Below are 56,345 nucleotides of genomic sequence, written 5' to 3'. Positions count from 1 at the left end.
AGTTGTTTGGTAATCACCCAGGATCAGATGAACCGCACCGACGCATCCCGAAAACAGATTTCCTAAGGTAAATGCATTGGCAAGATTGTTTTTAATAAAATTCATAATCACAAAATTACATTTTTTAAAAATTCTATATGAAAATATTACCGACTAAAAAATACAGTAATACGAATTTGATGTAAATTTGCCGAATGAAATTTTTTAAAGAATTTAGAAAACAGGAAGTTCTGGTATTGTTATACAGGATTTTTTTGGCATATGTTTTTTATCAGATCGCCAGATTTTTATTCTGGTATTTTAACAAAGATCTCATAAAGGTGGATTCCATTTCAGACTATTTCAGTCTGTCATATCATGGGATAGCCTTTGATACAACGGCAATTTTGTACGTTAATTCTTTATTTATTTTATTAAGTCTTATTCCTATTATTATTAATACGAAAAAAGTCTATCAAAAGGTGTTGTTTTGGCTTTACTTTATTACAAACGGAATCGCTTATGCAATGAACTTTGGTGATTTTGTATATTTCAAGTTTGCACAAACAAGATTAACTTCCGCAGCATTGCAGGTTGCAAAACATGAGACCAATATTGCTAAAGTATTTGCCGCATCCATTGTACAGAATCCTTTTATTCTTATTGGGTTTGTGGTTCTAATGGCATTATGGGTTTTTCTATATAAAAAGGTGAAAATTACGGAACGTAAGCCTGTGAAACTGATTCCTTATTTTATTCTATCTATTCTTTGTCTTTGTGGTATTACAGTATTGGTTATAGGTGGTATCCGTGGTGATTTCAGACACAGTACCAGACCGATTAATCTTGTAGATGCCAATCGTTTTGTAAAAGTTCCGTCTCAGGGAAATCTGGTTTTGAACAGTACATTTTCTTTTTTCAGAACACTGGGTACTAATAGCTTTAAAGAAGTTCATTTTGTAGATCAGAAATTTATAAATGATAATATTCAGCCTTATAAAATTTATGACAGGAAAATAACAAATCGCCCTAATGTTGTGATTTTTATTGTTGAATCTTTCAGCAGGGAATACTCAGGTGCTTTTAATAAAGATACACATATAAAGGATTATGTTTCTTATACTCCGTTTATTGACAGTCTGGCGAATGAAAGTTTAATTTTTCCAAATACTTTTGCCAATGGAAGACAGTCCATTCATGGGATGAGCAGTGTACTTGCTGGAATTCCAAGTCTTACAGATGCATTTACAAGTTCTCCTTATTCCAATCAAAAGATACAGTCTATTGTTTCTGTTTGTAATGAATTAGGTTATGATACTTCATTCTATCACGGCGCACCTAATGGATCAATGGGATTTTTAGGTTTCGGTAATATTCTGGGCTTCAAACATTATTTTGGAAAGACAGAATATAATAACGATGCTGATTTTGATGGCATGTGGGCTATCTGGGATGAACCTTTTTTACAGTATTTTGCTAAAAATGTAGGGAAAACACAACCTTTTATGGCTACTGTTTTTACAGCCTCCTCACACCATCCATTTAAAATTCCTGAAAAATATCAGGGGAAATTTAAAAAAGGAAAAAATCAGATGCATGAGCCTATACAGTACACGGACTATTCTATAAAGAAGTATTTTGAAACAGCAAAAAAACAACCCTGGTACAACAATACCATTTTTGTTTTCACAGGTGATCATACCAATGAGATCTATTATCCTGAATATCAAAAAAGTATGAACCGGTTTTCTGTTCCTATTATTTTATATTCGCCAAATCCTGAATACCAACTAAAAGGAGTGAATAATGAAGAAGCTCAGCAAATTGATATCTATCCTACATTAGCAGATTTAATAGGTTATAATAAAAAGATCAGGAGCTGGGGAAGAAGCTTAGTGAGTGATAAAAAGTATCCTGCTATTATTGCAAATTCAGATGGTGGAGCTGAGCAGTTTATCATTGGTAATTATATTTATCGTTTTGACGGAAAAAATATAGTTGGGATTTATGATAAAACAGATCTTGGTTTAGAAAAGAATCTTGTTGATCATTTAAAAACTCCGGAAACTGAAAAAGGAAAAGAAATCGCAAAAGCTTGGTATCAGGATTATATGGATCGTGTTATCAACCGAAAACTGAACTAATGTTTAAGAAGTGTTTAACTATTACATTTGGTATGCGTATTGTTATATATGCCTAGGATAATAAATGTTTTTGTTTGTTTAAAATTAATTTATATTTTTAGCAATGAAATAGACAACAGAAATATTTTATTAGAATTAAAACAACAAGAATATGAGAAAATTATTATTTACCCTGGTTCTTTCTTTAGTAGGTGTAATGTCGTTTGCACAAATAGAAGGCAAATGGAAGACAATAGATGACGAAACAAAACAGGCAAAATCTATCGTAGAGATCTACAAGAAAACAGATGGGTCGTATTACGGAAAAGTATCACAGTTACTTATAAAACCTGCTGATCCTAATTGTACGAACTGTAAAGACGAAAGAAAAGGAAAGCCTATTTTAGGAATGGAGATCATCAAAGGATTGAAGAAAGATGGTGATGAATTTACAGGAGGAACAATTACAGATCCTAAGACAGGGAAAACTTATAAATGTACCATTACAAGAACCGGAGATCAGTTAAATGTAAGAGGATATGTAGGTTTATCTTTATTAGGAAGAACGCAAACCTGGCAGAAAGTAAACTAATAAGGTTTAAATAAAAAATTAATTAACGGCATTTCATTTAAATGAGATGTCGTTTTTATTATGTGTATAATAAAAAAACACTATTTTTGTACTCTAAATTTTTCAAAGAAATTATGGCAGAATATACTTTTCGTGAGGTAATTGCACAGGCAATGAGTGAGGAAATGCGTAAAGACGAATCCATTTATTTAATGGGGGAGGAAGTTGCAGAATACAACGGTGCTTATAAGGCTTCAAAAGGAATGCTGGATGAATTTGGTCCTAAAAGAATAATCGATACACCAATCGCTGAACTTGGTTTTACAGGGATCTCAGTAGGTGCAGCAATGAATGGGAACAGACCTATTGTAGAGTTTATGACATTCAATTTCTCTTTAGTAGGAATTGATCAGATTATAAATAATGCGGCAAAAATCCGTCAGATGAGTGGGGGACAATGGAACTGTCCAATTGTTTTCCGTGGTCCTACAGCTTCTGCTGGTCAATTAGGAGCTACACACTCTCAGGCTTTTGAAAACTGGTTTGCTAACTGTCCGGGACTTAAAGTGGTTGTACCTTCAAATCCTTATGATGCAAAAGGGTTATTGAAAACAGCTATCCAGGATAATGATCCTGTAATCTTTATGGAATCTGAGCAGATGTATGGTGATAAAATGGAAATTCCTGAAGAAGAGTACTATTTGCCTATCGGAAAAGCAGATATCAAAAAAGAAGGTAAGGATGTAACTTTAGTTTCTTTTGGTAAAATTATGAAAGTAGCAATTCAGGCTGCAGAAGATTTAGCTAAAGAAGGTATTTCTGTAGAAGTAATAGACCTTAGAACAGTTCGTCCATTAGATTACGATACTGTTTTAAACTCTGTTAGAAAAACAAACAGACTGGTTATTTTAGAAGAAGCGTGGCCATTTGCGTCTATTTCTTCTGAAATTGCATATATGGTACAACAAAAAGCGTTTGATTATTTAGATGCACCTATCAAGAGAATTACTACTCCTGATGCTCCTGCACCATATTCAGCGGCTTTGTTTGCAGAATGGTTCCCTAAACTTGAAAAAGTGAAAGAGGAAATTAAAAATGCAATGTATATTAAATCATAGAGAAAAACTTCCGAAAGGAAGTTTTTTCATTTATTCTATGCATGAAGAAAAGTTCTTGAGGTCATAAATTTAGTGTAGATTTGCGCTTTTAAAATTAGCTGATATGGCAGAAGTTACAGAGGGGGGTCATCATTTTGACCTAAAGAAGCTTTCATTTGTAGGGGTTATCGTCTCTCTCGGAATTGTTTTCGGAGATATTGGAACGTCCCCATTGTACGTAATGAAAGCAATCGTGAATGCCCGAAAGGATGGTGCTACGATGCCATTTGATGAATATATTGAAGGTGCGCTTTCATGTATCATCTGGACATTGACACTCCAAACCACGATAAAGTATGTAATTATCGCCCTAAGAGCAGATAATAAAGGTGAAGGTGGGATTTTAGCTCTTTATTCGCTCGTAAAAAAACTTAAGAAAAAGTGGCTCTATGTCGTCGCGATTATTGGAGCATCAACACTTGTTGCGGATAGTGTCATTACTCCTTCATTAACTGTTATGTCAGCTATTGAAGGATTGAAAATATATAATCCGGAAACCCCCGTAGTTATTATTACCCTGGTAATTCTGTTTGTTGTATTTGTTGTACAACAATTTGGAACCGCTTCCATAGGTAAATTTTTCGGACCTGTTATGGTGACATGGTTTCTTGCTTTAGGGGCTTTCGGATCGGTTCATATTTTTGATCATATCGAGATTGTAAGAGCATTCAATCCAATATATGCATATAATCTTATTACCCATTCATCAAGCGCTATTGTGATCATGGGAGCTGTTTTCCTTTGTACAACGGGTGCTGAAGCTTTATATTCAGATCTTGGACACTGTGGTGCTAAAAACATCAGAATAAGCTGGGTTTTTGTTAAATTAATGCTTATTCTTAATTATCTGGGACAAGGTGCCTGGTTATTAGATAACTACCATCAGGTATTTAACGGAGTTAATCCTTTCTTTGGAATTATGCCTCAATGGGCGGTTCTTCCTGGAGTGATTTTAGCAACAGCTGCTGCTATTATTGCAAGTCAGGCTGTAATTACAGGATCATTTACCATGTTCTCAGAAGCAATGTCTATTTCATTCTGGCCAAATCAACATATCGAATATCCTTCAGGGATAAAAGGACAGATGTATATTCCGGGAGTAAACTGGGGATTAATGGCATTCTGTTTTGTAGTGGTTATATTCTTCCAAAAATCCGAACGAATGGAGGCGGCCTATGGTTTAACGATTACCATAACCATGTTAATGACTACTATTCTATTGCTGTATTGGCTAAGTAGAACCAGAGTCAGTAAGGTTTTTATAATAGGTTTTGCTGTCGTTTATATTTTCCTTGAATCAGGTTTTTTCTATGCGAATGTGATTAAATTTGTTGATGGCGGATGGTTAACAATGGTATTGGGTGGATTTATAGCGGTTTGTATGTATGCCTGGTATAACGGACGATTAATAAAAGCCAATTTTATTCAGTACGTTAAAATTGATAAATATGTATCCATCATCAAAGACATGAAACTGGATGAAACTATTCCTAAATATGCCACAAATCTTGCTTACCTGAGCAGAGCAAAAAGGAATGATGAGGTAGAATCAAAAATTATTTATTCTATCATTAAAAAACAACCGAAAAGAGCTGATCACTATTTTATTTTGAGCATTGTTAATCAGGAAGATCCATATACTTTTAAATATACTGTAGATGAGATTTTACCAGGTACGGTTTTTAAGGTTAATTTCCTTTTAGGTTTTAAAGTCGACCGTAGAATCAATGATTATTTTAATATGGTTTTGAAAGATCTTATGGCAGATGGTACTATACCTTCCAGAAGCAGTCATCCGTCTCTAAGAGCTCATAATATACCTCCGGACCTCAAATATGTAATTATAGATAATACATATATCAACGATATACTTTTGACGGTAAAACAGAAAATCACACTTAATATTTATAACTTCGTGAAATACATCGGAAGTGATGACTTTAAGGCTTGGGGGGTTACTTCACACAATGTTGTTGTGGAATCTGCACCGATCACTGAAGAGACCTTATATGATAAAAAAATAGAACAGGCTGGATTTTTGCGTCATAACTTCTAAGCTTCAAGTAATAAGCATACTATCTATTTAAATAAAAATTAATAAATTTGTAGATAATTATTTTAATGGATACTATACAAAAAGAAAAAAATATAGCTCTTATTAAAGATGTTTTGAGAAACTACTTATTGGAAAAGGGTTTCCGAAATACTCCTGAGAGATACACCATATTGGAAGAGATCTATAATATGGATCACCACTTCAATGTGGATGATCTGTATCTTCTGATGATGCAGAAGAAATATCATGTTTCCAAAGCAACAATTTATAACACAATTGAGATTTTTCTTGATGCAGGATTAATCCGTAAACATCAATTTGGAGAAAAAACACTAACGTCTTCATCTTATGAAAAGTCTTATTTTGATAAGCAACATGATCATTTAGTAATCTACAAAAAAGATTCAGACAAAGAGATAGAGGAAATTATTGAATTTTGTGATCCTAGAATTCAAGGGATCAAAGAAGCAATTGAAGACGCTTTTGGCGTAAAAATTGATTCTCATTCGCTATATTTTTATGGCATTAAGAATGACTAATCAATGAGACTGATCCTTTTTCTGTTATTTTTTGTTTCTACTTTTACTTTTGCGCAAGATCAACAAAAACCTGCGCAAAGGGATCCTTATTTAAAAGCTCCGGTAACAAGTGCACCTCAGCAAACAAAACCTGAAGATAAAATAAAAATAATCCACGCAGATTTTGTAAAAAAAGATCCTGCAAAATATGATGGTAACCAATATCTTCAGGGAAATGTAAAAATTGAAAATCAAGGTTCTATTCTTACTGCTGATGAAGTGATATTGTATAGTGAAGAAAACTTCGTAAAGGCCATAGGAAATACTAAACTTCAAAATACTGATGGCTCCGTTATTACAGCTGGGGAAATGGAATATGATGGCAATACACAAAAAGGAGTTGCCAGGAAAAATGTAGTTCTTACAGATCCCAAACAAACGATAAGAACAGAGATCTTATACTATGATAAGCTTTCGAATCTGGCTTATTTTAATACCGGTGGTACTATATCTGACGGACAGAACGTAATGTATACAAAGTCAGCTACCTATTTTCTGGATACCAAATTGATTGATTTTGTAGGTAATGTAAAAATTGATACACCTGATTATATCATTGAAGGACCTAATATCAAACAAAATCAGAATACCAAAGTTGCTGAATTCTTTGGTCCGACTACCATAACAAATCGTGTTAATCCCAAGAATTATATATATACCGAAAGAGGTACTTATAAAATGAATTCTAAAGAGGCTTACCTTAATAAGAATTCAAGGATACATTACAATGATAAGATATTGACCGGAGACGATCTGTATTTCAATCAGCTTACAGGTTTTGGAACAGGAACAGGAAATGTAACTCTGGATGACCCTAAAGAAAAAAGATATGTAAAAGGGGGGTATGGAGAAATTTTTCAAAAGAAAGATTCTTCAATGATTACTAAAAGCCCATATGCAGTAAAAATTCTGGAGAAAGATTCTATCTATTTTGCAGCGGAAAAGATTATTTCTTATCAAAAGCCCGATGAAACAGATGTAACAAAGAAAAAAAGTTTTTTAAGAGCTTTCAGGAAAGGAAGATTTTATAAATCCAATGCTCAGGGACGTGCAGATTCAATTGCGTTCAATGAAACGGATGGAATCATGCATATGTATACCGCGCCAATTTTATGGAGTGGAGAAAAGCAGGTGACCGGAGATAAAATAGAAGCCTACTTTAATAGTACAACAGAGGATCTGGATTCATTGAAGGTCATAGGAAACGCTTTTGCAATAAGTAAAGTGGATTCTCTTAATCTTAAAGATGAATTTAACCAGGTGAAAGGCAAGCTGATGACGGTTTATTACGAAAAGAGCGAAGTAAAAGAAACAAAAGTTATAGGAAATGCTCAATCAATCAGTTATGCGGATGATTTTAATGAAAAGACAAAAGAGAATGAAAGAATTGGGATAACCCTTACTTCATGTGGGATTATCGATGCTATGTTCGAAAACAGAGTCCTTCAAATCGTTTCCTGTAATATTGGTGCCAATTCAGACACCTATCCAATGAGTAAAATTGAGCCTTCAAAACGTAAGTTTGCAGACTTTAATTGGAATACAAAAGACAGGATCAGGAAATGGCAGGATATACTCGTTGATACTCCTGGTTATGAAGAGATAAAATATGAGGCTGATAATAAGCTCTATGATAGTGCCAAAGAAGCAATTGACAAAGAAAAAGCAAAAGAAGAAGCTAAAAAGCCTAAAAGGGTTAGGAAGTAACTTCTAAAATATAAGATAAAGACCAACTTTTCAAGTTGGTCTTTTTTATGCTTTGATAATTTCGGCGTTTAGCGAATGTTTTTTAGCTTTGCTAAAATTTTTATTGAAATGGAATTGCAGAAAGGTTTCTTTACTTATCAGGCACAGACTACTCAATTTGCGGCAGGTTTTGAAGTTGAAAAAGCAGAAGGTAGTTATATTTTTGGTACAGATGGTAAAAAGTATCTCGATTTTGTAGCAGGAGTTTCTGCCAATACATTGGGGCATTCTCATCCCAAAATAGTTAATGCGATCAAAGAGCAGGCAGATAAGTATCTTCATGTCATGGTATATGGAGAATATGCACAGGATAAACCTGTAGCCTTATGTAAACTACTTGCAGAAGCTACTCCAGATCCCCTTGAAATTACTTATTTAGTAAACAGTGGGGCTGAGGCTATAGATGGAAGCTTAAAGCTGGCAAAAAGATATACAGGAAGGGAAGAAATAGTTTCTTTTAAAAATTCTTATCATGGGAATACCCATGGGGCATTAAGTGTTTCTGGAAATGAATACCATAAAAGAGAGTTTCGCCCCCTTTTACCCATGGTGTCCTTTATAGAATTCAATAATGAAAATGACTTAAATAAGATCACCGGGAAAACAGCTTGTGTCATATTAGAAACCATACAGGGAGCAGCGGGATTCTTGGTTCCGGAAAATGATTATTTAAAGAAGTTAAAGAAACGATGTGAAGAAGTTGGGGCTCTTCTTATCTTAGATGAAATTCAACCGGGATTCGGAAGAACAGGTAAATTGTTTTCTTTTGAACATTATGGAATTGTTCCTGATATTCTGGTGATGGGAAAAGGAATGGGAGGAGGTGTTCCGGTAGGTGCTTTTATGAGCTCTAAAGAAATCATGGACAGCCTGTCTCATTCTCCAAAATTAGGGCACATTACCACTTTTGGAGGTAATCCACTTATTGCTGCTGCCAGTCATGCAACATTAAAAGAAGTTTTAGAAAGTGGCTTAATGAATCAGGTTGATGAAAAAGAAAAGCTTTTCAGACAGCTGCTTGTACATCCTAAGATTAAAAATGTAAATGGACGCGGATTAATGCTGGCTGTGAACTTAGGAGCACCTGAATATACTTTAAAAGTAGCTCAGAAATGTATGGAGAAAGGATTGGTTGTATTCTGGCAATTGTACAGAAATGAATACCTGAGAATTTCCCCACCATTAACGATATCCCTTGATGAAATAAGAGAAGGGTGCCAAATTATTCTTGATGTATTGAACGAAAATTAAATATTGATCTCTTCTGAAAAAGAAGAGATTTTTTATGCTTTGCATCGGATCTTTTGCTTTTAAAGCTTTGTATGATTTGGATTTAACAGCCGTGACAAATATCATACATATTGTATAAAAAAGTAAATACATTTTTGTGTAATAAAAAAATTAATTTATATATTGCGGGACGATAAAACAAAGATTATATGGCGAAACTTAAAGTCCATTACGAATTTCCAATGCATTGTCTTTCAGAGATTTTATATGAGTATCTGGCGACTGCAGAAGGATTATCTGAATGGTTTGCAGATGAGGTAGTAGAGAAAGGGGATGACTTCTTTTTCAGCTGGGGTGGAGGCCCTGCTGAAAAGGCCACTTTGATTAGATATAAGCCAGAAGGTTTCGTACGTTTCAGATGGGAGGAAGATGAAGGGACAAAGAATTTCTTTGAAATGACAATCACAATTGATGATATTACTGAAGATTTAGCTTTAAATATTACAGACTTTTGTGAAGAAGGTAATGAAGAGGAAAATGCAATGTATTGGGAAAATCTTATAGAAAATCTAAGAATAAAATTAGGTGCAGCTTAATGGCAAGCTGTACAAAATGATAAAACTGATGAACGATTTATCGTTCATTATTTTTTTATAAACAAATCAGACATTGGAAAATCAATATTTTACTTCAGAAGAATTGAATGTGAAGAATAGAGCATTCCTTTTGGGAGATGCTGTAAAGGTTTCTTTTTTCGTAAGAGAAGCGAAACTTATCATGGATGAAGAGTGCTACTTCTTCTTAATGGCATCCATGAGAAAGATGAGAATGAATATTCCTCTGACCTATACCCTTGAGTTTTTTCAATCCCTTTTTCAAAAGGATGTTATCGATGGGAAAGGTATTGAAAACGGGATTATTAATTTTCAGGTTTTTAGAAATACAGATGGACTGACATTGGCAAAATCATCCATTTCTTACTTTTATGAAGTTGAAGAAATGAATGATATAGTTCATGTTCATCAAAGACCTTTGGAGTTGGATCTGATCAAAGAGATCAACGTAAATAATAATCTGCTAAGCAATATCAGGGTTCATTGTCCTGAAAATATCTATGGACGAATTTACGCCCAGGAGAATGATCTGGATGATGTTATTTTGCTTAATCCCAATAAAAGGATTGCAAGGTCTACTTCAGGGAATCTTTTGTTTTTAGAAGGTGATGTAATTAAAGTTCCAAAGCAATCTGAGGGAGCTTATATTTCGCCTTTAATGGAGAATTTTGTTACTTTTTTACATAAGAATAATCTTGCCGATATTCAGGAACACGAGATTATCGCATTTGAATCTCAAAAAGCCGAAGAGATCTTAATGATTTCTGATGAAAAAGGTATTTTTTCTATAGGAAAAATAAGAAATAAAACTTTTGAAAATTTCCGTTTTTTAGAATTGGTAGAAAGCTGGAAAAAAAGTTTTTAAAATTGACAAACCCGGTAAACAACAAAAGTTCCAAAGTCCTTTACCGGGTTTTATTCTGAATAAATCAGAAATTGTATTTTTTTCTAAAATTGACGAGATGAGACCCGCTCATTTTATCGTATTAATTACTTGTTAGATCGTCTTACCTTTATAGGTTTCAGAGTTAAAAATACTTCCGGAAAGAAAAATAAAATAATTTGCTTTAGGATTTTCATTTCAATGACTTTTTAGTTATTCAAAGAACGTGAATTCTTTCTTAAAAATTGGTTAACATAAGCTTAAAATTTGTTAATTTTTCACTTGCAACATTTTGAATAGTACCGAATTAGTTCAACGAGATGTCTTCAGGGGAATTTGCCCAGAGTAAATACTCGCCGCCGAGATTTTGCATAATAGATTTCCATAAGGTTTGGTCATTCGGTAAGGTATAATCCAAATTATAAATGTCCACTACTGTCCACATTTTTTTCTGAACCTCACTATCTAATTGATTTGCCGCCCAGCCAGAATATCCGGAAAAGATCTTAACATCACCAATATTAAGCTCACCACTAAGTACAGCACTGATGATGTTCTCAATGTCTTCTGTAAGATAAAACCCATCAGCAATATCAGTGTAGATCTCAGTTACTTTTTTCCCTTTTACGATAAAAAATACCTTGTCATTTTCTACAGGTCCGCCATCATATACCTCGATTTTAAAATCGAAAAAGTTTTTGAACTTAGTACTCATCTGGCTGTTCTTTTTGTTTAATATTAAGCCGAATGCGCCACTTTCGTTATGTTCTACAATTAGGACTACTGATCTGGAAAAAATATCGCCGGAAATATCGGGTGTGGAAATTAATATTTTACCTTTGTATGAGTAATTCATACTCAAATTTAATAAAAAATATTTATGGAAAACCTTCACGATAAGAGAAAAGTGTATGAGAAATCCCAACTTATTGAAAGTGAGATAAAACAAAATCCTATTGAACAATTTAGAGACTGGTTTCTTGAGGCATCTGAGAATGCGGGTACTTCTGAAGTGAATGCTATGGCAATTTCTACAGTGGAAGATGATGGTTGCCCGGGAACAAGAATGGTTTTGCTAAAGGCATATACTTATGAGGGTTTTATTTTTTATACAAACTATGACAGCAGAAAAGGAAAAGCAATAGAAAAAAATCATAAAGCATGCCTCCATTTTTTCTGGCCAATGTTGGAAAGACAGGTTATTATAAAAGCTGATTTAGAGAAAATTGCAGATAATCTGAGTGACGGATATTTTCACTCTCGTCCAAAAGGAAGTCAGTTGGGTGCTGTAGTATCACCACAAAGCCAGGTTATTCCCAATAGAGAGTTTTTAGAAGTTAAATTGAAAGAACTGGAAAAAGAATTTGAAAAGAATGAAATTCCAAGACCTGCAAACTGGGGTGGCTATATAGCAAAACCTTATGAAATAGAATTCTGGCAGGGACGGCCAAACAGGCTGCATGACAGAATTATTTATCAACTTGAAGATATCGACTGGAAGATATCACGGTTGGCACCTTAAGAAGTTTAATAAAAAATGTATTTACATAAAAAAACCTCATCGAAAGATGAGGTTTGAATTTTGTAATCTGAATGATTATTTTTTCTTAGCTCCAGAAACTGCAGTAGATAGATCTGCTCCAGCTTTGAATTTAGCAACTTTTTTAGCAGCAATTTTGATTGGTTTTTTAGTTGCAGGGTTGATACCTTGTCTAGCAGCTCTCTCAGCTACTGAGAAAGTACCGAATCCTACTAAAGAAACTTTTCCATCTTTTTTCTTTAAAGTAGTAGTTACATTAGAAATGAAAGATTCAAGAGCAGACTTAGCTGCAACTTTTGTAATTCCTGCATCTTTTGCGATTGCGTCGATTAATTCAGACTTGTTCATAATTTTTAATATTAAAGTTGGTTCGTAATTATAGCAAATATAATACTATTTTCTAATTGTGCAATTTTTTTATTAAATATTGCGTTATTTTTTTGATTTTGGTTAAAAAACATCAAAATATGATAATTTGCTTTTTTACCAAAAATCTACGTTACCCGTTACTAAAATCATGCCAAATGCTTATGTGTATTGACTTTAGCAAAAAACTAATATTATTTTCTGTATTTATTAAATCCTAAATTTGTATTAAGTATTAATGTATTTGGCGATATGATTGTAGATTTAGTAAGTAAAATCCAAAAATTTTGTTTTAAAAAAAATTAAATACCTGTGTATCTGATGCTTTTAAAATGCTTTTAAACGTCAATTTATAAATTTTTATTAATAAATTTGCACCATGTTAATAGAAGTTTTCAAGTCAAAGATCCATAGGGTAAGAGTTACGGCATCAGACCTTAACTATATTGGAAGTATAACAATTGATGAAGATCTTATTGAAGCTGCCGGATTGGTAGTAGGAGAAAGAGTTTACATCGTTAACGTGAACAACGGAGAACGTTTTGACACGTATATTATAAAAGGTAAGAGAAAGTCTGGAGAAGTTTGCTTAAATGGGCCTGCTGCAAGAAAAGTTCAGCGAGACGATATTATCATTATTATCGCTTATGCACAGATGACTCCTGAAGAAGCAAAGAATTTTCAGCCGAAGATCGTTTTCCCAGACGAAAAAACAAACCTTCTTACCTAATTCATGGATAAAAAAACAACCAATCCTTTAAAATCAGTAATTACAATTGTAATTTCGCTTGCATTTGCAGGGTTTTTTTTATGGCTTGCATTAAAAGGACTTGATTTTGAAGTAATACAGAAATCTTTAGCAAAGGCGAATTACTTATGGGTACTGTTTGCTTCTGTTTTTGGACTTTTAGCCTATTGGTTCCGCGCAGTCCGATGGAATCTTTTATTAGAACCTATGGGATACCAGATTTCTAATTCCAATTCCTTATGGTCCATTTCTTTTGGATATCTCATGAATCTTACCATTCCAAGAAGTGGTGAGGTTGCAAGAGCAACTGCATTATACGGAGTCGAGAAAGTTCCTGTCGATAAATCTTTTGGAACGATCATTTTAGAAAGGGTAGTAGATCTGATTTGTATGATGGGATTTTTAGGATTGACTCTGATTTTTAAGTACAAGGCAATTCTGTCTTTTTATGAAAATTCGGGAGTACCTGTCAACCCTAATAAAATTTTAATAATTCTGTCAATCCTTATTATAGGGACTGTTTTATTCTTTGTGCTTAAAAAGAGGTTGGCAACAATTCCTGTTTTAGGAAAGATCATTGGTTTTATTGATGGGATCTTCCAGGGATTAACCTCAATTTTTAAACTGAAACAAAAAGGAAAATTTATTCTATATACATTAGGGATCTGGATATCATATTATTTTGCAGCGTATCTTGTGTGTTTTGCATTGCCTGAAACTTCAGATTTTACCATTGCAGATGGGTTCTTTATTATTGTAGTTGGAACACTAGGGATGATTATTCCTGCCAGTGGAGGTATTGGGGCGTTTAATCTGGCGATGAAATTTGGTTTTATGGCCTTGTTTATCTCTATGGGGAAAAGTGCGGAATTAGGCGGTGAAATGGGGCTTACTTATTCTTTTATTTCATTACCGCTACAGATTGTTATTATGCTTGTAATGGGATTAATCTCTATTCCAATGCTTGCAAAAGCCAGAAATAACCGGGTTATTCTCGATCATATTAAAAATTAGAATTTATATATATGCCCGGTCTATTTGATCGGGCTTTTTTTATTAAAAACATTTGGATAATTCGGAAATCGAATTTATCTTAGATTAAATAAGAAATTATTATGGCAATTAACCTACAGAAAGGACAAAGAATAGATTTAGGACTTACAAAAATGACCATTGGTCTGGGTTGGGATCCTAATGACGGGAAGGGATATGATTTTGATCTTGATGCTTCCGCAATTATGATTGATTCTGAGAGAAAACTGGTAAGTGAAGATTATTTTGTTTTTTATAATAATCTGAATTCTCCTGATGGTGCTTTAACGCATACTGGTGATGATCCTAGTGGTAAGAATAGCGATGGGGACGATGATGAATCTATTGTTATTGATCTGGAAAAAGTAGATGAAAGAGTAGAAGAAATACTTTTTGTTGTAACCATTGAGGATTTTGAAAGAAGGAAACAGAATTTCGGACAGGTAAGAAACTCATATATAAGAATTATTGATAATTTTGGTAATCAGGAAATTGCTAAATATGAATTAGACGAAGATTTTTCAATTGAAACAGGAATTGAGTTTGGCAGATTGTATAAGCGTAATGGAAGCTGGAAATTTGAAGCTTCAGGAATTGGTTACAGAGCTGACTTATCTTTCTTTTTGGAAAAATACTACAAAGGACAAATCATTAAATAGCGATGGCGATTAATTTACAAAAAGGTCAGACGATCGATCTACGGAAAAATGATCGTGGAGAAAGTGTTTACGATCTTTCACAGGTAACTATAGGATTAGGCTGGGATGTTCGTAAGCAAGGAGGTTTTTTTGGAAGATTGTTTAGTAATGAACCTGAATATGATCTGGACGCTGTCGCTTTTCTTTTGGATAAAAATGGTAAAGTTGCCAATATGGGAAGGACACTTCAGGGGCATACTGGAAAACAGGTAGTCCTTTATGAAGGTGATTTGATCTATTTTAATTCTATGAGGCATCCTTCCGGTCATATCTGGTTAACAGGAGATAACAGAACCGGTGAAGGAGACGGTGATGATGAGCAGATCATTGTAAAGCTGGATCAATTGGATCAGCGATATGAAAAAATTGTTTTTGTCGTGTCTATATATCAGGGAAGAGCGAACAGGCAACATTTTGGAATGATTGAAAATGCATTCATCAGAGCAGTTGATGCCAGAGGAAAGGAAATCACAAAGTATAGTCTTTCTGGTGATTCCAGTATGAATGGAATGTGTTCAATGGTCTTTGCTGAAGCTTATCGACATCATGGAGATTGGAAATTCCGTGCAATTGGAGATCCTCATACCACGGATAATTTTATTGATGTTCTGGTACCTTATACCTATAAATAAAAAGTATGCTGAAGAGCATACTTTTTTATTCAGAAAATTTCATCATATAAGAATGTTCATCCTCATTGATTACTTTAAAACCTAAATTGGCATACAGTTTTTGTGCTTTATTGGTTTTTAAAACACTTAATGAAACAGGTTTCCTGGCTTCTATAGCTTCCTGAATGATATCTTCTAAAATAGATCTTCCAATTCCCTTTCCTTGTTGTGCCGGATCGATCTGGATTTGCATAACCTCTATATGATCGCTATTTCTGTCTATTTTTAATAAACCAATAGGCTCATCATTTAAAATAATAATATTAGCTTTTTCAAATTCATAAAGAATCCTTTTTACTGCAGATTCTTTTGTTATCGGTAGGTTTGAGCTAGTAAGATGTTCGGTCATTGTTTTCATTCTTAGATCGAGTAAGAAATCCATATCACTTTCCTGTGCTTTTCTATATTCTAATTTTAAATTCATTGTATTTAAAGCCTTTTTCAATTAAGCTAATGTACCCATAATAAATGTTTATAATAGCTCGAAGAAAGCTCTTTTCCCAATTTTAATTTTTGTTTCTTTGGCCACTTCAACCTCCGCATTAGGATTAATCATTTTTACACTGTTGATTTGAACTCCACCATTTTCGATCAATCTTCGTATCGAGGATTTACTTTGATCATTCTTTAACAGATGGCATAAATCAATCAACATCATTTGAGTTTCATTTGATTTTAAAGTATTGATGAAAATTGGTTCAAATATCTTTTCTTCAAAGTTCTTATTCTGAAACTGATTGCTGAAAAATTCTTCTGCACTTTCTGCCATTAAGAGATCATGGTATTGAGCAATAATATTTTTTGCGATGAGTTTTTTTATACTCATGGGGTTTTGTCCATTTTCGATTCCTGATTTCAGATCATTTTTTTCAGCAATTGAAAAATCGGTTGTAAGGTCAATAAATTCATTGATCAAAGTGTCAGGAATAGACATTGTTTTTCCAAACATCTCGTTAGGCCCGTCCGTCAATCCGATAAAATTATTCAAAGATTTACTCATTTTTTCCTTTCCATCAAGTCCCTTTAAAAGAGGCATACACATAACGATCTGTGGTGGCAGCTGATGTATTTCCTGTAACTGTCTTCCCATAGTACAATTGAAGAGCTGATCTGTGCCACCAATTTCAATATCGCATTCAATTTTTACAGAATCAAAACCCTGTAAGATCGGGTATACCAGTTCATGCATGGCAATCGGGTTATTTTCTGTAAACCGTTTATTAAAGTCATTTCGGTGCATCAATTGTGCTATGGTTACTTTTGATAATAATTGGATGATTTCTGAGAAATTTAAAGTATCTAACCAATCAGAATTGAATACAATTTTTGTCTTTTCAATATTAATGATCTTTGAAAGCTGATTGATATAAGTCTGCGAATTATGAGTAACATCGTCGATACTCAAGGGCTTTCGAGCTTTATTCTTTCCTGTTGGGTCACCAATCCTTGCCGTAAAACTTCCAACCACAATGATGATCTGATGACCGAGATCCTGAAATTGTTTTAATTTTTTAAGCACTACAGCGTGTCCCAAATGTAAATCCGGAGCTGTGGGATCAAAACCCAGCTTGATACTGAGTTTTCTTTTTTCTTCTTCGGCCTGTTCTAACTTCCGTTCCAAACCGTTTTGAGGTAGAATGATTTCTACATTTTCTTTTAATAAGTTGATCATTTTGTTGAATTTTTTGCATGAAAAAGCCCGAACAATTCTATTCGGGCTCTATATATTTAAGAATAATTTTTTATTGAATTACAGATATAGAAGATCTTCCCGAACTATTAATCGGGTAATAATATGTACTAAAGAAAGGAAGGCGTAATATGTTATTTAAATGCTTCATCTGAGTAACAAAGATAAAATTTTTTTTAATATTTTCTTTGTTAGGCTTCTTAATAGTTGTAAAATATGCCTTTAATTATGATGTCTTCTGATCAGGATGGCTGGATCATTCCAAGTTCCTGATGACTAATGCTCTCGGTTCCGTTATGAATTTCTAAGTAAGTATTTCTGATCTGCTCTTTCCAGATTTCTAGCTCTTCAGAAGCTACTTTATCAGCTTTGTCGAAAAAGAAATGTTGATTGATCTCAAAACCACAGTAACTGAAGATCCCCTTATCAGAAGTAAGAGAAAGTGCTTTATCCATTCCGATACGCTCATACTCTTCATGGGATTTACCATGGGTATTAATGATTATGGTTTGCTTACCAGCCAATAGACCTTTTTGAACTCCCTGATCATATCTGTAAGCATAGCCATAGCTAAAAACCCTGTCGATATAGCCTTTCATAATAGCCGGCATTCCTGTCCACCAGATTGGATAAATAAAGGTAACATGTTCTGCCCATGTAATAAATTCCTGTTCGTGTTTTATATCATCAGCTAGGTTTCCCTTTCTTTGTTCCTGGATGTCTTTTAGAGAAAAAACCGGATCAAAGTTGATTGCATATAAGTCTCTTACTACTATTTCATGATTTTGAGAGGTCAGACTTTCAATAACGGTTTGTAAAAGATGATGGTTTAAACTGTTTTCGTTATGATGTGCGTAAATAATTAGATGCCTCATTTTTTCTACTTTTTTTAATTGTTACATGACAAAGGTAGATGAGAAGATAAAGTGAAAATTGTAAGAAAACGAAATGTCTATTTATTCTGATTTCGGATTGCAGATATCCTGTTGGAATTTCAGATATTGTGAAGGCGAGAGGTGAATAAAATGTTTGAAATCATGAATCAGCTGGCTTTGATCATAATAATTGCATTCATCGACAATGGTAAACCATTCTACTTTATTTTGATTGGCTATTTCTTTTTCAATAAGCTGGATGGCTTTTGAAAAGCGATTGTAACGATTGATCTCTTTGGATGAATATCCAAACTGTTCTTTTTGTTTTAGTTGAATATTCCGCTCACTTTGATTGGTTTTCTCGGCAATGGTTTTGATAGGATTCAAATTTTTATTAGTAAAGTTGCTTAAAAGCTGACTTGTACTATCTCGGTCTTGCAGATAGGGTTTACAAAACTCAAGAATATGATCCACCTGTTGCTGCGTAGAGGTGATTTTTGAAATCTGATGCCATAAATTGGTAAAACAGTTTTCTGAAAGAAGATCATCAGGATTCATTGCAGTATGATATGAGATACATGCTTTTCCAAAAAAACGGTAAAAAGCATCATCTTTAAAATTAGCGACTAAAATAGAAGTTTTAGATGGTAGGGTATAATCAAAAGAATGTCTGATAGGACCAAAGACAATACATTGATCAACGGTTATCTTTGTTTTCTCCTTAGTGATCATTGAAGCACTCTCTCCAAAGCAAAATAGCATTATGGTCTGATAGGTAGGTAATAGTGTTTTGGTAACAGCCCTTTCAGAAGTGTTTTCTGCGAAATAAAAGTGTGAGAATATGGTCTCAAATTCTAAAGGAACTGAGATCCTGTATCCGTTATATTCTGATTGCGTATCTGACATAGAAATTAGGAGTTTTTTTTGATCATTATTCTATATGGGAAAATTATTCCTTTTCTAATTATCATTGACTATTTATTTATGTAATTTAATTTGTATAATTCCTGCTGTTCCGGATTCAGTAGCGGATAAAATAAATTCATCTGTATAAGGCTATAGTGCTTTATTGCTTCGTCTTTTGGCAGCTTTAAAGTGATGCTATTATGGGTAACCCAATTATCGGCGATAATAAATATCTGTGTACTAAGGTTTTCTATAATAAAATCAGGAAGGTTCTCCTGAAAAACTTTGTTTTTCTGGAAGTCCGAAAAAATAGTCTGAAATTCATTTTTTCTGCCCATTGTGATCTTTTCATATTGAGCTTCTATTTGGGGGATCTTTTTTAAAATATCAACAAAATTGAGAAAAATAAAACGGTAAGAGTAGAATATTTCATACGTATGAAAGGTGAAATCAAAAAGACTTTCTAAGGTTTTAACTTCAGCTTCATTCAGGTTATTCATCATTTTATCCATCTCAAGTATTAGTTCCGAAAAAATAACTTTTATAATATCTTCAGAATGTTTAAAATGATAATGCAGATTTCCAGGACTAATATTTAGTTCAGCAGCAATATGTCTTGTAGTTATGTTATTATAACCCTTTTCATTAAAAAGACGAAGCGCCGTTGATATGATCTTTTCCTTGGTTTTCATGATTCAAATATAAGGGAGATTTTCTTATTATTCTTAGAATTAGAACATTTGTTCTAATTTTTATATATTTGCATCATAGAAATCAAAATATAATGGAAGGGAAACAAAAATTTGATTACGAAGCAGCTGATGTTGAAAAGAAAGATGAAAAAGATATTCAGGAGATTGTAGTTAAAGTTCTGCAGGTTATTTTAGGAATTCTTATGGCGATCTTACATGCTTAAGGAATATAAGGTTTCAAATTGGTTTTTACTGGGTTTGTTATTTTGGCTAACCATTATTATTTTGCGAAGAAATGGTATTATTATTCCCTGGATAAATGATTATTTTACTGATCTAATGACCATGCCGATGTATTGCTATCTGATCCAGTATATCATGAATAAAATAATGGGCTTCCAATGGAAACCCAATTTAAAATTTATCATTACATCGACTTTATATTTATCGGTTCTATTTGAAGTAGTTTGTCCTTTAATTTCTAACAGGTTTACTGGAGATGTTTTTGATGTATTGGCTTATTTTGTGGGTGGAGTGGGATATTCTTTTTTAAATAGAAAAGAAAAAAAATATAAACTATTACCTCCGAAATTTTATTAATTACCACCATTTCCACCTGCTCTGCTTGATTCTTCAAAATTTACCTGTTTCGTAGCTCCTTTTACATCATTATTTCCAAATTTATAGGTTACAGAAAGGTACACATTCCGGGTAATTCCTTTTGAATAATACTCTACATTATAATTAGGATAATATTCTATTCCTCTGTCACGATTGGTATTTAATAGGTCGTTTACATACAAATTGATCATAAGATTTTTCTGCATAAGATTTAATTTTACTCCGGTATAAATAGAAGAATTCCCATAGTAATCGGTATTTCCATCTCTGTTGGGTAGATAGCTCCATAACCCAAGCATCAATGTGACTGTTTTCTCTTTGTTTAAGAAGAAGTTATTGTCCAGATTTAGATTTCCTCCAAATCCTCCTGCTGCAGCTACGGCTTCAGGAAGGTAAGATTTCGATTTAGCATAAAAACCGTTTACAAAAACATTGGATTCCAGCCATTTTAATTTGTTATAGTTATAACTGATATTAATTCCTGCCTGATCTTCATTATAAAAGTTCTTTACGATATTATATTTAAGATTGTCCTGGACTACCTGAATTCTGTCCCAATTGTCTTTATTATAGTTATAATATAATGTAACGTTGAAATTATTTTTCAGAACATATCCGAATTCGAAGTTATCTGAAAATGAAGGAAGGAGATAAGGATTTCCGGTCTTATACTCAAATTCAGAAGTATAATATTTGAAAGGATTTAAATTTCCAAAATAAGGACGGGTAATTCTTCTTGAATAATTTAAAGAGAAAGTATTATTTTCATTGGCTTTATAGCTTAGATAAGCTGTAGGAAAAAACTTTCCGTATTTGATCTTTGCCGAAGAATTATCATTTAATGATACACCTTCCAAAGTGGTGTATTCGTAGCGAAGTCCTGCTTTGGCATCCCATTTATCATTAATTTTAAAACTTGTGGAAACATAAGCAGCATAATTCTGCTCATTATAATTGAATGTATTTGTTCTTTCTTTATTGATTATAAACTGACCGTTTTCGATATTAAAGAAATTAAAATCGGAATTGTTTCTAATAGTAGTATACTTTAAACCGGATTCTGTTTTTATTTTTGAGAAGCTTTTTTCTAAATCAGCCTGTCCGGAGTAAATTCGGTATTTGCTTATAGGATTTGTAAAAGTTGAAACTGTATTGTCGGTAACTGTATTATAGAAATTTTTTGCATCCGAGTTATTAATCAGTAGATTGGCTGATAAACTAAGCTTACTCCCCGAAGTATCGAGCTTTATATCATAAAAAGCATTGGTATTGTGAACGTTTCTATGGTTTTTATTTTTACTGTCTGAGAAAAGGTTTAGTTTTCCTGTTTCATTGAAAATAGAAGTGTAATTTTCAGCTTGTTCTAAAGGATTACTAAAGGAATAATTATAATTGAACCCAACAAGGTTTTTTTCATTGATCTTATATTCACCTTTAAGGTTTCCACCCTTGTATTTGTAATTATTTGAGTTTTTTGTATCGGTGTTCCAGTAGTTTGAATTGGTAGTTCCTGTAAGATAATTGTAAGCATTATTCTCCCAATAATTATCTCCTGCAGATAAATTGGCTGTCAGTGATAATTTATTTCCCTGATAATTAAAACTGGCTCCACTTCTTGTACTCACTGTGGGCCGTCCATAATAGTAGCTTCCAGAGGTTTGTAAAGAACCATTCCAGCCTAAATTTGTATTTTTCTTTAAAACAATATTAATCAATCCGCTTTTGCCTTCTGCTTCATACTTTGCTGGAGGTGTAGTGATCACTTCAATTTTAGCAACATCATCAGAGCGTAATGTTTTTAGATAATTAATAAGCTCCTGTCCGGATAAATTTAAAAGACGGTCGTTGACCATAATGGCAACATTACTTTTTCCTGCGATAGTAATGGCATCATCCGTAGCACGGACCATTGGAGTCTTGGATAGTGCTTCCACAACATCGATCCCCTGGGATGCCACGGAACTTTCAACATTAAAAACCAACCGATCGACTTTTCTTTCGAATAGTTTTTTCTTTACCGTAACGGTTACTCCTTCTATCTTCTGTTCTGTAGGTGGCGCTCCTTTTAATTGAATGTCTTTTTTCAGATTCCCTGTAATACTTATTTTTTCACTTTCAGTTTTTATACCATCTTGTATTATTTCCAGTAAGTAATTTCCATTCTTTTTAAGAGCAATTTTAAACGCACCTTTTTCATCCGTAATTGCAGAAAATTTTTCATTATCTTTTGTAACAAGTATCTCTGTTTCTGCTGCTGGTTTATTTTCCTTGTCGGTAATAATCCCTTCAATGCTTTGTGCAAAAATAAAAGAAGAAGATAGAATACATAAGAAAACAATTATCTTTCGGGTCATGTGCGATAGTTTATTCTTAAGACAATTGAATTAAGAGAGGTATTACATACGGATTCAAAAAAAAGTATTGGATATCTACTTAGTCGATTAATTTATTTTATGGTAGAAGTTTCTACATTTAAATTAAATTTGTTTTATAAAATGATATTTGTAAAATTGGATATGCACAAAAAGCTTTTAAAATACATAGAATCAGCTTACCATTTCAGTTCATATGAAAAGGCAATGATTGAGGAATATTTTGAACCTGTTATTTATTCTAAAAATACAATCATTGAAGAAGAAGATAAGATTCCGCAGTATTTATATTATATTGTTTCAGGTTACTTAAGGCTATTTCATTTTAACCAAGATGGTAATGAAGTTACCACTCATATCAACTGTCCACCAGGTTTTTTTACCTCTTACTTTCATTTTATCAACCAAACCCGATCAAAAGAAAATATTGAATGCATCACTGCATGTAAACTTTTACGGATTACAAAGGAAAACCTTGACCGGCTAACAGATAAAAGCAGTGGAATGAAGGATTTTAGTATTTCTGTATTTCAAAAATCTATCGCTTACAATGAAAATCGTTCGCGAGAATTGTCTGCATTAAGTGCTGAGCAACGCTATCTAAAGCTTATTGAAGACTATCCTGAGATCGTTCAAAATGTCCCTGTTCAATATATTGCGTCTTTTTTAGGGATGAAACCGGAAAGCCTAAGTCGAATCCGCAGGAAATTAATTAACTAACAAAAGTCAAGTGAATAGGGAATAAGGAGGCTGAACTTTGTATCATTAAAAAATCAAGAAGAATGATACAAGAACATCTAAGCTTAGTCTCAGGAGCTAACGGACATTTAGGCAACAATTTAGTAAGATTTTTGCTAAAAAATGGAATTCCAGTAAGGGCGACAGTAAGAAATAGTAAGAATAAAAAGCCCTTTGAAGGATTAGATTGCGAAGTGATCGAAGCAGATATTACCGATAAGGTTTCATTTATAGAAGCACTTCAGGGAGTGGAGACCTTTTATGCCGTAGGCGCAGCTTTTAAATTATGGGCAAAAGATCCTAAAAAAGAAATCTATGATGTTAATATGTTGGGGACCCAGAATACTATTGAAGCTGCTGCTGAAGCGGGTGTTAAAAGAATTGTTTATGTAAGTTCTATTGCAGCTCTGGATTATACAAAATTACCCACCCGGGAAGATTACGGATATAATCCTGATCGGAGAAATATGTATTACAATTCTAAGAATGATGGTGAAAAGCTTGCATTTGAATTGGCTAAAAAACTAGGGATAGAATTGGTTTCTGTTATGCCTTCTGCAATGATAGGAAGTGAATCTTTTTTGCCTTTGAATGTTTCCTACGGAGTTCTAAAACTAATATTAAATAAAGAAATTCCGGTTGATACAAAGATAACACTGAATTGGATTGATGTAAAAGATGTAGCAGAAGGCTGTTACCTTGCAGCTCAAAAAGGACGCAATGGAGAACGGTATATTCTGGCGAATGAAAAATGCATGACCATAACCGATACAACGATTCTGGCAGATCGGCTTTTTCCCCAACTCAAACTCAAAGTGCCTTCTTCTGTTCCTAAATTTTTATTGTACGCGATCACTGGGATAATGGAGCTTTTTGCTAAATTAAATGACAAAACTCCTGTTTTGACAAGGAAAGATATAGCTATGTTTTCAGGCTTACAACAAAATTTTGATATTTCTAAAGCTAGAAACGAACTGGGATTTAATCCTAAAGACCCTGAAAGTGCGGTTAAAGAAGCCCTACAATATTTAATGGAACATTACAAAATGCGATGAAGGGAGAGAATTCCATCTCCCTAAGAGTTTTGGAGTTTGATGATACATCCTTTATAAAACCTGGTTAGATCATACAATTCATTGAAATAATTATATAATATATCCCGATAGGGAATTGATTTTTTTTCTGCATCCTGAAGAGTTGCTTTAAATTCATCTTCAGCAAAGGAATACAATGTTTTATAATCAGGTTTTAAATAATCCATTAATTGAATATTTTCACTTTCTTTATTATGCAACTGATTCATAAGTCCTGTGAAAAAAATTCCATAGATTAAAAATTGACTAAAATTATCTGCATTGAATTTATAGTGTAAAGTATTTTTAGAATGCCTTTGATAGTCGGAAATGATTTGGTTGAAACTCCTTACATCCTCTGTAGGGATTTCATAAAACTGATCTATCCCATGAATGAATAGTTGATTTATCACTTCCTCTTCACCATTACTATCTCCTGGATTTTCATCTTTATATTCACTTTGAAACCAACGAAAGATACTACAGAATTCTGTTGGGGTTAGATCTTCAATGTTTTCTTTTACTTTGGTTTTAATGATCTCTAAACTGGTCTTTCGATCTTCATCCAGATAGCCGAGAACGATGTTTTCTTCGCCACAAAGTTTTTTATATAAATTAATCTTGGCAATAGTTGGATTGGTTTTTATGAAATAAATTTCTCCTGCCATAATTTTGTATAAAAATATTAATGATAATTAACTACCGTAACTAAAGGTACAAATATGTCATGATATATTATGAATATATTTAAGGGATTTATATGCGATGCTATATTCTCTGTACTTCTCATATTCTTTTTGCCTATAAATTTAATATTTAAAAATAGATAGACTTATCTATTTTTTATGTAGATTTGTGAAAATTATTAGAATGCAAAAGGAGAAAGTAAGAGACCGTATTATCAGAGTTGCGTCAGATCTCTTTTATAAGCAAGGTTTTAACTCAACCGGAATTAATCAGATCATCGCTGAAGCAGATATCGCAATTGGTTCATTATACAACCACTTTTCATCTAAAAATGAACTTTTAAAAGCTTATTTAATTAAAGAAGAACTAAAGTGGTTCAGTGGATTTGAAGAACATTCTTTAAAAATTGTTTCATCGAAAGATAAAATATTTGCTTTAATAGACTATCGTAAAAAGCTTCAGACCTCTTCAAAATTTGCCGGATGTCATTTTATTAAGATCAATGCTGAGATAGGGGATAGCAATCCTGTGATTTCTGATTTTGTTATGCAGCATAAAGAAAAACAGCAGGCAATGATCAAGGAATTGGTCATTCAGTATAATGCGGAGGGTGGATCTGTAAATACAGATGAGATAACGGCTAATATACGTCTGCTTTTAGAAGGAGCTGTTGTGATTTCTACAATTCATAAAAATACAAATGCATTTGATCAGACAAAAAAAATAATTCAAGGCTTATTGCCTTAATTTTTTTATAATTAAAAAAATAGATATATCTATCTAAAATGAAAAATAATACTTTTAAATTAATAGTGATCCTTTTTGCTCAATTGCTCACTATTATGGATATTTTTATCATTAATGTTTCCATTCCTTCTATTCAGAATGATATTAATGCGACTAATGGAGAAATGCAGCTGATCATTGCTTCATACCTCATTGGTTTTGCTTCGTTTCTGATTACTGGTGGGAGATTGGGAGATCTGTATGGAAGAAAGAAGATATTTATAATTGGATTGTTCTTTTTTATGATAAGCTCTATAGCATGTGGACTATCTTCCCATTCAGTATTGCTTATGATCTCCAGATTTGTACAAGGGGTTAGTGCTGCATTGATGTCTCCTCAGGTCTTATCCATGATACAGATTTTTTTCCCAGATCATGAAAATCGAACCAAAGCAATGGGATGGTATGGCATTACCATAGGTATTGGGACATTATCCGGGCAGTTTTTAGGAGGATATTTTTCATCACTCACTTTCATGGAAGAATCATGGCGTCTTATTTTTCTGATCAATATTCCGATTTGTCTCTTAGCCATCTTTTTAGGGTGGAAAGTTCTGGACGAATCTAAGAATAGTTTAGAAAGCAGTTTCGACTTTATGGGTATTTTCTTATTAGCAACCGGACTTTTTTGCTTTACCTATTCGCTTACAATGATGGAACATGATAATGAGAGAATGAAAAATATTCTTTTACTCGGTGCATCCACTGTTATTTTGTTCTTTTTCATTAAAAATCAAAAAGCGAGAATGGAGCAGACAAAATCCTATTTAATAGATCTTAAACTTTTTGAATTTAGAAATTTTAATATAGGAATTATTGCTGTTTCGTTTTTCTTCATCATGCTAGATTCTTACTTTTATATTCTGTCCCTTTTCTTTCAGGATGGATTAAAGATCAGTCCCCTGCACTCAGGAGAAATTATTGTTTTTCAGGGCCTGGGATTTATTTTAGCATCTATTGTCTCACCAACACTGATATTTAGGTATGGAAAGAGATTTCTGATTTTTGGATTGACAATAATTATTTCAGTTTTGATAGCGCAGGGTTATCTGTTCTCTAAACACTCTTCCTTTTTGTTACTCTACATACTGCTTTTTATTCATGGATTGGGAGTGGGTTCTATTATTCCTTCGCTGGCTAATATTGCATTGTCAGGGATTCCTGGAAAATTAGCAGGAAATGCTTCTGGGGTATATGTTACGTTTCAGCAATCTGCTGCCATCTTAGGGATAATTCTGATAGGAAGTATATTCTATTATTTTCTTGGCACAAAACCTTTATTTATAGATTATCAGAAGGCTTTTATTGCTGCCTTATTTACCAATATTCTGTGTCTGATCGTTGTGATCATTTGTATTTGGAGAACACCAGAGGGGCTTTTGCTTAAAAAAAAATGACAGCTTTAGAGCTGCCATTTTTATTATTGAATATACTTTTCTATTTCTGTTGTAATTTGATCCAGCTCTCCAAATTTTCTGGCTATGATCTTTCCATTTTGATCCACGAGGATTTGTAATGGATAGCCTGTAGCATGAAGCTTTGTGATAAATTCTTTATTAAGATCAAAATAGTTTTTCCAGGTTACTTTATTTTCACTTAGAATTTTATTTGCCCGATCCATTCTTTCTTTTACAGTATCATCTGCAACACTTATAAATTGAATTCCCTTTCCTTTATAGGTTTCATATAAATTGACCAATTTTGGCAGGTCTTTAATACAGGGTTTGCAGGTGGTTGCCCAATAATCAATTAATGTAAGTTTATAATCAGAGAAATTGGAAGTGTTTATTTTATCAGAAGAATTAAGCTTTAGGTCAGGAAAGTTTCCTCCTACACCCGTAGAATTTTCTAATTTTAATACTTTATCAAATTCTTTATAGCCGAATATTCCTTTTATCTTTTTAGAGAATAATGGCATATTCTCTATATAACTTCTGTTAAATCCATACTTTGAAAAATCACTTACAATTTCCCAAAATGCTACATACGAATTGGGATTTTTAATAATATAGTTTCTTAGTAATTTCTGTTTATATTCAATATCTCCAGCATCATTATCCTCAAATGGTTTTAATTTTTTATCAGCTAATTCAAGCTGTTTTTTTAATTTTTTATATTCTGCATTTGTTGGTGTTTCTGAGCCAGAAGTAAAATCCAGGTTTTTATCATTTATTTTAATGGTATAGTCTCCTTTTTCAATAAAGAAAACATCAGATCCATAGGCTCCATTTTCAATAGCATTGAAATAACTGAAAAGTATGGGTTGTGGATATTCTATATATCCTGTTATTGTATTTTGATCATGAATCTTAATAAAAGCAGCACTAAAGCTTTTCATAAATCTCACATTCTCATCAGGATGTATGGTAAGATTATAAAGCATATGGATATCTCCCATACCCATTAAAGGTGCAATTGAAATTGAATCCTTCTCAAACATGGGAGCACTGATATCCATTTTGAAATTAGTTTGAGAATAAGCTATACTGAAAGACAAAAGAAGTAAAAATTGTGAGATCCTTTTCATGTATACATTTTAATTTTGTACGTTAAATATAATATTATTATGGATAATATTTCCCGTTTTTTTGAATGAAAAAAGAGACTTATAAGTCTCTTGATTGTATATTTTATTTTGAAATGGAGTTTAGAAATCCATCACAGTATCCAGACCTCTACGAAGACCTTTAAATGTTCCTATTTTTTCAATAGCCAGTAAACCTCCTTTTACATATGGTTCTGCACTTGTCCCGGAATCATGTCTTATTGTTAATCTTTCGTCTTTTAATCCGAAAATAGTTTCCACAGCAATTACATACCCTGGAAGTCGCACAGAATGAACATGAACTCCCTCCATATCTGCACCTCTTGTTTCTTTTTCACCAATTAATTGATCAGTAGGAATGTGAACGGTTGGCTTCTGAACCTGTGCAAGACGATGTGCCAATTCTCTTACTGTTCCACTTGGAGTATCAATTTTAAGCTCATGGGCATAATCAATGATTTCGTAATTCGGGATGTATTTAGCGGCAATTTCTGCAAATTTTTGTAAAAGAACGACCGTAATAGCAAAGTTTCCTACAGCCAAAACGGAAGTGTTGTTTTCAAGAGCTGCTTTTTCTATTTCTGCGTAATCTTCACTGGTTAGTCCGGAAGTTCCCACGATTACTTTTTTACCTCTTTTTAAAACTGCCAGAATATTAGCCTTGGCAATATCGGGTTTTGTATAATCAAACAGAACATCGAAATCCACAGTATCAAGTGCTTTTTCAATACTGTCAAATACAGGAATCTCCTCATTTCCTAAATCAAGGATCTCAGCCAGATTTTTCCCGTTATTGGATCGGGATAAGCCACCAACTAATTTCATTCCTTCCTGCTTAAAGATACCTTTGCTTAGCTCAGAGCCTGCCCATCCGGTAGCTCCTGCAACGAATACTTTGATCATGATTTTTTTGTTTAAGTTAATTAATATTTTCTATTCTACTTCGAAGATAGCCTGAATTTCTACAGAAGAGTTGACAGGAATTGAAGATGCTCCAAAAGTGGCTCTGGCATGTTTTCCTTTGTCCCCAAAGACGTCTACAGCTAAATTGGAAGCCACATTCATCAGATCAGCATGTTTTGTGTAATCATCTTTTGTATTAAAAATTCCGGTTAATTGTACACATCGTTTTACACGATTGAGATCCCCACCTACAGCTTCATTCAGAACAGACAGGACATTCAGCATTGTTACTTTTGTGGCCTCTTTTACCTGTTCTTCAGTAAGTGCCAGGCCCAGTTTTCCCGGATTTATAATTTTGCCATCTTTTAAAGCTACCTGATTGATAAAAATAAGATTTCCCGAACGTACGTAAGGCTGATAATTTCCTGCAGGCTTGGGTACTAGAGGAAGAATGATTTGCTTTTGTTTCAGAACAGTGTTAATATCTGCTGATTTTTCAACAGCAGGATTGATGACAGCTGTCTTGTTCGAAAAAGTACCTTTCAGAGCCAACGCCACTTTTGCAAAGTTTTCACCCTGTAACCTTGCTATATAACGTTCACTTTCACTCGGACGCTCAACATTTTTTACGGAAGCAAGGCTTGTTACTCCAAGAACAGTGTTTCCTTGTGGTGTGTTTTTATCAACATTTTCAACACCACGGATTCCATTAGAAACCAAAACCATTCCGTGAACGGCTAGGCTGTTCCAAAAAGACTGAATAGCTAGTTCTTTTCCAGCTCCACTTCCTGCAGACATAAATACAGTAGCAGGCATCCCTTCTAAAGAATGGTTGGTCCATAGGCCAACAGTTTTTGACAAAAACTCACTCATTCCTGTACTGATATTTCCAAAGTAAATAGGAGATCCGAATGCAATCCCATCATAGGATGTAAGTTCTTCAACAGATGCAACAGGAATGTCTTTAAGTTTAGGATTGGTAGAGGCTTTTACCTGCTTGATGACAGCCTGTGCGTTTCCTTTGCTTTCAATCCCTTTTGATATTTCTTTTGCCAATTCGTAGGTTCCGCCATTATCTGAATAGAAGAGAACTAATACCTTAGCTTTATGTTCTTGTGCAGTCATAGATTGGGTCATTATAAGCAGTAAAAAGATAGAGATGATCTTGCTTAATTTTTTCATAATTTTTTAAGTCTAATATTCAAATACAAAATTAATAATGTCGTTTTTATTAAATTTGCCAAAAACAATATGCAAAACGCCAAATTGAAATGTGGACTGATAGAAGAGAATAGAGGTTTCTATAATGATGCCATCTCAAAAGATGCGTATGTATGGTATGAGAAGAGCTGGCAACATGATGACTATAAACATATACATGAAAGAGCTCAATTGACCTATGTGGAAGAAGGTTATCAATATTTGCATATTGAACAGAAGATCTATCTTGTTCCTAAAAATCATGTGATCTGGATTCCATCAGGAATAAAGCATCGAACAACATCTGAAGCAAAAACTGTAAACCTGATGGTCATTCTTTTTAAATCAATATTAAAAGCCGATTTTTTTAAAGAAGTACATGTTTTTGCGGCACCTCCGGTTTTAAAGGAAATGCTTTTATATGCTTCAAAATGGAATAAGTTAATAGAAGAAGATGAAGAACAGACCTTGTTCCTAAAGGCTTTACTAAACAGCTTACCTAATTTTTGTAATGAAAGCCGGTTTTTAGAAATTCCTGTTCCTGAAGACCATCGGTTAATTCCGGTCTGTGACTATATCAACACGCATTATCAGGAAAGCCTGAACATCGATGATATGGCTGATTTAGCAAAAATGTCGGTAAGAAGTTTACAAAGGATATTCAAAGAAGAAACGGGAATTACACTTCAGAAGTATGGGCAACTGATAAGGATTTTAAAAAGCGTGGAACTGATCGATACAAAACAATATACACTCAGTGAAATTGCTTTTAAAGTGGGATACAAAAGCCTGTCAGCATTTACTTCATCCTATGCTTCTATTATGAAAGAAGGACCAAGGGTGAAAAAAGAGAGTAATTTTTAATCTCCGTAAGCTATTAATCCACTGTGATACTTATCGGCAAGATCCAATAGTAGTACTATTTTTTTAACATCAGTATCCGATTCCAGTTTATTATCTGAGATTGTTTGGCGGATTAATTGTATAACAGAACGGCTCAATCTGAAATCAGAGTAATAATCCAATTTTCTGTCTATAATTCCTTTGTTCTGCAAATTACCAAAGGTTATGTCATCCAGATCGCCAACAAATTTTAAATCTAGCTTTTCAGGATAACTTGGTGTCGGTTGGTCATCTTTAATAGAATAAAAATCTAACATAATAATGGTGTTATGGTACTATGGCAATCATGGTTGCCGTCATTTTAGCGATTAATCTTTCTTCTGTTTGATCATACATGTAGCCTTCACAAATGGTGAGCTTTTTTCCTGACTGTAGAACTTTGCCTACTGCAATAAGTTTATCAGTGTTTGCAGGTTTTAGTAAATTGATTTTAAACTCTACACTCAGCACTTCAGCATTTTCAGGCATCAGCGTTAAAGCAGCATATCCACAGGCGCTATCAGCAATACTGGGTTGTTACTCCGACATGAAAAAATCCATGTTGCTGGCTAAGCTCTTCAGAGAATGGACAAACTATTTTTACGAGTCCTTTTTCTACTGTTAGAAGTTGAGCTCCTAATGTTTTCATTAGTCCCTGCTTCTCAAAACTTTCCTGTATTTTTTCGTACATGATGATATCTATTTTTTGGTTACCTCTAATTCCATCTGAATATTGCAACGTTTATAAGGAGACGTTTGTCCAAAGATCTTTTCAAAGCCTAACTTATAATAAAGATTAATAGCCGGTTCCAGAATAGTGTTACTTTCTAAAAATATTTTTGAAGCACCAAGATCTTTCGCTGCATTAATGATAGCCTGACCAAGAAGTGAACCTATACTTTTTCCCTGAGCCTTGGGAGAAACGGCCATTTTAGCCATTTCATAATCATATTCGGGATGATCCATTTTAATTAATGCACAAACACCAATAGGTTCATTTTTGTATAGTGCTACAAATATCTTTCCTCCCTTATCCAGAATATATTCTTTAGGATGATCCAAAGCTTTATAGTCGGCTTCCTCCATTTCAAAATAAGTTGAAATCCATTCTTCATTCAACGCTTTAAAAGCAGCCTGATGTTCAGGTGCATATTCTACAATTTCTACATCCTTACTTTCTCTTTGTTTTTTTTGCTCCTGTACTCTTTTTAATAAGGACTTTTTTTCTAATAAAAGTTCCCATTCTTCGATGGCTTCCCAAAGATTATGTGTTGCTTCATCCAGTAATTTTTCAACGGCTGCATCAATATCCTGACATTGCACTTTAATCTTTTTTGAAAGTTGTGTTCCTTTATCCGTCAATCCCACAACATTTCTGCGCTTATCTTCTGATGCCAGGTTCTGAACCAAACCGGCCTTTACCATTTCCTTCACGATTTTTGTAATAGAAGGTTGGGAGTGTCCGATCTCATCTGCCATTTCTGTAATTGTTTTTTCACCTTCTTCTGCAAGAATAAAAAAAACAGGAAACCATTTTGGTGAAAACTCTACACCATACAACTCATAGATCTTGGCCGCGTCTTCAGTCATTTTAGCCGTTAAAACTCTTAATCTGCTTCCTAAGGCCATTTTGCCTGTTTTATTAAATACATTCATTATTATAAAGTTAATTATATAACTGGTTATGCAAATGTATTGATTTGAATTTATTCAGCAAAATTTTATTGATAAAAAATATGAATAAAGCAAAACACATCTTATTTAGCCTTTGAGAAAGACTGAGTAAGATGTGTTTTGATGAGATGTATAATTTAAAATTGAATATTAAAATTCACTTTATTGAGGATCATTACCTTTGATTTTGTCTAACTGCCCGAATCAGTTTTTCATTTCGTTTATCTGCTCTTTCATTGTTCAAAGATAAAGCAGCCCAAATTGCTGCAGGAATCCAGCCGATCAAAGTGATCTGTAAGATAAGGCATAAAATTCCGGTTAATACTTTTCCACGAACGATGAAAGATAAAAAGGGAAGTAAAATAGCTAGTAACATGACGATAAGATTTTTAAATGTTGATATTTAGTGTTTTTAATAAATTTTTATTTTTTTGTATTTTCAAGAACTAATTTAGCAATATTTCTTGTAGCCTCTGTCGGAGAATGGCAATCACAATTGCTGAATCCAGTTACGTAGATATCCTCAGATGGAATATGCACACCCATTGATTTGAATCCAAAAATACTGCCTCCATGTTCTCTGATACCGATTCCGTTGATATCCTTAAGATGCCAACCGTAACCGTAAGTAAATTCTTCACCATTATTCAAATGGTATTTTTGAAACGCTTTTTTGGTTTCCTGGGAATTGAGTAAAATGTTTTTATTTAAAGCATTTTGCCATTTCACCATATCATCTGCCGTAGACATTAACGAACCTGAAGAAAAAGGAACACTAAAACTGATAATGGTTTTGTTAACATAGCCAGATTCTTTTTTATGATATCCGTAAGCCCTTTTCGGAATTACTTTTCTATCTGAAGCATAATAAGAATGACTCATTCCAGCTTTATCAAATATGTTTTTTTGAATAAAATCTTCATATGTATTTCCTGAAATTAATTCTATCAGATATCCTAACACTACATATCCGGAATTGTTATATTCAAATTTTTCTCCCGGAGCAAAATCAACAGGCTCATTCTTAAAAAAATCAACCATCATTTCGGGCTTCATTTCTTTTTGAGCAATGCCTGATAAGGATTTCATTTTAGTAAAATCTTTGATTCCCGAAGTATGGGTCAGTAAGTGATGTAGGGTGATCTTGTCTCCAGATGGATAATCTTTGATGTACTTAGAAACAGGATCGTTTACATTAAGTTTCCCTTCTTGCTCCAGGATCAGAATGGCTATTGCCGTAAACTGTTTGGTCATAGAACCAATCTGAAATACATTATCCGGGTTTAAATTGACATCAAGTTCCAGATTTGCTTTACCAAAAGCTTTTTGATACACTTTCTTACCTTTTTGAGTGACCGTGAATACACCACCAGGACCTTTAGGGTCATTAAATTCTTTTAGAATTAAACTATCGATCCTATTTTCCAAACCTTGTCCAAAAACAATACAAGAGAAGAATAAAAGGAGTAGGGTAAGCCATAAAAAAGTTTTGTTTGAGTTCATAGTTATATATTGTGTTATGCAAAGATATAATTTATTTCTATTACTATGCAATACAATGTAGTTAATTTTATTTTTTCTCAAATTGATTAATAAAAAATGGAGACTTTATCACTGTAGAGTCTCCATTAAGGTATTTTGATTGAAGTACAATCTATTTTTTTATTGTTGACAGTAATTCATCTGGTTTTTCAAAAGTTGCAATCATTCCCTGCTCCATTCCCATTTCCATAACGGTTTCAAGAAGGTTAGATTTAATTAATGCTTTTTGTATTATCTTCCGGACTATAATCCATAAAAATTCCACCGTCAAGTGTGATGGATTTTATTTTTTTTACCGAGTCAAGATTTACTTTCGTTTGTCTTTGGTTTTTTTCCCAAACTGCCGGTGAAAAATGAGTTCTTGTGTTGGTACCATCCTCATTTAAGATAATGACATCAAAAGGAATAGCGAATCCACCCTCGTTCTCAATAATCACAGTAACTTTCTTACCAGATTTTTTCGCAGTAGTGATTTTCAAATCGATATAATGGTTGCTGAAAAGCCAATTGTTCCAGAACCAGTTCAGATTTTTTCCAGAACCAGTGTTCATAGAATAAAAATAATCCCATGGAGTAGGGTGTTTTCCATTCCAATCATTGATGTAGTGATGAAGCGCTTTTTTAAACAGAGTGTCACCAAGATAGTCCTTCAGAGCCAAATACGAAAGTGAGGCTTTTCCATAGGTGTTATTTCCATAAGCGTTTCCACTCAATTGTGTACTCATGGAGATAATTGGTTGGTCTTCCTCAGCCGAAGGATCATTGATCCAATTTTTTACATTGTACTTCTGATAAATCTTTTTTGACGTTTCTTCACCATTTTCACTTATTCCGATCAAATATTCAAAAGTGGAAGCCCAGCCTTCATCCATAAAAGCATAACGGGTTTCATTAATTCCCATATAGAACGGAAAGTAGGTGTGAGCTACCTCATGGTCCAATGTCAAACGGGAATCTATAAGGTTATCGGGAACACTACTATCATTGACCATCATTGGGTATTCCATATCTGCAAAACCTTGAAAAGCGGTCATTACAGGGTAAGGATATTCAATACCCGGCCAGTTTTTATAAAACCAGTCCATGTCATATTTCATCCAGTCTGTATATTGCTCAAAATCTTTGGCTCCGGTTTTATAGGCGGTTTGTACACTTACCCGTTTCGTTTTTAAAGGAACACTGGAGGCATCCCATACATAGTGATTGCTAAGAGCAAAACAAAAATCTGTAATATGATCAGCTTTGAATTTCCAGGTATTCCAGTCTTTCTGTTGGGTAACACTTCCTGATTGCATTTCTTTGGAATCAGCGACGTGCAAAACTTGATCACTTGTCATGGATTGTTTGAATCTCTTTAATATTTCAGGTTGTAAAACTTCTTCCGGATTGAGAAGGTTTCCCGTTGCCCATACCACATAATTTTTAGGAGCAGTAATAGAAAAAGTATAATCATTAAAATCATTATAAAACTCCTGTCGGTTAATATGTGGGAGAATATCCCAGCCATTATAATCATCATATACAGACACACGTGGGTAAGAATAAGCGCAATACAAAGTATTGGAATCAATTTGCCCCTCCCTTCCACTCTCTACAGACAGGGGATATTGCCATTCTATCTGAAGGGAAGCCTGAGATTTGGGAAGCAATGGAGTTTTAAGTTTAAGGTCTTTAACGGTTCCCCATTCTTCGTTATTGACTTCGTATTTTATTCCATCGATGAGGATTGATTTAATCTCCAGTCCTGATGTTAGAAAATCTTTTGAGACCAGTCCGGAACGGGGAGCTTCCGGTTTGTGCAGATTGTTGACAAATCGGATGGCGATAACTTTTAAAGTATCCGGGCTGTTATTGGAATATTGAATCGTTTCGTTGCCAGAGACTACTTTGCTTATGACATTCACTTTCGTCTGGATGTTATAAATTCCTTTATTCTGCCAATAATGTGAACCCGGAGCTCCTGAAAGCGAGCGGGTCTCTTTTTTATAGGCTTTTCTGATATTTCTTGGAGTATATAGATCTTGTGCAAATAGCGTGTAGGAAAAACACATAAGAAGGAAAGGGACAATGTATTTTTTCATGAATTCTGAATTATTTATTAAAACAAGTAGCTTCTTTAATTTCAGAGTTAAAATTAGCTTTTTTATTGGTCAAAAAGTATCTCCATAAATTCAATATTTTTAGACATCCGTATTTATTCCTTCAGGCTGGTATTTAATGGGATTGAGGATCAAAATAAGCCTTAAAAGTAAGTGGATGCTCTATTTTGTCTTCTGCTTCTTCAAGATATTCAAGGTATTCTTCCTGGTGTTTTTCCATATAGATCATAACAATGGCAAGATTGACAAACAGGTTTTTGTCTTCGGAACCTAAGTCTAATGCAGTCTTTAAATACCGTATTGCTGTTTCATTTTCTCCCATATCAGAATAGATAGCACCTATATTGATCAGAGCAGAAGTGTTTTGAGGCTCAATGAGTAAAATTTCATCCAATTCTTTGATTAAAAGTTCATTGATGGCATCCCAATGATCTTCATTTTCCCACCTTTTTGCCTGAAGTTTTTTTACGTTCTCTAGTCTTAGTGTTATCGTATTCATTATTTAAAATTATTGAAGGCTTTATTTCATCAAAGTTCGGAATAAAAGTGGGATTATTTTGATATAGTTTTAAGAAGTACGTAATATCCATTGTATTAGATTTTCACGTTCTACAATATTCCAGGAATGTGGATGTTTTTGTCCATTGGCTCTTATCCCACGGCCTTTTGTTTTTATTAATTCTACTTGATGGTTTCCCAGGTTAAGTAAAGAATGATAAACCTTTTCTAATTTAAAAGCATTTAGATCTTCGTACTTCCGGGCTTTATTTTTCATTTGCCATTCCAGATCTGGTTCGCAATACAATCTGACTTTTATATTTTTTAAATAGGCAATATTATCTGTAGAATTTGATGAAACAAGATAGGGTGAAAAGCTTTTATATTTTTCAATATTTTCCTGCGGTGTGCCTATTTCTTTTTCCAGTAGATCGATTAAAAATTTACCTTCTGCAACAGCATCAGCATCTTTATTTTTTTTAATATCATTTTTAGCCGATTTATATAATTCTTCAAGGTCTATAGGAGAATCAACTACGATAAGACCTTTAGGCTGTATTGGATTTTTTGTTTTTATCATATAGCTGGATAATAGAATCGCTACATTGCCACCGCTGGAAAATCCACCAATGAAAATATTCTCTTCTTTAATGCTGTTTTCTTTAAAAATCTTATTTAATACATCCACGTATTCTTTCTTCTCAGCTTCTGTCAAATAAAGTTTTTGGTTATAATCTAAGAGTAAAGTACTAATACCTTCTTTTTCAATATCCTTTAAAAAAGCGGCCTCTGTTTGAGTATGTTCGATGTTACAGGGATAACATGGAAATAGAATGAGTATTGCTTTTTGTTGAGGAGCTATTTTCAATTCAAAATGGTTACCTTTTGTTGTTTTTACTTCCTGACTTTTTACATTATTAAATACTAAAAGAAAGAATAAAAGTGTAATAAGAGTATTTTTGAACATGATCGTTTTTGTGATTTAGAAAATTCTAAAAATAAAAAATGCTTTTAATTATATCTTTAAAATAATAGTATTATTTCTCTACTGAAATTAGCAACATCATAGGTCGGCGGAGTTCATCTTTCATTTCTGAAAATTGTTTGAGCATCTCTTCGCTAGGCTCTGCTTCGATAACTTCTTTAATTTTGAAGCCCTTTTTTAATAGCGCATTCAAATAAGTAGTTAATGTTCTATGGTATTTTATAACGTTTTCGCCTAAAAATGTGGTGTTTCTTTTTCCTTCAATAAAATAATTGTCTACCGGCCAATGTTGTTTCTCTCCATGTGTTCCATAAGCCCAATCCTGTGTTCCTTCAGCTGTAAAAACCGGGTGTTCAACAGAAAATACAAATTGACCTTTGGGTTTAAGCCATTGGTAGATGTTTTGTGTAATCCGATCAAATGATTCTACATAATGGAAAGTTAAAGAACTTAATATTACATCAAACTTCTCAGCCGGATATTCAACATCTTCGAGGGCTTTTCTTACATATTCAATACCCTCCATAATATTGATCTCTCGGGCTTTTTCAAGCATCTTTTCCGAAAGGTCAATTCCAACGACAGATTTTGCTCCATTTTCCATCGCGTACCGACAATGCCAGCCGAAACCACAACCGAGATCGAGTACATTTTTACCCGTAAAATCAGGCAGCATATTCTTTAAAACATACCATTCACCGGCACCCTCCAGTCCTTGCTGAGAGCGTAGCATTTTTTTATATTGCTCAAAAAAAGATGAGTTGTCATATTTGTTTTCTTTCATAATCAGAAACGGATATCATTTATACATTGCTTTTCTACCTTTCACTGAACAAAATTACAAAAAAGAGCAATAGCTAAAATTGGTGAAAAAGTTACAATCCATAGCCAAAAATCCTGCTGATGATATTCAAAGTCTAAATAACTAATAGATATTATTTCTCATTGACAATAATGTTGGGATTGTATTCCATTGCTTTTTCTATAAGATGTTTTTGTTGCAGAAAACTATTACTGATACTAAAGAAATAGCTTCCACCCTGTATTTTTTTTAATATGACAAGATGATTTTGACCCCCTCTGTTATAAAATGTTCGAATAGAGATTTTACTAAGATCTTTAAAATAAAAATCAGGTTGCTTGAATAATTTAAATACTCTGATCTTTCCTGAATAAATAATAAACGAAGGAAGATATTTTTCTATCCAGGAACGGGATTGATTCATTGTTTCAAGTTGAGCAAGGTCTTCATCATTTATTATTTTAATAACCTCCGCATAGCTCTTAAAAAAAGAAATGGAAAATGTGCTTAAGGCTACTAAAATGATTAGCGGGAACAATATGATGTAGATAAAAGTATAATTTCCATTCATCATATAGTTATAGTAATACAGAATAGCTATGCTTACTAATATAAGCACCATATAGAAAGTCATTAAGATAAAAAATATCCTCTTTATCAGATTGATTTTTTTCAGAATCTTTTCACGATAATTTTTCTCTTCCAATGGATTTGATTTTTCTATTTCTGGCGGCTTTTTCCTGAAAAGATAAGAATAATTGATAGAAGTCCTAAAATAGTAAGTATTATTGCAGCCATACTTGTTGCCATATTATAAAGTAGTGATCCCTGAAAGTAAATGATATCGGTAGATAAAAATAATCGGCTTTTATCATGGTGTTTGGGGCTCTTGAAAATGATGTAATCCTTATTTTTAATTTTTTCTGAAACTGATTTTGAAAACTCAATGATCAAATCATCGGTCTTGCTTGTGTTCCAAATAGGATAATATTTTTTTAAGGCTTCAGGTTCTGAATTTTTATAACGTTTTCCATCAGCCTGATACTCATAATAGATGGTAGCATAAGAATTTCCTCTTCTTTTGTATCCGGTATCCCAGAAGGAGGATGATTTAATTGTTTTTGCCTCTACAGGCTTCCATGTAAAATGTGATATTTTAAATTCCTGAATGGTCAGAAAAGGGGAAACGGATAAGACGGTAATTAAAGATAAATAGATAATACTTATTGTCAAGAGAAAATTTCCGCCAACTTTTTTAAAGTCAATTCTTAAGTATCGAAAGTTTTTAAAATGTATGAATGTTGTTATAGATAAAGCATAGAAAAAATACCTCACTGGATTTTCTATAAAAACAAGAAATACGACCAATGCAGCCATCCCTATGTATCCCAAAAAAATAAAAAAGATATTTGCAATTTTTTCGATTTTATCAATCATAAATAGGATTGTTTTATTATTGTGATCCGGCAACATTTTTAATCCATGTCAGGGAGGCATTTTTCATTTAAATTATCGTGATAAAAATACCCAATTCATAAGCTTGTTAATAAGCCATTTATAAACTATAATAAAAGAAAAAAAGTCCCCGAGATTTGAAATCAGGGGACTGCAGTTTATTTTATCCAAAAGCTCTCTTAAGCAAGCTTTCTACCTTTGGCTCACTACCTCTGAAACTCTTATACAGTTCCATTGGATCTTTTGTTCCCCCTGAAGAAAGGAGTATTTTATATTTTGCAGCAATCTCTGGATTGAAAATTCCGTTTTCTTTAAAATATTGAAAAGCATCTGCATCCAGAACCTCTGCCCATTTGTAAGAGTAATATCCTGCAGAATATCCACCCTGGAAAATGTGAGAGAAACTTGGGCTCATAGCGGTTTCATTATTAGATGGGTAAAGCTGAGTTGCTTTTGTATATTCATCTTCAAAGGCTTTTACACTTTCACTCTCTAATTCTCCAACATTGGTATGGTACATCATATCCAGAATTCCGAAACCTAATTGTCTCATTGTCTGGTATCCTTCCATAAAGTTTTTAGACTGTTCGATTTTTTCAATTTTTTCGTCAGGAAGAACTTCACCGGTTTTATAATGTTTTGCAAAAGTTTTTAAGAATTCAGGCTCATAACAGAAGTTTTCTAAAAATTGAGATGGTAATTCTACGAAATCCCATTTCACGGAAGTTCCTGATAGACCTGGATATTGAGTGTTGGCTAACATTCCGTGTAGAGCGTGGCCAAATTCATGGAATAATGTTGTTACCTCTTGGAATGTTAATAGACTTGGAGTATCCTTTGTGGGTTTGCTGAAATTACAAACAATGGAAATATGCGGGCGTGAATTCTCCCCATCTTTCTTATATTGGTTTTTGTAGCTTGTCATCCAGGCCCCGGCTCTTTTACCTTTTCTTGGGAAATAATCTACATACAGCAATGATTTGTATTCACCATTTTCCTTTACTTCATAAGTTTTTACATCTTCATGATATTTCGGAATATCATTTCTTTCTTCAAAAGTTAACCCAAATAATTGTTGGGCTAATCCAAATACGGCATCCTGAACCTGGTTCAATGGAAAGTAAGGTTTTAATTCCTCATCATTAAGATCAAACTTTTCTTTACGGAGTTTCTCTGCATAGAAAGAATGATCATAGGCCTGCATTTCCTCAATACCATCAGCTTTTGCTAAAGCTTTTAATTCTTCAATTTCCTTATTTGCAAAAGGTTTTGCTTTTGTTAAAAGCTCATTTAAGAAATCAAGGACTTTAGTGGGAGACTTCGCCATCCTTTCTTCCAGAACGAAGTCAGCATAATTTTTATAGCCAATCAGTTCTGCTTTTTGCTGTTTTAATTTGAGGATTTCTTTAATGAGGTTTTGATTATCAAACTCACCACCATCAAAAGACTTTTTACCATTTGCTAAAGCCAGCTCTTTTCTTAATTCACGGTTTTCAGCGTAAGTCATAAATGGCACATAACTCGGATATTGTAATGTCAGTACCCAGCCTTCTAAATTTCTTTCCTTAGCCTCTTCAGCGTACTGTTCCATAATAGCATCAGGAATTCCAGCCAGATCTTCTTTATAAGTGATATGTTTAAAATAAGCATTAGTGGAAGCCAATACATTTTGTCCGAATTTCAAGGATTTCAAAGATAAATCCATGTTGATATTCTTTAATTTTTCTTTGTCTTCCTCGTTCAGTAAAGCGCCACTTCTTACAAAGCCTTTATAAGTTTCCTCTAAAAGCATTTCTTGCTCTTCGTTGAGGTTGTATTTTGCCTTCTCTTCGTATACCTTTTTGATCTTATTAAATAAAGGTTCGTTTTGAGAGATTTTTGAAGAATATTCACTTAGGATAGGAGAAACCTCTTCAGCGATTTGTTGCAATGCATCACTTGTTTCTGCAGAATTTACATTAAAAAAAATATTGGAAAGGATATCTAATTTTTCACCTGAATAGGCCAAAGCTTCAATAACGTTCTGAAATGTAGGTGCTTCAGAATTGTCAACGATCGTATTAATTTCTTCTTCAGAGCGCTGAATTAATTCTTTAAAAGCAGGAAGATAATCTTCATTTTTAATGCGGTCAAATGGTGCGGTATGATAAGGTGTATTGAAATTTTCTGTTAAAATATTCATTTTTCTATTTTTTATTGATGTAAATTTAATTTCTATGAAAATTTGTAAAACTTGAATTCCTCAAAAATAATGCCTTAATGATCGGTTGTGACAAAAAATAGCTTATTATAATAATCTTGTCATAGGAAAAGAAGTGTTGCTGTTGGAATATGTAATTTTGACTTAACATTAAAATATAAAAACTATGAAAACAATTTTGAAAATTTTAGGGATACTTATTGTACTTGTTATTTTGTACGCAGTATTTGCTATGCTGGCTTTCAGTAAAGATTATCACTTTGAAAGATCTGTTGTTATCAATGCGCCGAAAGAAAAAGTTTGGCAATTTGCAGGATCTACAAAAGCTTTCAACTCATGGAATCCTTTTATAAAGCCGGATAAAAACATTATGATCACCTACTCCGGAACGAGTGGTGAAGTAGGAGACTCTTACAGCTGGAAAGGAAATAAAGATGTGGGTGAAGGTCAGCAAACTGTTACAGCAGTAGTACCGAATGAAAAAATAACCAGTAAGCTTCATTTTATAAAACCTTTTGAAGGTGAGGCAACAGCTAATTTTATCCTAACTCCGGAAGGTAATGGAACAAAAGTAACCTGGACTATGGATAATGAGCTCAATACCATGATGAAGATAATGAAACCAATGATGGAGAGCCAGATGGGAAAAACCTTTGATCAGGGATTGGGAGACCTTAAAAAACTAGCGGAGCAATAATACAAAGCTCATTTCCTTGCATCTTATCTTCCCTTGAAATAAAAATTAATTTTTAAATGAGGTTTTAAATTTTTTGAATGACAAATATATTGTTTAAAAAAAATATTATCTTTATGTAAAGATTAGATTTATGGAGAAGATCGTATTTGAGAAAAGTGACATAAGAAATTATGTTAAAAACGTGATCGCCGAAAAGATTGAGAAATTAAAGAACTTTATAGAATTTACTTTAGACGCGAGTCGCGATATTAAAAAGACACCAAAATATGACAGCATGAGGGAGGAAATGCAGGAGGAAATTTATCAGATGCAAAAACAGCTTGCCGCACTTAATGATTTGCAGAGAAATATGTCAAAGGTGTTGAATAATACTACTGAAAGAGTGCAGCTAGGTTCTTTAGTGATTACCAATAAGGCAAGATTTTATATTTCTGTTTCATTAGGTGAATTCTTCTTTGAAGGTGACAGGTTTTATGCCATTTCACCCGAAAGTCCAATGGCAAAGAAGATGATGGGTATGAAATCTGGTGATGCCTTTACGTTAAATAATATTCATCAGGAAGTTGTTGAGGTTTTATAATTTTTTATGATTTAGAATTATATTTCAACTTTTTTCAATTCAAAATACAGCAAAACTCCAAATTATTTTTGGAGTTTTATTTTTTAAAACCCAGATATAAATAAATTACATGTTGTAATTTTGTACCTATGAATAAGACAGAAATTCTAAAAGAAATAATAGAGCAAAGAAGAAGTGTTTTCCCTAAAGATTACACAGAAACAGAGATCTCTCAGGAAATTATTGATGAGATTTTAAACTCAGCTACATTTGCACCGAACCATAAACGTACAAAACCTTGGCGTTTTAAAATCTTTAAAGGTGATGAAAAAGCTCAACTGGCTTCAGAAATGCAGAATATTTATAAAGCAACACAGTCTGAGCAAACATTCTTACAAAAGAAATATGATGATATAGGTTTTAAAATAAATAAAGCCAATGCAGTCGTTTCCATTGTCGTAAACTTTAGTGGAATGCTTCCGGAATGGGAAGAGATTGCTGCAGTTTCAATGGCGGTACAAAATATGTACCTTACTAGCACAGCCAATGGAGTAGGCTGCTACTGGAGCTCCCCGGCAATTGTTAACCACCTGAAAGATTCTTTAACCATCGCAGAGAACCAGAAATGTCTTGGGCTTTTCTATATGGGAAGACTTGATTAACATGAAAATTTTTATTGATACCTAAGAAATTTTATTTATCTTTGCACACTTAAATATTTAACTGGGACGAGTTCCCTTAAAATTCAAACATTATGTCAGTAAAAATCAGATTACAAAGACACGGTAAAAAAGGAAAACCTTTTTTCCACATCGTGGTTGCAGATGCTAGAGCTAGAAGAGACGGTAGATTCATCGAAAAACTAGGTACTTACAACCCAATTACTAACCCTGCTACTATCGATTTGAACGTTGATGCTGCTGTAAAGTGGTTAAACAACGGTGCTCAACCAACTGATACAGCAAGAGCTATCCTTTCTTATAAAGGGGCACTTTACAAAAAACACTTACAAGGTGGTGTTGCTAAAGGAGCTTTTGATGAGGCTGAAGCTGAAAAAAGATTTGCTGCTTGGGTAGATTCTAAAGAACAAAAAGTACAAGGAAAAGTAGAAGGTTTATCTAAAGCTCAGGCTGATGCTAAAAAAGCTGCTTTGGAAGCTGAAGCTAAAGTAAATGAAGCTAGAGTAGCTGCTGCTGCAAAAGCTGAAGCTGATGCTAAAGCTGCTGAAGAAGCTGCTAACGCACCAGTTGCTGAAGAAGTTGCTGCTGAAGAAACAACAGAAGGAGAAGCTCCTGCTGCTGAAACTGAAGAAAACACTGAAGCTTAAGAAACAACCTGTATGCGTAAAGAAGATTGCTACTTTTTAGGTAAAATCACACGCAGACATGGCCTTGCGGGTAATGTTATCCTTAAATTGGATACCGATCAACCCGAACTTTACAATAAACTGGAATCAATATTCGTTGAAATCAACGGATTATTGGTTCCTTTTTTTATTGAAAAATCATCATGGAGTAAATTAGATGCTCTGAATATTGCATTTAAAAACTCTTCAGAGGCATTAGTAGACCAATCATTGGGAAAAAGTGTGTATTTGCCGCTTGCTACTTTGCCGAAACTCTCCGGAAAACAATTTTATTACCACGAGGTAGTAGGATTTAATATTCTTGATGCAAATGATAATGACTGCGGCGTTATAAGATCTATAAATGATCAGACTGCTCAGAATTATTTTGTAACCAATCTCGATGGAAAAGAAGTGGTAATTCCTATCATCAAAGACTGGATCTTTGAAGTGAATAGAGAAGAAAGATTCATTAAAATGCAACTTCCTGAAGGTCTTATCGATGTCTTTTTAGTTCCTTCCAAAAAAGACGAGTAATAAAAGAGTTACTATTTTATTACAATTACTTATTTTAACAAATTCTTATACTTTAAAGGAGTAATTCCAATGTTCTCTCTGAAACACCGGATGAAATGGCTCTGATCAGAAAAGCCACAATCCAGGGCAATATCAGTTAGAGACTCTTGGCTGTTATGAAGCAGACTTAACGACTTATTCACTTTCAATTTTCTGATGTAATCTCCTAGATTACAATGGAAATATTTATGGAAATCTCTGCTGAGATGCATAGGATGAATATCTAAAATTCGTGCAAGTTGTGTGAGATTCAGTTTTTCTGTAAAACTTTCACGTAGTAATTCATCGATCTTACATGTCCACAAGGGATTCTTTTCCTGGCTTTTAGTCTCTTGTTTTAATTGACTGAAAATATTTAACAATAACTGATGAACAGACAATTCGATATTCAGATCGTTTAATTTTGTTTCTTTAAATATTTGATAGGTCAGAATCTGTATAGCAGGGTTTTTAATATTAAAACTTCCCTCAAGGCTATCTCTTGAAATCTGGTGGTTTTCAAACCAATCTTTAGCAATTTCAATGTGAAAACCTCTCGTAAATACCTCTGGTTTTATATTGTAGTGTGTATCTTCCCAACAATGGTATAAAAGTGTTCCGGCAGAGCAATCGTAAACTTCTTTTTTATTTCCTTCGGTAACATGTCCCTCAAGAAGAAATGTGAAATAGGCATTCTCATGGTAATGCCAATCAACATATGGATGGGTGTATTCTGTATCCGTAAAGGTAAGGCCATTACAATCCAGTATTTCATTGGTTTGTCCGAAAAATTCGCCATTACGTAATGTATTCATTATAATTTTTCTTTTAAATTTTCAATCTGCTGATACATTGTATTAAAGAACATTTTTCTGTCACGATTCCCCGAAGTATTCAATGATCTGGAATTTTTAATCTGATGCTCAAAATAACTTAGAGAATCCTTACAGGTCATCTCATCATTAGTCATCATATAACCGAACATACTGAACGGAATAAAAAAAGAACACTGTTGATCATTCTTAAATAAAATACTATTGTTTAAAATTACTAAATCATTTGCAAATATTTGAAAATTAGATTTTTGAAGGGTTTTGTTTTCTAGATCTTCGAGTAGCTTTTTTAAATCCTCCAGGATTAAAACAGCGTCTGCCTTTTGCAATAATCCGATTTCAAAATAAAAAGATATTTGCCGCAATGCGCTCATGATTGTAGTATCATTCCAGATCTCGGTGACATTTTGTTTATTGTACAACTCAATAAGCATTTCATTTTTTGGCGAATGATATTGCATCCTGAATTCATTAAATGGACTTAGAAACTGATCCTGATTTAATAAATTCATCCATACATAAAATTTGAAACGGGATAATATGGAGTCTGAGATCGTATAGAAAAAAGGGATATCCTTTGCTGAATAAAAAACCTGCGAATGGGTAATATTATGAAAAACATCCAGAATCTTAAGTGAGTTTTCAAAGTAGTTTAATAAATCTTCTGTGGTTCTTACAGGTTGTGTTCTTTTTACAACCAGCTGGTTCTCGGAACCTAAATACTGATCCAAAGAGATCTGATAATACTTTGCAAGCTCTAAAGCTTCTTCAAAACTGAATTTTGCTTTTAAAGAAGTACGTCTATGCGCTGCATCATAGCTTATATTGAGAATATTAGCAATCTCATCATTCAATGACCGATCTCCAATTTTTCTTCGAATTTCTTTCAATAATGCTTCCTGATGCATGTTTTGTGATTTTCACAAATGTAGTATTTTTTTTAATTCCTTTTCACATTGAGAATAGCGTTTTCCGAGGATAATTTTGAACTGTAATTTTAAAATAATGAATTATGAAAACAATGATTTTTTTAATAATAAGTGCTTTTACAAGTACTGTATTGTATGCTCAGGATAGCCTTGCTGTCTTGGGAAATAAAACGAAATTAATAGCATTTACTCCTCTGAAAAAAAACATAAAAAAAGTTGATGGTATTACTGTCGGAATGGGGGACGCTTTTGATGACTATAAAGGGAATATGAGACGAATCAATGGTATTAATCTCGAGCCAAACCCTGTTGGCCTGGTGATCTGGATGTTTTTTGATCCTTCAAGAACCGCAAATACAGAGCCTCATCTCGTGGTAAACGGACTTAATATTTCCGGAGCAGGATATGGGAGGAGTATCAGCCACAACGGAGTTTCTGTTTCGCTGTATAATTATGGGAATACCATGCAAGGGCTTTCGATCGGAGGCTTAACGACTGATATTGATAAAGGGAGTGGAGTTGTCATTTCTGGTTTGGGTATAAGTAGTAAAGAACTGAATGGAATAAGCATATCCGTTTTTAATGATGCTGATGAGCTGAAAGGGATGCAGATAGGTGTTCATAATAGAGTTGATAATATGAAGGGGATACAAATGGGCCTAATCAATAAATCTAATAAGATGAAAGGACTTCAAATTGGTTTCTGGAATAAAAATGGTAAGCGAAGTCTGCCTTTTATCAACTTTTAAAACCTTCGAAATGAAAATACTAATTCTTTGTGTTCTGATGGTTGTAAACCTTCATGCACAAGTACTTATAGAAACTAGCAAAAGTGATAAGCGATCAATGATTGAAGCAGGAAGCTTTCTGAGTTTTTCATCTTATAAAGAAAGACAAATACCTGGTGTTTATTTAGGCTATTGGTATCGATATCCTATTGATGAAAATAAAGCGCATCTTGAATTCGGGTTAAATTTTTACCATAGCGGAAGCGGGTACAATTTTGAATATGAAAAAAAAGGGCTGTTTTACAATATCCGTTCTAAAGAATTCCTTTTCAATGTAGGAATAAGAATGGTAAAAGAGTATCCCGTTGGAAATAACAATATAGAATGGGTAAGTGAATTGAGTCTCCATAATCTTTTCTTTAATGATAAAAATATTTCTGATAACAGAAAAGATGACCTTAGTGAAAACACGGTATACATTGATACAAATATAGAAGGTGTCTCTTCAATCAGGATTGGACAGGGAGTAAGGTTTTGGAAAAATAATTTTGGGTTGGGGATTCAGGTTTCCTATATGCCATATCGGCTTTGGGCAAAGCATGCAGTCCCTTCTGGTTTTAATTCCTTTTCAGTAGAGACGAGTGTAAATTTTAGATTTTAAAAATACAGCATTATGAAAAAGTTACCCTATTTACTTATTGCAATAAGATTTTTTATTGCTCCGGTTGTTATTCTCTTAAGTTATTTTAAAGGTGGGGATTCAAGGTGTTCGATATTGATATTAATGTACATTGGATTACTGACCGATATTTTTGATGGAATTATTGCCCGAAAGACTGGGGTTTCATCAGAAAAATTAAGAAGATTGGATAGTCAGACAGATCTTATTTTCTGGCTTTCTTTAGGTGTTTCATCTTACATCCTTTACCCGGAAATGATAAAAAATGAATGGGAAGGTATACTTCTGATTTTTATTATGGAAGCCCTTTGTTATATGGTAAGCCTCTGGAAATTTGGAAAAGAAACCTGTACTCATGCTTTTTTAGCAAAAATGTGGGGATTGAGTTTACTGATTGCATTTACTTATCTGATAGGATTTCAGGAAATTGGCTGGGCATTTTACATAGCGATTGGTTTAGGATTAATCTCCCATATCGATGTGATCTTAATTATTTTACTGCTTCCAAAATGGCAGTATGATGTTCCAAGCTCCTATCATGCCTGGAAAATCAGAAATGGTAAACGGCGAAAGAAGACTATCTTCTTTAATTAAATAAACAGAAACAAGTGGACTTTAGATTAAATAATTGATTATTGATTTTTTAAAAGACAGTGCAATCATCAACTTGCGCTGTTTTTTTGTAACTTTGCGGACATTAATTTTTATACGAAAATTTATAATCAACAAATGAAAAAGCAGACGATTAAAGAAATCCTACAGGATTACAAAAAAGTATTACATCATGACATTACGGTATACGGCTGGGTGAAAGCTTTCCGTGCAAATCGCTTTATAGCACTTAATGATGGATCTACAATTAATAATTTGCAAATAGTTGTTGATTTTGAAAATTTTGATAAAGAAATTATCAATAAAATTAGTACAGCTTCTTCTCTTAAAATAGTTGGAGAAGTAGTAGAAAGCCAGGGTGCCGGACAAACGGTGGAAATTATTGCTAAAAAGATCATTATTTTAGGTGACAACTTTACAGAAGAATTGCAAACTACAATTCTTCAGCCTAAAAAACATAGCTTAGAAAAGCTTCGTGAGCAGGCGCACTTAAGATTCAGAACCAATTTGTTTGGAGCTGTTTTCAGAGTACGTCATGCAGTAACCTTTGCTATTCATTCATTCTTTAACCAGAACCAGTTCTTCAACATCCATACACCAATAGTTACCGGTGCAGATGCTGAAGGTGCAGGAGAAATGTTTGGAGTAACAAACTTTGATTTAAACAATATTCCAAGAACTGAAGACGGAGAGATTGATTACAGCCAGGATTTCTTTGGTAAGAAAACAAACCTAACGGTTTCTGGACAGTTGGAGGGGGAAACTGCTGCAATGGGATTAGGAAGAATTTATACATTCGGACCTACTTTCCGTGCAGAAAATTCTAATACAACACGCCACCTTGCAGAATTCTGGATGGTAGAGCCTGAAGTTGCATTTAACAACCTTGAAGACAATATTGATCTTGCTGAAGATTTCTTAAAATATGTAATTCAGTATGTACTGGATAACTGTAAGGATGATTTGGAGTTCCTGGATAACAGATTTGTTGAAGAACAAAAATCTAAACCGGAAAAAGAAAGAGCAAAAGAAGGGCTTATTGAGAAATTACAAAATGTAGTAGCAAAGCGTTTTATGCGTGTAAGCTATACAGAAGCTATTGATATATTATTAAACTCTAAAGAAAATAAAAAAGGTAAATTCCAATTCCCGATCGAGAATTGGGGGGCTGATCTTCAATCTGAACATGAAAGATTCCTTGTAGAGAAGCATTTTGAAAGTCCTGTAGTTTTATTTGATTATCCAAAAGACATCAAAGCATTCTATATGCGTTTGAATGATGATAATAAAACGGTAAGAGCAATGGACGTTCTTTTCCCTGGAATTGGAGAAATTATTGGAGGTTCTGAAAGAGAAGAAAGAATTGAAGTTTTAAGAGCTAAAATGAAAGAGATGCATGTGGAAGAAGAAGAACTTTGGTGGTATATGGATACGAGAAAATTTGGTTCTGTACCACATGCAGGATTTGGATTGGGTCTTGAAAGACTTGTCCTTTTCGTAACAGGAATGACCAACATCAGAGACGTGATTCCTTTCCCAAGGACACCGAAAAGCGCTGAGTTTTAGATATAAAAAAAGCCTTAAATTAAATTTTAAGGCTTTTTTTACTTTATAATAGTTTATTATGTTAAATATTATAATGCAAAAATCATGCTAAATATGAAATTTTTGAAAAAAATTCATTAAATTCGTGGAATATGTTATGTTAAAACACAAAGAGTAATATGCTGAAACAACACTTACAACTCAAGTTAGGACAAAAGCTGGCTCCACAACAGATCCAACTAATGAAGCTGATTCAACTTCATACTTTGGAATTTGAAGAAGAATTGGAAAGAGAGTTAGAAGAAAATCCTGCCTTGGAAATTGCTAAAGAGGAATCTAAAGAAGATGATTATGCAGCTCTTGAAGATACCTATGAAAATGAAGGAAATGAAAGCATTGAAACGGATTTTGATGTGAATGAATATATCTATGATGATGAACCTAGTTATAAAACAGCTTCCAGTAACTATTCTGCAGATGATGAGGAATTTGATAATGAAAGTTTATTAACAGAAGGTCAGTCTTTATATGATTACTTGCTGGAGCAGATTCACCTGGCAAATATTAACCCTGAAGATATAAAGATCGCAGAATATATTATTGGAAACTTAGATACTGATGGTTATTTAAGAAGAGAAATTAAATCTATTGTTGACGACTTAGCCTTTTCTCAGGGAATTTATACGACTACTGAAAAAGCAGAAGATATTTTAGAAAACTATGTTCAAAAGCTGGATCCGTCTGGAGTTGGAGCAAGAGGTTTGCAAGAATGTCTTCTATTACAAATAGAAAAGAAAGTAAGCTCTGATAAAGCAGTTTCTTTGGCTGCCAATATCCTCAGACATCAATTTGATGCACTTACCAATAAGCATTATAATAAGATCATTCAGAAGTATGATATTGAAGAAGAGGATCTGAAAGATGCTTTGGAGGAGATTTCCAAATTATCTCCAAAAGTTGGTGGAAACTTTGATACCCAGACTATTACGATTAATCAGGAGATTATTCCGGATTTTGTGATTCAGGTAAAAGACGGATTGGTTATTCCAATGCTTAACAGTAAAAATGCACCGACTCTAAGAGTCTCTGAGGAATATAAAGATATTCTAACGACCTATTCCCACGATAAAAATTCTTCTGAACATAAGCAGGCCGCATTATTTATCAAGCAAAAGCTAGATGCAGCAAAATGGTATATTGATGCGATCAATCAGCGTCAAAATACCTTATTGCAGACTATTACGGCTATTGTAAAATTCCAGAAAGAATATTTTATTACCGGAGATGAAAAATCTTTAAAACCAATGATCCTAAAAGATATTGCAGATATCACTGGTTTTGATATATCAACGATCTCAAGAGTAGTAAAGAGTAAATATGCCGATACTCCAAACGGTATTATATATCTTAAAGACCTGTTTTCTGATAGTTTAACGAACGATGATGGAGAGGAGGTTTCTACAAAAGAGATCAAAACCCATCTTATGGAAGTTATCAGTAAAGAAAATAAAAGAAAACCACTTACAGATGATGCGTTGGTTGTCATTTTAAAAGAACAGGGGTATAATATAGCCCGAAGAACAATCGCAAAATACAGAGAACAACTTAACATTCCTGTTGCAAGATTAAGAAAAGAACTTTAATATAAGTTTAATAATAATAGAAGTGCCCGGATCTCCGGGCATTTTTATGTTTTTAAAGTATCTATTTGTTCTTTATTTGATCTAGTTTTAGCTCTCTAACAGAAATTTCACGCATTTCTACTTTCCTGATTTTTCCAGAGATTGTCATTGGAAACTCATCGACAAATTTCCAGTATTTAGGGATTTTATAATGGGCAATTTTTGTCCTGCAATAATCAAGAAGTTCTTCTTCGGATACTTTAAACCCATTTCTCACCTTAACCCAGGCCATAACTTCTTCCCCAAATTTTTCGCTTGGAACTCCTATTATCTGAACATCCAAAATGTTAGGATAAGTGTATAAAAAGTCTTCAATTTCTTTTGGTGAAATATTCTCGCCACCGCGAATGATCAGATCTTTTATCCTTCCGGAGATCGTGATATACCCCTCAGAATCCATTACCGCAAGATCTCCAGTATGCATCCATCTCGCATCATCCAGAACCTTTCGCGTATTTTCCGGATCGTTCCAGTATTTTAGCATTACAGAATATCCTCTGGTACACAATTCTCCATGTTCTCCACGTTCAACAACCTTACCAGTTTCATCAATAATTTTTATTTCAAGATGATCCTGAATGGTACCTACTGTACTGACCTGCTTCTCCAAAGGAGTTCCAATCAATGTTTGAGTAGAAACGGGAGAAGTTTCTGTCATTCCATAACAGATGCTCATTTCTTTGATATTCATAAGGTTTTCTACCTTCTTCATAATTTCAGGTGGGCATACAGATCCAGCCATAACACCGGTTCTTAGATTCGAAAAATCATAGGTGTCAAAATCTTTAACAGCCAACTCGGCAATAAACATGGTAGGCACTCCATACAAGGAAGTACATTTTTCATCAGAAACCACTTTTAGCGTAATATCGGGATCAAAGCTTTCATTAGGAATCACAATACAGGCGCCGTGAGCAGCACAGCAAATATTACCGATCACCATTCCAAAGCAATGATAAAATGGAACCGGAATACAAACGCGATCTCTTTCTGTGTATCGCAACCGTATTCCAATGAAATATCCATTGTTTAAAATATTATGATGGGAAAGAGTAACGCCTTTTGGAAATCCTGTTGTTCCAGATGTATATTGAATGTTTACAGGATCATCAAATTCTATACTTTCTTCAAAACTTAGCAATATTTCATCAGAAACTGATTCTCCGTTTTTTAAAAACTGATCCCAACTTTCATTAAAGAAAATGGCCTCATCTAATGTAGGACATACTTCCTGGGCATATTCCACCATTTCTTTGTAATTGCTGGTTTTAAATGATAGAGAAGAAAAAATAAAACGAACTTCTGACTGATTCAGAACATAGGTAAGCTCATGCGTTCTGTATGCAGGGTTGATATTAACCAAAATAGTCCCTATTCGGGCAGTGGCATATTGAAGCAATACCCATTCATATCTGTTGGCAGACCAGATTCCGATTCGATCTCCTGATTTTACACCTAAAGAGATCAACGCTTTGGCAACAGTTGTCGTTTGATCATAAAATTCTTTATAGCTTGCACGGTAATTCTGTTGAACAGAAACTAACGCCTTATGATCAGGAAATTTTTCGACTGTTTTTTTTAAGTTACTACCGATTGTCTCTCCCAGTAAAGGAATATTCGAAGCTCCGGATACATAAGATAAAGCCATATCAAAAGATTTGTTTATCTAAAATAACAAATAAATCTTTTGATAACTGTTTAAGAGAATTAATTTTCCTGAGAATCAATATCTTTTAGTTGTGCCAGGTTTTTGTCCAGTTTTCTCATGATAATTCCATAAACCAATCTATAGTATAACCAAATCAACAATACACAAAGCCCTGTGCTTAAAATAGTCCCGATAATAAAAATAATAACTGCCGAATTAGCAGGTTCGATATTTTGAGAATTTAAGGCATAAAATATGAAAACAGTAAAAATTGAAGTGAAGGCTACTAATAAGACAATGCTTATTAAAATGAAAGCATTCACTGTTTTTTTAAATTTAATAATTCTGGTGATAAGACCTTTAAGGTTTTCTTCAATTCTTATTCTACGATAGTTTTGGTAGAATTTATAAACAAAATAAGCAGTGACCAGTAGACTTGAGATCTTAAGTATAAGATAAATAGTATCAAAGCTATTTTCCACTTCTGGCGTTTTTTGGGCTCCCAGTTTTTCTAAAACATTTAGGAAACCATTGGTCTCTTCTCCTTTGAAGAAGTAAAATAATCCCATAACGGAAAAAAGTAAGAATTCAAAAACACTGATCCAGAAAATATATTTCACGTAGTTACGTGACTTTCTGTTTAGCATTTTAAGAATTTCACTATTATCGTATTTTTGCTGAACAGGCTGTTCCTGCCATGTTTTCTTAAAGCTGTCTAAATCAAAATCAGGCATATCTTTCCATCTGTTCTTTAAGGGTTTTCTTTAATCTGTTCATCTTCACACGTGCATTTACCTCAGTTATCCCGAGGTTTTCTGCGATATCCTTATAAGGCAAATCATCCAAATACATCATTACTATAGCTCTCTCTACATTAGGCAGTGTTTTAATTACCGTATATAAAAGAGAGATCTGTTGCTGTTTTTCATCATCATCTTCTATAAAATCTTTATGATTGATGTCAAGCTCGTTCGTAGGTAAACTTTTGCTTTTTTTTCTGAAAAGAGTAATGGCTGTATTAAGGGCTACACGATACATCCATGTAGAAATTTTCGAGTTTCCTTTAAAGGAATCGTAGCTTCTCCAAAGCTGTAATACAATTTCCTGAAATAGATCCTCTTCATCTTCCAGCGAGTTGGTATAAAGACGCGAAACTTTAATAATCAATCCTTGATTATCTTTTATAAGTTGGGCAAATTCTTTTTCTCTGGAAATCAAAATAGATGTATAATCGCACGAAGATAGTAATAATGTGTTAATTTGAGAATTCAAATAGAAAATGTTTATAATTATTTATGTGTTTTGGATTAAAACTA

62 protein-coding genes (1 of these 62 running past the window's edge) are annotated in these 56,345 nt (G+C 33.5%); 31 read left to right on the top strand and 31 right to left on the bottom strand.

Features of this window, described 5'->3' with window-relative positions:
• Positions 1 to 105, bottom strand: the start of a protein-coding gene (locus AC3WRL_RS04840; protein WP_492329841.1) for a CDP-alcohol phosphatidyltransferase family protein. It extends 594 nt beyond the left edge of the window; only the first 105 of its 699 coding nucleotides appear in the window; the start codon lies at positions 103 to 105; the stop codon falls past the left edge of the window.
• Positions 106 to 194: 89 nt separating this feature from the next.
• Here AC3WRL_RS04840 and AC3WRL_RS04835 point away from each other — a divergent pair, with 89 nt between their 5' ends.
• The 9 genes from AC3WRL_RS04835 (at position 195) to AC3WRL_RS04795 (ending at position 10,919) form a co-directional block, all read left to right on the top strand.
• Positions 195 to 2,123 carry an LTA synthase family protein gene (locus AC3WRL_RS04835; protein ID WP_214832878.1) on the top strand — a complete coding sequence of 643 codons (1,929 nt, stop codon included), beginning with the start codon at positions 195 to 197 and terminating at the stop codon, positions 2,121 to 2,123.
• A gap of 151 nt (positions 2,124 to 2,274) precedes the next feature.
• Positions 2,275 to 2,694, top strand: coding sequence for a DUF2147 domain-containing protein (locus AC3WRL_RS04830; protein ID WP_214832876.1), 420 nt, complete (start codon positions 2,275 to 2,277; stop codon positions 2,692 to 2,694).
• Positions 2,695 to 2,807: 113 nt separating this feature from the next.
• Entirely contained in the window at positions 2,808 to 3,791 is a 984-nt protein-coding gene (locus AC3WRL_RS04825) for a pyruvate dehydrogenase complex E1 component subunit beta (RefSeq protein WP_214832874.1), read from the top strand.
• 103 nt (positions 3,792 to 3,894) lie between these two features.
• Complete coding sequence (locus AC3WRL_RS04820; RefSeq protein ID WP_214832873.1) at positions 3,895 to 5,886, top strand: KUP/HAK/KT family potassium transporter; 1,992 nt, start codon at positions 3,895 to 3,897, stop codon at positions 5,884 to 5,886.
• Positions 5,887 to 5,951: 65 nt separating this feature from the next.
• Entirely contained in the window at positions 5,952 to 6,425 is a 474-nt protein-coding gene (locus AC3WRL_RS04815; RefSeq protein WP_089027587.1) for a Fur family transcriptional regulator, read from the top strand.
• A 3-nt stretch (positions 6,426 to 6,428) separates the two neighbouring features.
• The gene (locus AC3WRL_RS04810; RefSeq protein ID WP_261511111.1) at positions 6,429 to 8,171 is read left to right on the top strand and encodes an OstA-like protein; all 1,743 of its coding nucleotides are present in this window, start codon (positions 6,429 to 6,431) and stop codon (positions 8,169 to 8,171) included.
• Positions 8,172 to 8,279: 108 nt separating this feature from the next.
• Complete coding sequence (locus tag AC3WRL_RS04805) at positions 8,280 to 9,461, top strand: aspartate aminotransferase family protein (RefSeq protein ID WP_492329840.1); 1,182 nt, start codon at positions 8,280 to 8,282, stop codon at positions 9,459 to 9,461.
• 188 nt (positions 9,462 to 9,649) lie between these two features.
• Positions 9,650 to 10,036 carry an START-like domain-containing protein gene (locus AC3WRL_RS04800; RefSeq protein ID WP_089027585.1) on the top strand — a complete coding sequence of 129 codons (387 nt, stop codon included), beginning with the start codon at positions 9,650 to 9,652 and terminating at the stop codon, positions 10,034 to 10,036.
• A gap of 73 nt (positions 10,037 to 10,109) precedes the next feature.
• Entirely contained in the window at positions 10,110 to 10,919 is an 810-nt protein-coding gene (locus AC3WRL_RS04795; RefSeq protein ID WP_492329839.1) for an aminotransferase class IV, read from the top strand.
• A gap of 325 nt (positions 10,920 to 11,244) precedes the next feature.
• On the opposite strand, the gene AC3WRL_RS04790 is transcribed toward AC3WRL_RS04795, so the two are convergent.
• Complete coding sequence (locus AC3WRL_RS04790) at positions 11,245 to 11,793, bottom strand: YqgE/AlgH family protein (protein ID WP_214832867.1); 549 nt, start codon at positions 11,791 to 11,793, stop codon at positions 11,245 to 11,247.
• 24 nt (positions 11,794 to 11,817) lie between these two features.
• Between AC3WRL_RS04790 and pdxH the strand changes: the two genes are divergently transcribed.
• Positions 11,818 to 12,459 carry a pyridoxamine 5'-phosphate oxidase gene (gene pdxH, locus AC3WRL_RS04785; RefSeq protein WP_492329838.1) on the top strand — a complete coding sequence of 214 codons (642 nt, stop codon included), beginning with the start codon at positions 11,818 to 11,820 and terminating at the stop codon, positions 12,457 to 12,459.
• 75 nt (positions 12,460 to 12,534) lie between these two features.
• Here the strand turns inward: pdxH and AC3WRL_RS04780 are convergent, their stop codons facing one another.
• Positions 12,535 to 12,825, bottom strand: a complete 291-nt coding sequence (locus AC3WRL_RS04780) for an HU family DNA-binding protein (protein ID WP_034682524.1) — start codon at positions 12,823 to 12,825, stop codon at positions 12,535 to 12,537.
• A 397-nt stretch (positions 12,826 to 13,222) separates the two neighbouring features.
• Between AC3WRL_RS04780 and panD the strand changes: the two genes are divergently transcribed.
• From panD to AC3WRL_RS04760, 4 genes are all read left to right on the top strand, one after another.
• Positions 13,223 to 13,573: an aspartate 1-decarboxylase gene (panD, locus tag AC3WRL_RS04775; protein ID WP_214832864.1), complete on the top strand. Its 351-nt coding sequence runs from the start codon at positions 13,223 to 13,225 to the stop codon at positions 13,571 to 13,573.
• Between the two features lie 3 nt (positions 13,574 to 13,576).
• The gene (locus AC3WRL_RS04770) at positions 13,577 to 14,605 is read left to right on the top strand and encodes a lysylphosphatidylglycerol synthase transmembrane domain-containing protein (protein ID WP_214832862.1); all 1,029 of its coding nucleotides are present in this window, start codon (positions 13,577 to 13,579) and stop codon (positions 14,603 to 14,605) included.
• Between the two features lie 101 nt (positions 14,606 to 14,706).
• Positions 14,707 to 15,282, top strand: a complete 576-nt coding sequence (locus AC3WRL_RS04765) for a TerD family protein (protein ID WP_214832860.1) — start codon at positions 14,707 to 14,709, stop codon at positions 15,280 to 15,282.
• Positions 15,283 to 15,284: 2 nt separating this feature from the next.
• Positions 15,285 to 15,953: a TerD family protein gene (locus AC3WRL_RS04760; RefSeq protein ID WP_492329837.1), complete on the top strand. Its 669-nt coding sequence runs from the start codon at positions 15,285 to 15,287 to the stop codon at positions 15,951 to 15,953.
• A gap of 25 nt (positions 15,954 to 15,978) precedes the next feature.
• Here AC3WRL_RS04760 and AC3WRL_RS04755 read toward each other — a convergent pair whose 3' ends face one another.
• The 5 genes from AC3WRL_RS04755 to AC3WRL_RS04735 all read right to left on the bottom strand — a co-directional run bounded on the left by AC3WRL_RS04755 (position 15,979) and on the right by AC3WRL_RS04735 (position 20,155).
• Positions 15,979 to 16,416 carry a GNAT family N-acetyltransferase gene (locus AC3WRL_RS04755; RefSeq protein WP_492329836.1) on the bottom strand — a complete coding sequence of 146 codons (438 nt, stop codon included), beginning with the start codon at positions 16,414 to 16,416 and terminating at the stop codon, positions 15,979 to 15,981.
• Positions 16,417 to 16,464: 48 nt separating this feature from the next.
• Entirely contained in the window at positions 16,465 to 17,664 is a 1,200-nt protein-coding gene (gene tyrS / locus AC3WRL_RS04750; RefSeq protein ID WP_492329835.1) for a tyrosine--tRNA ligase, read from the bottom strand.
• Between the two features lie 260 nt (positions 17,665 to 17,924).
• On the bottom strand, positions 17,925 to 18,557 hold the full coding sequence (locus AC3WRL_RS04745; RefSeq protein WP_492329834.1) for an NAD(P)H-dependent oxidoreductase: 633 nt from the start codon (positions 18,555 to 18,557) through the stop codon (positions 17,925 to 17,927).
• Between the two features lie 81 nt (positions 18,558 to 18,638).
• Positions 18,639 to 19,463 (bottom strand): helix-turn-helix domain-containing protein, encoded by an 825-nt coding sequence (locus tag AC3WRL_RS04740; protein ID WP_214832850.1) that lies wholly within the window; start codon positions 19,461 to 19,463, stop codon positions 18,639 to 18,641.
• 68 nt (positions 19,464 to 19,531) lie between these two features.
• Positions 19,532 to 20,155: a TetR/AcrR family transcriptional regulator gene (locus AC3WRL_RS04735; protein WP_261511119.1), complete on the bottom strand. Its 624-nt coding sequence runs from the start codon at positions 20,153 to 20,155 to the stop codon at positions 19,532 to 19,534.
• Positions 20,156 to 20,247: 92 nt separating this feature from the next.
• Between AC3WRL_RS04735 and AC3WRL_RS04730 the strand changes: the two genes are divergently transcribed.
• Together AC3WRL_RS04730 and AC3WRL_RS04725 are read left to right on the top strand one after the other, a co-directional pair.
• The gene (locus tag AC3WRL_RS04730; protein WP_285439799.1) at positions 20,248 to 20,379 is read left to right on the top strand and encodes a hypothetical protein; all 132 of its coding nucleotides are present in this window, start codon (positions 20,248 to 20,250) and stop codon (positions 20,377 to 20,379) included.
• On the top strand, positions 20,372 to 20,755 hold the full coding sequence (locus tag AC3WRL_RS04725; RefSeq protein ID WP_492329833.1) for a hypothetical protein: 384 nt from the start codon (positions 20,372 to 20,374) through the stop codon (positions 20,753 to 20,755). The genes AC3WRL_RS04730 and AC3WRL_RS04725 overlap by 8 nt, the downstream gene beginning before the upstream one ends.
• Here AC3WRL_RS04725 and AC3WRL_RS04720 read toward each other — a convergent pair.
• Positions 20,752 to 23,130 (bottom strand): outer membrane beta-barrel family protein, encoded by a 2,379-nt coding sequence (locus AC3WRL_RS04720; protein WP_492329832.1) that lies wholly within the window; start codon positions 23,128 to 23,130, stop codon positions 20,752 to 20,754. The two genes, AC3WRL_RS04725 and AC3WRL_RS04720, sit on opposite strands and share 4 nt — an antisense overlap.
• A 141-nt stretch (positions 23,131 to 23,271) precedes the next feature.
• Here AC3WRL_RS04720 and AC3WRL_RS04715 point away from each other — a divergent pair, with 141 nt between their 5' ends.
• Both AC3WRL_RS04715 and AC3WRL_RS04710 read left to right on the top strand, forming a co-directional pair.
• Entirely contained in the window at positions 23,272 to 23,868 is a 597-nt protein-coding gene (locus tag AC3WRL_RS04715) for a Crp/Fnr family transcriptional regulator (RefSeq protein WP_492329831.1), read from the top strand.
• A gap of 62 nt (positions 23,869 to 23,930) precedes the next feature.
• Positions 23,931 to 24,941 (top strand): NAD-dependent epimerase/dehydratase family protein, encoded by a 1,011-nt coding sequence (locus AC3WRL_RS04710; RefSeq protein WP_492329830.1) that lies wholly within the window; start codon positions 23,931 to 23,933, stop codon positions 24,939 to 24,941.
• Positions 24,942 to 24,961: 20 nt separating this feature from the next.
• On the opposite strand, the gene AC3WRL_RS04705 is transcribed toward AC3WRL_RS04710, so the two are convergent.
• Complete coding sequence (locus tag AC3WRL_RS04705; RefSeq protein ID WP_214832840.1) at positions 24,962 to 25,627, bottom strand: hypothetical protein; 666 nt, start codon at positions 25,625 to 25,627, stop codon at positions 24,962 to 24,964.
• Positions 25,628 to 25,829: 202 nt separating this feature from the next.
• On the opposite strand from AC3WRL_RS04705, the gene AC3WRL_RS04700 reads away from it, so the two are divergent.
• The gene (locus AC3WRL_RS04700; RefSeq protein ID WP_261511124.1) at positions 25,830 to 26,393 is read left to right on the top strand and encodes a TetR/AcrR family transcriptional regulator; all 564 of its coding nucleotides are present in this window, start codon (positions 25,830 to 25,832) and stop codon (positions 26,391 to 26,393) included.
• Positions 26,394 to 26,431: 38 nt separating this feature from the next.
• Positions 26,432 to 27,829 carry an MFS transporter gene (locus AC3WRL_RS04695; RefSeq protein ID WP_492329829.1) on the top strand — a complete coding sequence of 466 codons (1,398 nt, stop codon included), beginning with the start codon at positions 26,432 to 26,434 and terminating at the stop codon, positions 27,827 to 27,829.
• 23 nt (positions 27,830 to 27,852) lie between these two features.
• On the opposite strand, the gene AC3WRL_RS04690 is transcribed toward AC3WRL_RS04695, so the two are convergent.
• The 3 genes from AC3WRL_RS04690 to AC3WRL_RS04680 all read right to left on the bottom strand — a co-directional run bounded on the left by AC3WRL_RS04690 (position 27,853) and on the right by AC3WRL_RS04680 (position 31,062).
• Positions 27,853 to 28,959, bottom strand: a complete 1,107-nt coding sequence (locus tag AC3WRL_RS04690) for a TlpA family protein disulfide reductase (protein ID WP_261511126.1) — start codon at positions 28,957 to 28,959, stop codon at positions 27,853 to 27,855.
• 120 nt (positions 28,960 to 29,079) lie between these two features.
• Positions 29,080 to 29,880 (bottom strand): 4-hydroxy-tetrahydrodipicolinate reductase, encoded by an 801-nt coding sequence (gene dapB / locus AC3WRL_RS04685; protein ID WP_492329828.1) that lies wholly within the window; start codon positions 29,878 to 29,880, stop codon positions 29,080 to 29,082.
• A 30-nt stretch (positions 29,881 to 29,910) separates the two neighbouring features.
• On the bottom strand, positions 29,911 to 31,062 hold the full coding sequence (locus AC3WRL_RS04680; RefSeq protein WP_492329827.1) for an Atu1372/SO_1960 family protein: 1,152 nt from the start codon (positions 31,060 to 31,062) through the stop codon (positions 29,911 to 29,913).
• A gap of 69 nt (positions 31,063 to 31,131) precedes the next feature.
• On the opposite strand from AC3WRL_RS04680, the gene AC3WRL_RS04675 reads away from it, so the two are divergent.
• A complete protein-coding gene (locus tag AC3WRL_RS04675) occupies positions 31,132 to 31,944 on the top strand; it encodes a helix-turn-helix domain-containing protein (RefSeq protein WP_492329826.1) in 813 nt (270 codons plus the stop codon).
• On the opposite strand, the gene AC3WRL_RS04670 is transcribed toward AC3WRL_RS04675, so the two are convergent.
• The 13 genes from AC3WRL_RS04670 to AC3WRL_RS04610 all read right to left on the bottom strand — a co-directional run bounded on the left by AC3WRL_RS04670 (position 31,941) and on the right by AC3WRL_RS04610 (position 43,199).
• Positions 31,941 to 32,240 carry a hypothetical protein gene (locus AC3WRL_RS04670; RefSeq protein WP_214832826.1) on the bottom strand — a complete coding sequence of 100 codons (300 nt, stop codon included), beginning with the start codon at positions 32,238 to 32,240 and terminating at the stop codon, positions 31,941 to 31,943. The two genes, AC3WRL_RS04675 and AC3WRL_RS04670, sit on opposite strands and share 4 nt — an antisense overlap.
• Positions 32,241 to 32,250: 10 nt before the next feature.
• The gene (locus AC3WRL_RS04665) at positions 32,251 to 32,433 is read right to left on the bottom strand and encodes a PaaI family thioesterase (RefSeq protein WP_492329825.1); all 183 of its coding nucleotides are present in this window, start codon (positions 32,431 to 32,433) and stop codon (positions 32,251 to 32,253) included.
• 49 nt (positions 32,434 to 32,482) lie between these two features.
• Positions 32,483 to 32,653, bottom strand: a complete 171-nt coding sequence (locus tag AC3WRL_RS04660; RefSeq protein ID WP_214832822.1) for a hypothetical protein — start codon at positions 32,651 to 32,653, stop codon at positions 32,483 to 32,485.
• A gap of 8 nt (positions 32,654 to 32,661) precedes the next feature.
• Positions 32,662 to 33,618 carry a bifunctional helix-turn-helix transcriptional regulator/GNAT family N-acetyltransferase gene (locus AC3WRL_RS04655; protein ID WP_214832821.1) on the bottom strand — a complete coding sequence of 319 codons (957 nt, stop codon included), beginning with the start codon at positions 33,616 to 33,618 and terminating at the stop codon, positions 32,662 to 32,664.
• Positions 33,619 to 33,811: 193 nt separating this feature from the next.
• A complete protein-coding gene (locus AC3WRL_RS04650; RefSeq protein ID WP_214832818.1) occupies positions 33,812 to 34,012 on the bottom strand; it encodes a YqaE/Pmp3 family membrane protein in 201 nt (66 codons plus the stop codon).
• 47 nt (positions 34,013 to 34,059) lie between these two features.
• Positions 34,060 to 35,139, bottom strand: a complete 1,080-nt coding sequence (locus AC3WRL_RS04645; RefSeq protein WP_492329824.1) for a serine hydrolase domain-containing protein — start codon at positions 35,137 to 35,139, stop codon at positions 34,060 to 34,062.
• Positions 35,140 to 35,390: 251 nt separating this feature from the next.
• Entirely contained in the window at positions 35,391 to 37,259 is a 1,869-nt protein-coding gene (locus tag AC3WRL_RS04640; protein ID WP_492329823.1) for a M1 family metallopeptidase, read from the bottom strand.
• Between the two features lie 133 nt (positions 37,260 to 37,392).
• Positions 37,393 to 37,776: a tetratricopeptide repeat protein gene (locus AC3WRL_RS04635; RefSeq protein WP_214832814.1), complete on the bottom strand. Its 384-nt coding sequence runs from the start codon at positions 37,774 to 37,776 to the stop codon at positions 37,393 to 37,395.
• Positions 37,777 to 37,845: 69 nt separating this feature from the next.
• Complete coding sequence (locus AC3WRL_RS04630; protein WP_492329822.1) at positions 37,846 to 38,742, bottom strand: alpha/beta hydrolase family protein; 897 nt, start codon at positions 38,740 to 38,742, stop codon at positions 37,846 to 37,848.
• Positions 38,743 to 38,812: 70 nt separating this feature from the next.
• A complete protein-coding gene (locus AC3WRL_RS04625; RefSeq protein ID WP_492329821.1) occupies positions 38,813 to 39,493 on the bottom strand; it encodes a class I SAM-dependent methyltransferase in 681 nt (226 codons plus the stop codon).
• A 202-nt stretch (positions 39,494 to 39,695) separates the two neighbouring features.
• Complete coding sequence (locus tag AC3WRL_RS04620) at positions 39,696 to 40,184, bottom strand: hypothetical protein (protein ID WP_214832809.1); 489 nt, start codon at positions 40,182 to 40,184, stop codon at positions 39,696 to 39,698.
• Positions 40,185 to 40,282: 98 nt separating this feature from the next.
• Positions 40,283 to 40,999, bottom strand: a complete 717-nt coding sequence (locus tag AC3WRL_RS04615) for a hypothetical protein (RefSeq protein WP_492329820.1) — start codon at positions 40,997 to 40,999, stop codon at positions 40,283 to 40,285.
• 181 nt (positions 41,000 to 41,180) lie between these two features.
• Positions 41,181 to 43,199: a M3 family metallopeptidase gene (locus AC3WRL_RS04610; protein WP_492329819.1), complete on the bottom strand. Its 2,019-nt coding sequence runs from the start codon at positions 43,197 to 43,199 to the stop codon at positions 41,181 to 41,183.
• Positions 43,200 to 43,383: 184 nt separating this feature from the next.
• Here AC3WRL_RS04610 and AC3WRL_RS04605 point away from each other — a divergent pair, with 184 nt between their 5' ends.
• The 5 genes from AC3WRL_RS04605 (at position 43,384) to rimM (ending at position 46,355) form a co-directional block, all read left to right on the top strand.
• Positions 43,384 to 43,914, top strand: coding sequence for an SRPBCC family protein (locus AC3WRL_RS04605; protein ID WP_261511133.1), 531 nt, complete (start codon positions 43,384 to 43,386; stop codon positions 43,912 to 43,914).
• Positions 43,915 to 44,044: 130 nt separating this feature from the next.
• Positions 44,045 to 44,494 carry a hypothetical protein gene (locus AC3WRL_RS04600; protein WP_214832800.1) on the top strand — a complete coding sequence of 150 codons (450 nt, stop codon included), beginning with the start codon at positions 44,045 to 44,047 and terminating at the stop codon, positions 44,492 to 44,494.
• A gap of 128 nt (positions 44,495 to 44,622) precedes the next feature.
• The gene (locus tag AC3WRL_RS04595) at positions 44,623 to 45,135 is read left to right on the top strand and encodes a nitroreductase family protein (RefSeq protein WP_214832798.1); all 513 of its coding nucleotides are present in this window, start codon (positions 44,623 to 44,625) and stop codon (positions 45,133 to 45,135) included.
• A gap of 92 nt (positions 45,136 to 45,227) precedes the next feature.
• Positions 45,228 to 45,800, top strand: a complete 573-nt coding sequence (locus AC3WRL_RS04590) for a 30S ribosomal protein S16 (protein ID WP_214832796.1) — start codon at positions 45,228 to 45,230, stop codon at positions 45,798 to 45,800.
• A gap of 12 nt (positions 45,801 to 45,812) precedes the next feature.
• Positions 45,813 to 46,355 carry a ribosome maturation factor RimM gene (gene rimM, locus AC3WRL_RS04585; protein ID WP_214832794.1) on the top strand — a complete coding sequence of 181 codons (543 nt, stop codon included), beginning with the start codon at positions 45,813 to 45,815 and terminating at the stop codon, positions 46,353 to 46,355.
• A 29-nt stretch (positions 46,356 to 46,384) separates the two neighbouring features.
• Here rimM and AC3WRL_RS04580 read toward each other — a convergent pair whose 3' ends face one another.
• Both AC3WRL_RS04580 and AC3WRL_RS04575 read right to left on the bottom strand, forming a co-directional pair.
• Positions 46,385 to 47,188, bottom strand: coding sequence for a helix-turn-helix domain-containing protein (locus AC3WRL_RS04580; protein WP_492329818.1), 804 nt, complete (start codon positions 47,186 to 47,188; stop codon positions 46,385 to 46,387).
• Positions 47,188 to 48,114, bottom strand: coding sequence for a helix-turn-helix domain-containing protein (locus AC3WRL_RS04575; protein WP_214832790.1), 927 nt, complete (start codon positions 48,112 to 48,114; stop codon positions 47,188 to 47,190). The genes AC3WRL_RS04580 and AC3WRL_RS04575 overlap by 1 nt, the downstream gene beginning before the upstream one ends.
• A gap of 104 nt (positions 48,115 to 48,218) precedes the next feature.
• On the opposite strand from AC3WRL_RS04575, the gene AC3WRL_RS04570 reads away from it, so the two are divergent.
• From AC3WRL_RS04570 to rpoN, 5 genes are all read left to right on the top strand, one after another.
• Positions 48,219 to 48,884 carry an LA_2272 family surface repeat-containing protein gene (locus tag AC3WRL_RS04570; RefSeq protein WP_492329817.1) on the top strand — a complete coding sequence of 222 codons (666 nt, stop codon included), beginning with the start codon at positions 48,219 to 48,221 and terminating at the stop codon, positions 48,882 to 48,884.
• Between the two features lie 10 nt (positions 48,885 to 48,894).
• Entirely contained in the window at positions 48,895 to 49,524 is a 630-nt protein-coding gene (locus AC3WRL_RS04565) for a hypothetical protein (RefSeq protein ID WP_492329816.1), read from the top strand.
• 12 nt (positions 49,525 to 49,536) lie between these two features.
• The gene (locus tag AC3WRL_RS04560; protein ID WP_492329815.1) at positions 49,537 to 50,136 is read left to right on the top strand and encodes a CDP-alcohol phosphatidyltransferase family protein; all 600 of its coding nucleotides are present in this window, start codon (positions 49,537 to 49,539) and stop codon (positions 50,134 to 50,136) included.
• Positions 50,137 to 50,271: 135 nt separating this feature from the next.
• Positions 50,272 to 51,720 carry an asparagine--tRNA ligase gene (gene asnS, locus AC3WRL_RS04555; RefSeq protein WP_261511139.1) on the top strand — a complete coding sequence of 483 codons (1,449 nt, stop codon included), beginning with the start codon at positions 50,272 to 50,274 and terminating at the stop codon, positions 51,718 to 51,720.
• 158 nt (positions 51,721 to 51,878) lie between these two features.
• Entirely contained in the window at positions 51,879 to 53,342 is a 1,464-nt protein-coding gene (gene rpoN / locus AC3WRL_RS04550) for an RNA polymerase factor sigma-54 (RefSeq protein WP_214832780.1), read from the top strand.
• Between the two features lie 61 nt (positions 53,343 to 53,403).
• On the opposite strand, the gene AC3WRL_RS04545 is transcribed toward rpoN, so the two are convergent.
• Genes AC3WRL_RS04545 through AC3WRL_RS04535 form a run of 3 tightly spaced genes read right to left on the bottom strand, consistent with a single transcriptional unit; the run spans position 53,404 to position 56,247 of the window.
• Positions 53,404 to 55,029, bottom strand: a complete 1,626-nt coding sequence (locus AC3WRL_RS04545) for an AMP-binding protein (protein ID WP_492329814.1) — start codon at positions 55,027 to 55,029, stop codon at positions 53,404 to 53,406.
• 59 nt (positions 55,030 to 55,088) lie between these two features.
• Positions 55,089 to 55,763 carry a DUF8845 family protein gene (locus tag AC3WRL_RS04540; RefSeq protein ID WP_214832776.1) on the bottom strand — a complete coding sequence of 225 codons (675 nt, stop codon included), beginning with the start codon at positions 55,761 to 55,763 and terminating at the stop codon, positions 55,089 to 55,091.
• Positions 55,756 to 56,247 carry an RNA polymerase sigma factor gene (locus AC3WRL_RS04535; protein WP_492329892.1) on the bottom strand — a complete coding sequence of 164 codons (492 nt, stop codon included), beginning with the start codon at positions 56,245 to 56,247 and terminating at the stop codon, positions 55,756 to 55,758. Before AC3WRL_RS04535 ends, AC3WRL_RS04540 begins: the two co-directional genes overlap by 8 nt.
• Positions 56,248 to 56,345 lie beyond the last annotated feature (98 nt).

It is taken from the genome of Chryseobacterium sp. FW101-FHT12H09, from assembly GCF_058790395.1.
This window is presented reverse-complemented; position numbering and strand designations above follow the sequence as displayed.

Coding starts and splice junctions, on each gene's coding strand:
- AC3WRL_RS04695 (WP_492329829.1), top strand. CDS start 26,432: ATGAAAAATAATACTTTTAAATTAATAGTGATCCTTTTTGCTCAATTG.
- AC3WRL_RS04815 (WP_089027587.1), top strand. CDS start 5,952: ATGGATACTATACAAAAAGAAAAAAATATAGCTCTTATTAAAGATGTT.
- AC3WRL_RS04715 (WP_492329831.1), top strand. CDS start 23,272: ATGATATTTGTAAAATTGGATATGCACAAAAAGCTTTTAAAATACATA.
- AC3WRL_RS04615 (WP_492329820.1), bottom strand. CDS start 40,999: ATGATTGATAAAATCGAAAAAATTGCAAATATCTTTTTTATTTTTTTG.
- AC3WRL_RS04830 (WP_214832876.1), top strand. CDS start 2,275: ATGAGAAAATTATTATTTACCCTGGTTCTTTCTTTAGTAGGTGTAATG.
- AC3WRL_RS04570 (WP_492329817.1), top strand. CDS start 48,219: ATGAAAACAATGATTTTTTTAATAATAAGTGCTTTTACAAGTACTGTA.
- AC3WRL_RS04820 (WP_214832873.1), top strand. CDS start 3,895: ATGGCAGAAGTTACAGAGGGGGGTCATCATTTTGACCTAAAGAAGCTT.
- AC3WRL_RS04740 (WP_214832850.1), bottom strand. CDS start 19,463: ATGTCAGATACGCAATCAGAATATAACGGATACAGGATCTCAGTTCCT.
- AC3WRL_RS04545 (WP_492329814.1), bottom strand. CDS start 55,029: ATGGCTTTATCTTATGTATCCGGAGCTTCGAATATTCCTTTACTGGGA.
- AC3WRL_RS04810 (WP_261511111.1), top strand. CDS start 6,429: ATGAGACTGATCCTTTTTCTGTTATTTTTTGTTTCTACTTTTACTTTT.
- asnS (WP_261511139.1), top strand. CDS start 50,272: ATGAAAAAGCAGACGATTAAAGAAATCCTACAGGATTACAAAAAAGTA.
- AC3WRL_RS04595 (WP_214832798.1), top strand. CDS start 44,623: ATGAATAAGACAGAAATTCTAAAAGAAATAATAGAGCAAAGAAGAAGT.
- AC3WRL_RS04580 (WP_492329818.1), bottom strand. CDS start 47,188: ATGAATACATTACGTAATGGCGAATTTTTCGGACAAACCAATGAAATA.
- AC3WRL_RS04605 (WP_261511133.1), top strand. CDS start 43,384: ATGAAAACAATTTTGAAAATTTTAGGGATACTTATTGTACTTGTTATT.
- AC3WRL_RS04560 (WP_492329815.1), top strand. CDS start 49,537: ATGAAAAAGTTACCCTATTTACTTATTGCAATAAGATTTTTTATTGCT.
- AC3WRL_RS04660 (WP_214832822.1), bottom strand. CDS start 32,653: ATGTACGAAAAAATACAGGAAAGTTTTGAGAAGCAGGGACTAATGAAA.
- AC3WRL_RS04745 (WP_492329834.1), bottom strand. CDS start 18,557: ATGAGGCATCTAATTATTTACGCACATCATAACGAAAACAGTTTAAAC.
- AC3WRL_RS04690 (WP_261511126.1), bottom strand. CDS start 28,959: ATGAAAAGGATCTCACAATTTTTACTTCTTTTGTCTTTCAGTATAGCT.
- AC3WRL_RS04680 (WP_492329827.1), bottom strand. CDS start 31,062: ATGAAAAAATTAAGCAAGATCATCTCTATCTTTTTACTGCTTATAATG.
- AC3WRL_RS04575 (WP_214832790.1), bottom strand. CDS start 48,114: ATGCATCAGGAAGCATTATTGAAAGAAATTCGAAGAAAAATTGGAGAT.
- AC3WRL_RS04675 (WP_492329826.1), top strand. CDS start 31,132: ATGCAAAACGCCAAATTGAAATGTGGACTGATAGAAGAGAATAGAGGT.
- rpoN (WP_214832780.1), top strand. CDS start 51,879: ATGCTGAAACAACACTTACAACTCAAGTTAGGACAAAAGCTGGCTCCA.
- AC3WRL_RS04640 (WP_492329823.1), bottom strand. CDS start 37,259: ATGAAAAAATACATTGTCCCTTTCCTTCTTATGTGTTTTTCCTACACG.
- AC3WRL_RS04805 (WP_492329840.1), top strand. CDS start 8,280: ATGGAATTGCAGAAAGGTTTCTTTACTTATCAGGCACAGACTACTCAA.
- AC3WRL_RS04540 (WP_214832776.1), bottom strand. CDS start 55,763: ATGCCTGATTTTGATTTAGACAGCTTTAAGAAAACATGGCAGGAACAG.
- rimM (WP_214832794.1), top strand. CDS start 45,813: ATGCGTAAAGAAGATTGCTACTTTTTAGGTAAAATCACACGCAGACAT.
- AC3WRL_RS04630 (WP_492329822.1), bottom strand. CDS start 38,742: ATGTTCAAAAATACTCTTATTACACTTTTATTCTTTCTTTTAGTATTT.
- AC3WRL_RS04800 (WP_089027585.1), top strand. CDS start 9,650: ATGGCGAAACTTAAAGTCCATTACGAATTTCCAATGCATTGTCTTTCA.
- AC3WRL_RS04720 (WP_492329832.1), bottom strand. CDS start 23,130: ATGACCCGAAAGATAATTGTTTTCTTATGTATTCTATCTTCTTCTTTT.
- AC3WRL_RS04825 (WP_214832874.1), top strand. CDS start 2,808: ATGGCAGAATATACTTTTCGTGAGGTAATTGCACAGGCAATGAGTGAG.
- AC3WRL_RS04710 (WP_492329830.1), top strand. CDS start 23,931: ATGATACAAGAACATCTAAGCTTAGTCTCAGGAGCTAACGGACATTTA.
- AC3WRL_RS04755 (WP_492329836.1), bottom strand. CDS start 16,416: ATGAATTTAAAATTAGAATATAGAAAAGCACAGGAAAGTGATATGGAT.
- AC3WRL_RS04600 (WP_214832800.1), top strand. CDS start 44,045: ATGGAGAAGATCGTATTTGAGAAAAGTGACATAAGAAATTATGTTAAA.
- AC3WRL_RS04625 (WP_492329821.1), bottom strand. CDS start 39,493: ATGCTACGCTCTCAGCAAGGACTGGAGGGTGCCGGTGAATGGTATGTT.
- AC3WRL_RS04760 (WP_492329837.1), top strand. CDS start 15,285: ATGGCGATTAATTTACAAAAAGGTCAGACGATCGATCTACGGAAAAAT.
- AC3WRL_RS04645 (WP_492329824.1), bottom strand. CDS start 35,139: ATGAACTCAAACAAAACTTTTTTATGGCTTACCCTACTCCTTTTATTC.
- AC3WRL_RS04635 (WP_214832814.1), bottom strand. CDS start 37,776: ATGAATACGATAACACTAAGACTAGAGAACGTAAAAAAACTTCAGGCA.
- AC3WRL_RS04670 (WP_214832826.1), bottom strand. CDS start 32,240: ATGTTAGATTTTTATTCTATTAAAGATGACCAACCGACACCAAGTTAT.
- dapB (WP_492329828.1), bottom strand. CDS start 29,880: ATGATCAAAGTATTCGTTGCAGGAGCTACCGGATGGGCAGGCTCTGAG.
- AC3WRL_RS04835 (WP_214832878.1), top strand. CDS start 195: ATGAAATTTTTTAAAGAATTTAGAAAACAGGAAGTTCTGGTATTGTTA.
- AC3WRL_RS04655 (WP_214832821.1), bottom strand. CDS start 33,618: ATGAATGTATTTAATAAAACAGGCAAAATGGCCTTAGGAAGCAGATTA.
- AC3WRL_RS04590 (WP_214832796.1), top strand. CDS start 45,228: ATGTCAGTAAAAATCAGATTACAAAGACACGGTAAAAAAGGAAAACCT.
- AC3WRL_RS04610 (WP_492329819.1), bottom strand. CDS start 43,199: ATGAATATTTTAACAGAAAATTTCAATACACCTTATCATACCGCACCA.
- AC3WRL_RS04765 (WP_214832860.1), top strand. CDS start 14,707: ATGGCAATTAACCTACAGAAAGGACAAAGAATAGATTTAGGACTTACA.
- AC3WRL_RS04650 (WP_214832818.1), bottom strand. CDS start 34,012: ATGTTACTAGCTATTTTACTTCCCTTTTTATCTTTCATCGTTCGTGGA.
- AC3WRL_RS04620 (WP_214832809.1), bottom strand. CDS start 40,184: ATGGTGCTTATATTAGTAAGCATAGCTATTCTGTATTACTATAACTAT.
- AC3WRL_RS04735 (WP_261511119.1), bottom strand. CDS start 20,155: ATGAAAACCAAGGAAAAGATCATATCAACGGCGCTTCGTCTTTTTAAT.
- AC3WRL_RS04780 (WP_034682524.1), bottom strand. CDS start 12,825: ATGAACAAGTCTGAATTAATCGACGCAATCGCAAAAGATGCAGGAATT.
- AC3WRL_RS04725 (WP_492329833.1), top strand. CDS start 20,372: ATGCTTAAGGAATATAAGGTTTCAAATTGGTTTTTACTGGGTTTGTTA.
- AC3WRL_RS04705 (WP_214832840.1), bottom strand. CDS start 25,627: ATGGCAGGAGAAATTTATTTCATAAAAACCAATCCAACTATTGCCAAG.
- AC3WRL_RS04730 (WP_285439799.1), top strand. CDS start 20,248: ATGGAAGGGAAACAAAAATTTGATTACGAAGCAGCTGATGTTGAAAAG.
- AC3WRL_RS04770 (WP_214832862.1), top strand. CDS start 13,577: ATGGATAAAAAAACAACCAATCCTTTAAAATCAGTAATTACAATTGTA.
- tyrS (WP_492329835.1), bottom strand. CDS start 17,664: ATGATCAACTTATTAAAAGAAAATGTAGAAATCATTCTACCTCAAAAC.
- pdxH (WP_492329838.1), top strand. CDS start 11,818: ATGGAAAACCTTCACGATAAGAGAAAAGTGTATGAGAAATCCCAACTT.
- AC3WRL_RS04790 (WP_214832867.1), bottom strand. CDS start 11,793: ATGAATTACTCATACAAAGGTAAAATATTAATTTCCACACCCGATATT.
- panD (WP_214832864.1), top strand. CDS start 13,223: ATGTTAATAGAAGTTTTCAAGTCAAAGATCCATAGGGTAAGAGTTACG.
- AC3WRL_RS04700 (WP_261511124.1), top strand. CDS start 25,830: ATGCAAAAGGAGAAAGTAAGAGACCGTATTATCAGAGTTGCGTCAGAT.
- AC3WRL_RS04565 (WP_492329816.1), top strand. CDS start 48,895: ATGAAAATACTAATTCTTTGTGTTCTGATGGTTGTAAACCTTCATGCA.